Below are 57,671 nucleotides of genomic sequence, written 5' to 3'. Positions count from 1 at the left end.
GAGGGCCGCGCCACCCTTGACCACCCCGACCCCGGCGAGCAGTGCGGTCACCACCGGCAGGTAGAAGGCCATGGCCAGGTCCTCGACCACCAGCACGGAGAGGATCACCGGAGTCTCCCGGTTGCCGAGCCGGCCGAGGTCGGACAGCACCTTGGCGATCACACCGGAGGAGGAGACCCAGGTGATGCCGGCGAGCACCACGGCGGCTGTCCAGCCCCAGCCGAGCAGCAGCGCGAACGCGGCGCCGGGCAGCGCGTTCAGCACCGCGTCGAGCAGGCCGGCAGGTGCGGCCGCCCGCAGGTTGCCGATGAGTTCGTCGGCGGAGTACTCCAGCCCGAGCATGAGCAGCAGCAGGATCACGCCGATCTCGGCGCCAATGGCGAAGAACTCCTCGCCGGCGTTCAGCTCCAGGATCCCGCCGTGGCCGAAGGCGAGTCCCGCGAGCAGATACAGCGGGATCGGGGAGAGTCCGACCCGGCGACCGACCCGGCCGAGCAGCCCGAGCAGGAGCAGCAGTGCGCCGACCTGGACCAGCAGGTTGCTGAAGTCGTGCATCGGGGCCTCAGCCGGCGGGATCGTCGGCTGCGAAGATCGCGCTGGCGCCGTCCAGGCCCTGCCGGTTGCCGACGATGACGAGCACGTCGCCGGCTTCGAGTCGGAAGCTGGGCCCCGGTGAAACGATCACCTCTCCGGCGCGCAGGATCGCCACGATCGAGGCGCTCGTACGGGTACGTACCTTCGCGTCGCCCAGCGGCCGGTTGACGTAGGCGGAGGCGGCCGGGACGGGGATCTGCTCGGTGAGCAGCCCGGCGGCCTGCTCGCGCAGCCCGGAGAGCTGCCCGAGGATCAGCGACGCACCGAGGATGTCGGCGAGCGCCTCCGCCTCGTCGTCGGTGAGCGGGATGTCGGCCGAGCAGCCGTCCGGGTCGTCCGCGTCGTACAGGACGAGGTCGCGGCGACCGCTGCGGTGGGAGACGACCCCCAACCGTCGGCCGGATTCCGTCATCATGTCATGACGTACGCCGATCCCCGGTAAGGCCGTCTGTTCGACACGTACTCGCACGCGCTCAGGCTACTCTCGCCACGGAGGCCGAATGACCACGCGTCAGGCCCGCGCTCTGCCCCTTTTCGCGCTGGTGATGGCACTTGCCGGTTGTTCGATAGGCGACGTGCGTCGTACTCCGTCCACACCGATCCAGCCAAGCGCTCCCGTGGTGGCGCCGCCGTCCCGGGTGCCCGTGGCGGAGACCCGGACGACCCGGCTCGCCGTCGCCGAACGGTACGGTCGGCCGCACGTCGAGTTCGTCGACGTCAGACAGGGATACGCCCTCTTCGGCACCTGCGAAGGCCGCCCGCCCGGTGGCTCGGACTGCCCCGCCCTGCTCTGGTCGACGCGCGACGGCGGCCGATCCTGGCAGTCGCTGCGCCACCCGAAACCGGTGGCGGACAACCAACAGCTGTACGCCACCGTCGAGGTACTCGCCCTGTGGGCCGAGCCGCACGGTTGGTGGACCTCGACGGACGGCGGCGAGACCTTCCGGCACAGCCCCGGAGACGCAACCCCGGCCGAGTGGCAGGAGGCCCAGGGACGGTTCCAGGTCATCGAGGAGTCGGGCAAGGCGGGTCGGTGGGACGGTCGCCGGCTGCGCCCGCTGCCAACCCAGCCGCCGCTGTCCGCGATACACACGCTCGCCGTTGCTGACACGTTGATCCGGAAGCCCGACGGGACCGAGTTCCACGCGCCGCTGGTGGCGACCGGGCTGTCCGGTGACGGCAGGCCGCGCGTCGCGGAGTCCTGGGACGAGGGGCGGAGTTGGCGTTCGGGGGAACCGCTGTCGGCCGACGGCGAGGTTGGCGTGCTCCGATTGCTGCTGGGCCCCGACGAGTGGTGGCTGATCGGCGAGCGGCCCGACCGGACGGGCTTCCCGGCACTGTGGCGCAGCACCAGCAGTAGCAACTGGTTCAGGGTGTACGCCGAGGGCCACCCGGAATCAGGGCGAGTGGTGCCGCTGGACGGCAGCACGGCGGCGGTGATCAGTCCACGCGGCGCGGGTGTCGTCAGTGGCGGCCGGTACCTGGACCTGCCCTGGCCGGTCACGGCCGAGCACTCCCTACGGCTGCTGCCCGACGGCACACTGTTCGCGGTGGGGCCGCAGGGTGTCCTGCTCGGTACCGGTCGGGACGTCGAGCGAAGCTGGGTCGCGATCAACCTGACGGGCGACTGACGAGTGATGTGACTCAGGTCACGTCGGCTAGGTTGAGTGGAATAGGCTCAACTCTGGTTCTGTCGGTACCAGTGGACACACCGATCCAGGGGAGCCCATGAACACCGAACGCCTCACCACCAAGAGCCGCGAGACCATCACCGGCGCTGTCGCCCTGGCGAACCAGCGGGGCCACGCCACAGTTGAGCCGTGGCACCTGCTGCTGTCGCTGCTGGACACCGAGGGCTCCACCGCTGCCGGCCTGTTGCGCGCCGTCGGGGCCGACCCGGCCGAGCTCCGCCGGGCCACCCAGCGGGCCGTTGACGCACTGCCCGCCGCCCGAGGCTCCAGCATCGCCGAGCCGACCCTGGCCCGCGAGTTCGTCAACGCCATCGGTGCCGCCGAGCAGATCGCCCGCCCGTTGGGCGACGAGTACACCTCCACCGAGCACCTGCTCGCCGGGCTGGCCCGGGTCGGCGGAGCCGTGTCCGCCGCGCTCAAGGGCGTCGGTGCCACCGAGGAGAGCCTGGTGGCGGCCTTCCCGACGGTGCGCGGCGGGGACCGCCGGGTGACCACAGCTGATCCGGAGCAGACCTACCAGGCACTCACCAAGTACGGCGTGGACCTGACCGCGAGCGCGCGGGACGGCAAGATCGACCCGGTGATCGGCCGGGACTCCGAGATCCGCCGGGTGATCCAGGTGTTGTCCCGACGTACCAAGAACAACCCGGTGCTGATCGGCGAGCCGGGCGTCGGCAAGACCGCGATCGTCGAGGGCCTGGCCCAGCGCATCGTCACTGGTGACGTGCCGGAGTCGCTGCGCGACAAAAAGCTGGTCTCGCTGGACCTCGGCGCGATGGTGGCGGGTGCCCAGTACCGAGGCCAGTTCGAGGAGCGGTTGAAGTCCGTCCTGGAGGAGATCAAGAATTCGGACGGGCAGGTCATCACCTTCCTCGACGAGCTGCACACAGTCGTGGGTGCCGGCAAGGGCGAGGGCTCGATGGACGCCGGCAACATGCTCAAGCCGATGCTGGCCCGTGGTGAGCTGCGCATGGTCGGTGCGACCACGCTCGACGAGTACCGCGAGCACATCGAGAAGGACCCGGCACTGGAGCGCCGCTTCCAGCCGGTGCTTGTCGGTGAGCCCACCGTTGAGGACACCATCGGCATCCTGCGTGGGCTCAAGGAACGCTACGAGGTGCACCACGGCGTACGGATCACCGATGCCGCCCTGGTCGCCGCCGCCACCCTCTCCGACAGGTACATCACCGACAGGTTCCTGCCGGACAAGGCGATCGACCTGGTTGACGAGTCCGCGTCCCGGCTGCGCATGGAGATCGACTCCCGGCCGGTCGAGGTGGACGAGATCGAGCGGGCGGTGCGCCGGCTGGAGATCGAGGAGATGGCGCTGGCCAAGGAGCCGGACGCGGCGTCCGCCGAACGCCTGGAACGGCTGCGCAAGGAGCTGGCCGACAAGCGTGAGCAGCTCACCGCCCTCTCCGAGCGTTGGCAGTTGGAGAAGAGCCACATCACCAAGCTCTCCACCGCCAAGGAGGAACTGGAGCGGCTCGGTGGCGAGGCCGAACGGGCCGAGCGCGACGGCGAGCTGGAACGCGCCGCCGAGCTGCGGTACGGCCGGATCCCCGCGCTGAAGGCCGAACTGGCCACCGCCGAGGAGGAACTGGCCCGGCTCCAGGCCGCCGGCGCGATGCTCAAGGAGGAGGTCGGCGCGGACGACATCGCCGCGGTGGTCGCCTCCTGGACCGGCATTCCCGCCGGCCGGCTGCTGGAGGGTGAGACCGCCAAGCTGCTGCGGATGGAGGAGTCGCTGCGCGGGCGTGTGGTCGGCCAGACCGAGGCGGTCGCCGCGGTCTCCGACGCGGTACGCCGGGCGCGTGCCGGAGTCGCCGACCCGGACCGCCCGACCGGCAGCTTCCTCTTCCTCGGGCCGACAGGTGTCGGCAAGACCGAGCTGGCGAAGGCGCTCGCCCAGTTCCTCTTCGACGACGAGCGGGCGATGGTCCGCATCGACATGAGCGAGTACGGCGAGAAGCACACGGTGGCCCGCCTGGTCGGTGCCCCACCCGGCTACGTCGGTTACGAGGAGGGTGGCCAGCTCACCGAGGCGGTGCGGCGCCGGCCCTACTCGGTGATCCTGCTGGACGAGGTGGAGAAGGCTCACCCGGACGTCTTCGACATCCTCCTCCAGGTGCTCGACGATGGTCGGCTCACCGACGGCCAGGGCCGTACCGTCGACTTCCGCAACGCCATCCTGATCCTCACCTCGAACCTCGGCTCGTCGGTGATCAGTGATCTGACGCTCGCCGAGGAGCAGCGCCGCGAGGGTGTCCTGGCGGTGGTGCGGTCGCACTTCAAGCCGGAGTTCCTCAACCGGCTCGACGACATCGTGGTCTTCGCCGCCCTGCACGGTGACGACCTGCGGGCCATCGTGGACATCCAGTTGGCGCGGCTGGGCCGACGTCTCGGGGACCGCCGGTTGACGCTCGCCGTCACCGAGGACGCCCGCGGCTGGCTCGCCGAGCACGGGTACGACCCGATCTACGGGGCCCGTCCGCTGCGTCGCCTGGTCCAGTCGGCGATCGGCGACCAGTTGGCGCGGGCCCTGCTCGCCGGTGAGGTCCGCGACGGCGACACGGTCCGGGTCGACCTCCGGGACGGCAAGGACGGCCTGTCGGTCACCTCCGGCTGAGCCGCGCTGGCCCGGGCGTCCGCCGCCTCCGACGGGCGGCGGCGGACGCCCGGGGCGAGGATGGAGACATGTTCGGGATGCGGCGCAAGAAGGAGTCGGAGTTGGCGAGGGCCGTGGCGGACCTCGGCCAGGCCAAGACGCTGGCGTTCGGCGGGGTCGGGATCGCGGGCACGCTGCTGCCCGAGACCGAGGCTTACCAACGCGTCGCGGCGGCCGTGGCCGACCACCCCGAGGAGATACGCGACCTGCTCGACCGGTTACTCAACAGTGGTGCCCCCGCAGGTCGGGTGTACGCCGCTACGCTGCTGGAGCGGCTCGACCCGGCGGTCGGGCGGGCGGCATGGACGACGCTGCGCGGGGACGAGGCCGAACTGAACACCATGACCGGATGCGTGATGGGAAGCACCACCGTCGGGGAGTACGCGGCCGAGCGGCTCGCCGACGCGTGATCCGTACGCCGGTCGGGTCCACCTGAACGGTGCTGCCGGGGCTTGCGGTCGGTCCGTACCGTCCGCGGTATGACCGCGACCGCCGAAGCGCCGGCAGCCGTGCCCCCGCCCCGTCCGCCCCGCCCCGGCACCGTCACCGTGGCCTTCTGGTTGCAACTCGCTACCGTGCTGATCCTGCTCGGCCTGATCGCCCTGCTGGTGATCGAGGCGGTTCAGTGGGATGCCGCGATCGACCGCGCAGTGCGGCGGGTACCCGACGCGGACCCGGACGAGGTACGCGCGGAACGCTGGAGCAGCCTCACGATGACGGCGGTGCTCGGGGTGCCCGCCCTGCTGCTGGCGCTCTGGCTGGGCCTGACCGCGCCCCGGGTACGCGCGGGCAGCAACACCGCCCGGACGATGGTCTTCGTGGCCGGTGGCGTGCAACTGCTGCTCTGCGCCGTCCAGGGATGTCTCGGCGCGTTCCTGATCCCGTTCGGTCTGGCGGTCGCGGTGTCCGGCGCACCGTATGTCGACGAGCCGTACGTCGACGAGACCTACCCGGAGGATGTGCCGCCGCCGGGCGACGACTTCTGGCAGGAGTCGGACTTCGCCGAGGCGCTCTACGGCCAGTCGAGCCCGTTCGACCTGATCTTCCCGCTGGCGGGCCTCGGCGTGCTGCTGGTGTTCCTGCTCACGGCGGCGGTGGTGCTGCTGCTGGCGCTGCCGCCGGCGCACAGGTGGTTCGTGCCTCGCGCCGAACCGGCGGCGGGCTGGCCACCGGCCGGGGGCGACATCCCGAACGCCCACCTGGTCGGCTATCCCGTTCCGATGGGCTATCCCGTCTACCCCGCGCCGCCCGGTGGCCCAGTGCCACCCACCTATCCGATGATTCCCGGCTACCCGGTGCCGCCCGGCTACCCGCCGCAGCCCGGGTTTCCGCCTGGTTATCCGCCGCCGGCCGGGTATCCGGTGCCGTCCGGGTATGGGGTGCCCGGTGCGGGGTATGCGGTGCCCGGGTATCCCGGTGCCGTGGGCGGCCCGGATCCGGCCGGGTACTCCCCGTACCAGCCGGCCTCGCCGACCGTCCCGGAGACACCGCAGGCACCGGCTGCCCCGGCCGGGGCGGACGGACCTACCGCTTCCGGCGGCGACACCGCCGCCTTCGGCGGTGGCGAACCGGGCGGTGCCGCCCCCGGCGGGCCGGACCAGGTCGACAGGTAGCCGGTTGGCGGGAGGCGCCACAAGCCCGGATCATGGTCGGCGTCCCCGCTGAACTGTCTCGGGAGGTGACCGGGTGGACGGGACATCGGCGTACCTGGCGGTCGGCTGCCTGGTCGGGGTGGTCGTCGCGGTGTACGCGCTGCGCCGGTGGCGCAACCGGCCAGGAGCGCCAGCGGGTCGGCAGCAACGGTACAGCGGTGAGCAGCGCCGCGACCCGCGCCGCATCGAGGTCGGCGACCTCGTCGAGATCGGGGACAACACGTACTCCGTCCGTGGCTCCATCAGGCTGGTCGAAGGCGAATGGCGGTGGGCCGAGCACCTCCTCGACGACCTCGACGAGCACGGCGGCCGACGCCGACTCTCGGTGGCGGAGAGTCCCGCATTCGAGCTGGTGATGTGGGAGTCGGCGCCACGTGACGCCACGGTCACGCCGGGCGCGCCGCTGGTGGAGTCCGGCGGCCGACGCTACAGCTGGCACGAATCCGGTCAGGCCCGGTACACCGCGGCCGGGGCCACCGAGCTGACACCGAGCGGCACCATGCGCTACCACGACTACCGCGCCCCGGGCGGCGCGCGGCTCACCTTCGAGGCGTACGGCGAGGCGGGCTGGGAGATGGCCCGTGGCGAACGGCTGGACAGTGACGAGGTGACAGTCCACCCGCAGAGCGGGTCCTGAGCCGGGACACCGGCCCGTCCGATCGATGTCGGCCGGCCGGGCGGCCGGTGACGTGCCCACCGCTCGGCGTCGCGCCGTGCCGGAATGGCCCGTTGCCGATACGGTGAAGCGCGTTCCAGGAAGGGAGAGAAATGGCCGATCCTCAGAACACCCCGGCCCGGTCACGACCGGGCGTGGTGACGATATCCACCTACCTGCTGTTGCTGTTCGCGATCTGTCAGCTGATCAGCGTGATCATCTCGTTGGCCACCATCGGCACCGTCCGCGAGGTGATGGAGGAGGCCTACCGGGATTCCACAGTCGAGGGGGCGCAGAACGTCGCCGACATCACTGTCGTGATCGGCGTCGGCACCGCCATCTTCCTGCTGGTGGTGGCGTTCGCGCTGTTCGGCCTCGGGCTGATGAACCTGCGCGGCAAGAACGGCTCCCGGATCGCCACCTGGATCGTCGGTGGCATCCTCTTCTGCTGCACCGGTTTCAGTCTGCTCAGCGGGTTCGCCGGCAACTTCAGCGCGCCCGGCGACAGCAGCGGCGACATGCCCAGCGGCGAGGAGATCCAGCGTCGGCTGGAGGAGGCGTTGCCGAGCTGGACCACGCCGGTCAGCATCCTGCTCGGGGTGATCAGCCTCATCTCGCTGCTGGCGGCTCTGATTCTGCTGGCCCTGCCGAAGGCCAACGAGTTCTTCCGCAAGCCGACGCAGCAGTGGGAGCCGCCGACGCCCGGCGGTGCCTACCCGAGCCAGCCCGGCTACCCGCCGGCCCCGGGCTACCCGGGCACCTCACCGGCTGAGCCCGGCTACCCGGGCACCCCGCCGGCCGAGCCCGGTCCTCCGGCCACCGGCAGCCAGCCTCCGGCTGGTGACCAGGGCGGCCGGCCCGCCGACGGCCCGGACCAGCCCGGTACGCAGCCGCCGACGGACCGCCCCGGCTGACCTTCGGTCAGACGGTCCGGGTGTCGACGTCCCTGATCGGCCGTCGCCTGAACTCCGCCTCGGCTCGCTTCAGGTCGTCGACACACGCGTAAGGCACGACCGCGACGGTCCCTCCGAGTAGGTTGCTTCCGAACGCCTACCGGAGGGACTCGTCGTGTCGTACCCCGAACAGGCACCGGTTCGTCGGCCGGCCGTGGTCGTGCTGGCCGTGGTGACGCTTGCGGTGATGGCGCTCGGCGCGCTCGCGTACGCGGTGATCGGGCTCGCGTCCGTGGGCGGCACGGTGGACCGGTTCCGCGCGACGGCCGGCACCGAGGCCGACGCCGGGCAGGTCGACGCGGTGGCGGCGCTGTTGCGGGCCTCGGTCGTGGTTTCGGCGGTGCTGAGCATCATCGCCGGGCTGCTCCTCGTCGGCCTGGCGCTGGGACTGGCCACCCGCCGGCCTGCGGCCCGGGTGGCGACCTGGGTGGTCGCCGGGCTGGGCATGTGCTGCGGGTGTGGTGGGGTCGCCACCCTTGTCCTGCAGCGCGCGACGCCCCTCGAATTCGGCGACGACCGGGAGACCGCGGAGTTGCTCGCCCTGGTCCCGGACGCCCATCCGTCCTGGTGGATTCCGCTCACCGCCGCTCTTTCGATCGCCCAGGTGCTCGGTTACCTTGTGGTAGCCGTGCTGCTGGCCCTGCCTGCGGCCAACGCCTGGTTCCGGCGTCGGCCGGCACCTCAGCCACCGGCATTCCCGTACCAGCCACCCACCCCACCGTTCGGAAACCCGCAGGCGACACCGCCGTACCAGCCCTCGACACCGCCGTACCAGCCCTACCCGCCGCCCGGGGCGCCGACGTCGCCCCCGTACCCGCCGAGGTGATGACGCGCGTGACGCCCGACCGGACGACGAGCGACCGATGGGCACTGATCACCGGGGCGACGGCCGGTATCGGGGCCGCGTTCGCGACCCGGCTCGCCGCCGACGGGTGGCATCTGGTGCTTGTCGCCCGGGACGCGACCCGGCTGGCCGGTCAGGCCGCCGAGTTGACCGGGCGGCACGGCGTGGAAACCGAGACCATCACCGCCGATCTGTCCACCGACGACGGTTGTGTCGCTGTCGAACGACGGCTCGCCGACGGGCCGCCCGTCGAACTTCTGGTCAACAACGCCGGCATCAGCCTGAACAAGCCGTTCCTCAGATCGTCTGTCCAGGAGGAGACCCGGCTCCTGCGACTGAACGTGCACGCGGTGCTGCGGCTGACTCTCGCCGCGCTGGCCACGATGACCGAGCGGCGCAGTGGGGCAGTGATTAATGTCTCTTCCGTGGCGGGTTTCGGCGCGGTGATGCCCGGGTCGACGTACTCGGCGAGCAAGGCGTGGGTCACCAACTTCAGCGAGTCCGTCGGACAGTCGGCCCGGCCTTTCGGCGTACGCGTGATGGCGCTCTGCCCCGGCTACACCCGCACCGAGTTCCACCAGCGAGCCGGCATCGACATGTCGAAAACCCCCGAGTGGATGTGGCTCGACGCGGCGAATGTGGTCGACGAGGCCCTGCGTGACCTGCACAAAGGCAAGTTGGTGAGCGTTCCGTCCTGGAAGTACAAGCTGGCTGTGGCGGGATTGCGGCACGCTCCGCGCCGGCTGCTCGAGGTGGTCTCCCGGGACACCCGCGGACGCATCGGCCGCGACCGGCGTTGAGCGACGACCGGGCGCTCCACCGGGTGCCGGTGATGATGACATCACTCGATCCATCGGCATGATCGACGTAGCGTAACCGGGCATCGCCACTCATCGGTCCCTCGGAAGGGTTGACCGGGGTGGCCCGCACACGTGGCACACAGACTTGCGCAGTACCCTCTATCGCCATGGGGGACCACGACGACCTGCGTAAATTCATCTCCGACCTGGCTGTGGTCCATGGCCGGGTGGTGCTCTCCTCCGGGCGGGAGGCCGACTGGTATGTAGATCTGCGTCGCGTCACGCTGCATAACCGGGCGGCACCGTTGGTGGGACGGGTGATGCGGGAGCTGACCGCCGACTGGTCGTACGACGCGGTGGGTGGCCTGACCCTGGGGGCCGACCCGATCGCCTTCGCGATGCTGCACGCCGGCGGGCGTCCCCTGGACGCGTTCGTGGTCCGCAAGGCGGGCAAGGCGCACGGGCTGCAACGTCGGATCGAAGGGCCCGACGTGGCGGGTCGTCGAGTGCTTGCGGTGGAGGACACCTCCACCACCGGGGGAAGTGTGTTGACCGCTGTCGAAGCGCTTCGCGAGGCCGGGGCCGAGGTCGTGGGGGTGGCGGTTATCGTTGATCGTGGTGCCGGCGACGCGGTGCGAGCCGCCGGATTGCCCTATCGGGCGGCCTATACGTTGGCTGACCTCGGCCTTGTGGCGTAAAAGTCTGCCGATTCGGATCTGCTGATATGCAGGCGGATCGATGCTGCTGGTGGAAGGATGGAATACGTGGGAACTGCGTTGGCCGAAATGACTATGCCTCAGATCTCGCCGCTTGCCGGCGAGCCGATCGAACGCGCCGACGCCGAGCGGCTGGCGGGGGTCCTCAAGGCCCTTGCCGACCCCGCTCGGCTGCGGCTACTCAGCCTGATCCAGTCGGCCCCCGAGGGCGAGGCGTGCGTGTGTGACCTCACCGCGCCGCTCGGCCTCTCTCAGCCGACGGTCAGCCACCACCTCCGAATCCTCACCGAGGCCGGCTTGCTGGAGCGGGAGAAGCGCGGAGTGTGGGCCTACTACCGGTTGGTCCCGAGCGCGATCGCCACGATCGCCGACCTGCTGACCCCGCCGCGTAAGCGGGCCACCAAAAGGCTCGCTGAACCGGAATCGCTTGGTGGCCGCCCAACCCCGGGCAGCCACCAAGCGGTGGGCGTCAGCGGACGTGCGGCGTCTCGTACGTCTCCTCGGTGAGGTCCCGGGCGGCCCGGCGCAACCGGCGACGCTCGGCGATGATCATTGCCGTGACCACGGCGACGCCGATCAGGAACAGCGCCACGATGGACGGGACATGGTCTCCCGGTGCGTGCAGGGCGCGATCCTCGGACTGCCACGGCCAGAGCGCCCGCAGGCTGCCCAGGATGATGCCGGCCATCACCGCCAGGGTCATCCGGCGATGCCGTTCGAGCAGCCACTGAAGGAGCTTGACGAAGAGCGCCAGGCCGATGATCATGCCCGTGGCGAAGATCGCCAGGTAGCCGAAGTCGCGGTCGTTGACGGCGCTGATGGTCGGCTCGTACAGGCCGACGGTCAGTAGCAGGAACGACCCGGAGACCCCGGGCAGCACCAGGGCGCAGACCGCGACCGCCGCCGCGACAAGTACGACGAGCGGATGCGGTTCGAGGGACGCCTGCGGCAACCCGGTCAGCAGGAACGCCGCCACCCCGGCCGCGACAAGCGCGGCCACCTCCAACCCTCGCCACGGCTTGCCGACCATCGAGATCGGCACCAGCACCGAGGCGAGGACCAGCCCGAGGAAGAGTCCCCTGGTCTGCTCCGGATGGTCGGCAAGCAGCGGTTCGAGCAGCTTCGCCGCGATCAGCAGGCCGGGCAGCATGCCGATCAGCAGCGGAATCACCACCTCCCAGTGCACCTGCCGTAGCTGGTGCCCCGCCCGCGTCCAACCACGCCCGCGCGGGACGTCGGACGCCGTGTACCGCACCGTGTTGACCAGATGTCCGGCGGACGCGATGACCCGCTCGTAGACGCCGGTCACCAACGCGATCGTCCCGCCGCTGACCCCTGGTACAGCCTCGGCCACGCCGATGGCCGCGCCGCGCAGGACGTGGCCTACCCGTTCACCAAATGCCATGAAGATTCCGTTCCGTGAATTGCTCGATCTCCGGCCCCGGTGGCGTCCGCCACGGCCGCCCAGGCTACCGGGATGGACGCCACCCGACCGGCCAGGTCACAAACGCGGGTCGACAGGTTCGGACTCACAGGCCAGGATCGCGAAGACCAACTCGTGGCGGCGCCACAGCGGGGCACCCTCGACCAGGGCGTCCAGGGCAGCCAGGCCGAGCGCGTGTTCGCGCAGCGCCAGGCCCCGCTTGCGACCCAGAGAACGGCGTCGCAGCGCTGCGAGCTGCTCCGGTTCGGTGTACTCGGGACCGTAGATGATCCGCAGATACTCCCGGCCCCGGCACTTGATCCCCGGCTGGAGCAGCGAGCCACGCTCACCACGGGCGGCCGGGCCCGCGTACGGTTTGACGACCATGCCCTCACCGCCGGCCCCGGTCAGGGTCAGCCACCAGTCGGTCGCCTCCCGCACCGACCCGGTGTCGGACAGTTCGACAACCCGACGCCGGGTGGGCGTGAAGAACTCCGGGTCGGCCGCGCAGAGCCGGTCGGCGAACGCCAGATGCCAGCCGTGATCGCGGTCGCCGTAGCTGGCCTTCGCGCCGGCGAGCACCGCGAACGGCGCGAGCCGCACGCCGCGCAGCCCGTCGGTGGGTCCCACGTACGCCCGGTACGCCGCCGTGTAGGCCGACACGTCGTGAAGGCGGCGAGCGGTGCGGTCGCGCAGCTCGGTCACGTCCAGCCCCCGACCGATCGCCGCGTCAAGCGCCGTCAGTGCCGCCGGCAGGCCGGCCCGGCCAGCCGCACCGACCCCGGCGTACTGCTCGCGGATCAGCCCGGCGGCCTTCGCCGACCACGGCAGCAGCTCGCAGTCGAGCAGCAGCCAGTCGGTGGCCAACTCGTCCCAGAGCCCGGCAGCTGTCACCGCCGCGCGTACCCGGGCCAGCAGTTCGGTGTCGAGCGGCTCACCGAAGAACGGCCGGCCGGTGCGGGTGTGCACCACCCCGCCGCCCGGCCCGAACGGGCCACCGTCCGGCTCCCGGCAGACAAGCACCACGGCCCGCGAGCCCATGTGCTTCTCCTCGCAGACGACCCGGTCCACGCCGGCCGCCCGATAGTCGGCGAAGGCCTCCGCCGGATGCTCCAGGTAGCCGTCCAACGTGGACGTCGAACAGGGCGCCATGGTCGGCGGCAGCCACACCAGCCGGCGCGGGTCGACCGCGAAGCGGCTCATCACCTCCAACGCCGCGGCGGCGTTCTCCGCCGGCACGGTCAGCGAACCGTACGCGTGCTCCACGTGCCGCCGACCCGTCACATCGGTCAGCTCCAGCACCTCGTCGGGCCGGGCCGGCGCGGCGGTCAGCGGCCGGACCGGGGCGTACCACTCGCGCTCCGCCGGCACCGAGACGAGTTCCCGCTCCGGGTAGCGCAGCGCGGTCAGCCGACCACCGAAGACGCAGCCGGTGTCGATGCAGATGGTGTTGTTGACCCAGTCCGGCTCCGGGGTGGGGGTGTGGCCGTAGACGACCATCGCCGAACCTCGGTACTCCCGGGCCCACGGATAGCGCACCGGCAGGCCGTACTCGTCGGTCTCGCCTGTGGTTTCGCCGTACAACGCGAAGGCGCGGACCCGCCCCGACGCCCGGCCCTGGTACTCCTCCTTCAACCCGGCGTGCGCCACCACCAGCCGGCCGCCGTCGAGCACGTAATGGCTGATCAGCCCGTCGACGAAGGTGGCCACCTCGGCGGTGAACTCGGGCGGCTCCGCGTCCAGCTGCGCCAACGTCTCGGCCAGTCCGTGGGCCACCTTGACGTTGCGGCCGCGCAGTTTGCGCAGCAGCTTCTGCTCGTGGTTGCCGGCCACGCAGAGCGCGTGCCCGGCGGTGACCATGCCCCTCACCAGGCGGAGCACCCCGGGCGAGTCCGGACCGCGGTCCACCAGGTCACCGACGAACACGGCGGTACGCCCCGACGGATGTGTCGCGTCGACCGCCCGGCCCGCGTCGTCGTGGTGCAGCCGCCAACCCAGCCGGGTCAACAGCGTCTCAAGTTCGGCCCGGCAGCCGTGCACGTCACCGACGATGTCGAACGGGCCGGTCAGCTCGCGCCGGTCGTTGAACAGCCGTTCGTAGCGGATCTCGGCGGCCTCGATCTCGTCGACACCGCGCAGCACGTGCACCTTGCGGAAACCCTCCCGGCCCAGCTGGGCGTAGCTGCGCCGCAGGTCCCGGGACATCCGGGCCAGCACCTGCCGGCCGAAGGTGCGGTCGGACCGGGCCTCGGTACGCGCCCAGGCCAGGTCCTCGGGCACGTCCAGCACGATCGCCACCGGCAGCACGTCGTGTTCGCGGGCGAGCCGGATCAGGGCGGCTCGGGCGTGTGGCTGGAGATTCGTCGCGTCGACCACGGTGAGCCGGCCAGCGCGCAGCCGCTTGCCCGCCACGTAGTGCAGCGCGTCGAAAGCCTCCGCCGAGGCCGACTGGTCGTTCTCGTCGTCGGCGACCATCGCCCGGAAGGCGTCGGAGGAGAGGACCTGGCTGGGCGTGAAATGCCGGCCGGCGAATGTCGACTTGCCGGAGCCGCTGATCCCGACAAGTGCCACCAGGGCCAGCTCGGGAATGTCGAGGACGGTCATCGGGGTGCCTCCGCACGGGTGAACACGGCCAACTGGGTGGGGGCGCCGACCTCCGGGTCGTCCGCGCCGACCCCCTGCACCACCGCGGAGTAGCCGTACGTGGCGCCCACCCGCCGGACCCATTCGGCGAATTCGGCGCGGGTCCACTCGAACCGGTGGTCGGCGTGCCGGAGCGCACCCGCCGGCAACCCCTCGAAACGCACGTTGTGCTCCACGTTCGGCGTGGTCACCACGACCGTCGTCGGCCGGGCGTAGCCGAAGACGGCGTCCTCAAGCGCCGGCAGCCGGGGCGGGTCGACGTGCTCGATGACCTCCATCAGCACCGCCGCGTCGTACCCGCGCAACTGCTCGTCGCGATAGGTGAGCGCGGACTGCCGGAGCACCACGCGGCTGCGTTGACGTTCCGGCAACCGGTCCAGCCGCAGCCGCCGGGCGGCCAGGGTGAGGGCCTGGGTGGAGACGTCGGTACCGACGATCTCGGTGAACCGGCGGTCACCGATCAGCGTGGCCAGCAGCGCGCCCCCGCCGCAGCCCAGATCCAACACCCGGTGGGCACCGGCGGCGACGAGCGCGGCGTGCACCGCGTCCCGGCGCAGGGCCGCCAGCGGGGCCCGGGGCGCCGACCCGTCCGGCACCGCGTCCGCCACCGCGTCGTCGGCGGTCGGCTCGTCGTTGGGGCGTTGGGCGTCCAGCCGCTCCAGTGCCTGACCCGCCAACGCCCGCCGGTGCGCCAGGTAACGGCGGATGATCAGTCCACGCTCGGGATGGTCGGCCAACCAGCCCGTGCCGGCCCGCAGCAGCTTGTCCACCTCGTCCGGGGCCACCCAGTAGTGCTTCGCGTCGTCCAGCACAGGCAGCAGCACGTACAGGTGGTTGAGCGCGTCCGCCACCCGCAGCGTGCCGGTCAGGGTCAGGTCCACGTAGCGGCTGTCGCCCCACTGCGGGTGCAGTTCGTCAAGCGGAATGGCGGTGGCGGTGACCGCCCAGCCGAGCGGCCCGAACACCCGGGTGGCGACGTCGGCACCACCACGGCAGCGCAGCACCGGAACCCGGACCTCCAGCGGGATGGCCCGGGCGGCCAGCTCGGGACGTTCCTTTGAGGCACCGCGCAGCGCGGAGCGGTACACCTTCGACAGCGCCGACGCGAGCAGGCTGGACGCGGCGTACGGCCGGTCGTTGACGTACCGCCCGAGAGTGAAACTTTCCGGCGTCGCTGTCGATTTCCGGCCGCGACCCCGGGCGGCGGCCAGCTTCACCGGATCGACGTCGAGCAGCAGCGCGGCCGTGCAGCGCTGCTCGTCGGCCTCCGGGTAGAAGACGTGTGCCGTGCCCACGGGCACGTCGAAGGTCTGCACCCGGTCGGGATGCTTGATCAGCAGGTGACCGAGATCCGTCGCCGGCTGGTGCGTGGTGGTGAGGGTGAGCAGCACCCGCCCATGGTGTCAGCTCTCTCGATCTTGCGCCGTCCGGTTTTCGGTGGTCGCGGGTGGGGTTTGCGGTGGTTGCGGTGGGGTTTGCGGGGCAGCCCCACCCGCTCCGGGCGGTCAGGCTTGATCCCTGCGCGGGTGGGGCTGCCCCGCAAACCTGTCGGGGTTCGGCTTCCAGCGGCAGTGCCGGCTTTCAGCGGCGGGGTGAGGGTTGGGGTCGGTTCGTGTGGTCGGGGGTGGAACTGCGGCGGGCGGGATGGCGGTGGGTGGCGGACGTCGAGGAGGTGGCGGGCGTGGGATGTGGTGGGGGTGGAAAGGGGGGTGCCCCGCCGAGGGTGGTCGGCGGGGCATCTGTGGTGCTGTCGTATCTGGGCGGGCTATGCGGTGAAGTGGGTACGGCGGCGGCGGGCCAGCACGAAGCCGGCCGCACCGGCGGCGAGCAGCACGGCGCCGACGCCAGCGATCAGCGCGGTGTTGGCGCCGGTGATCGGCAACTCGCCACCGTCACCACCGTCGCCGCCCTGGCCGCCGCTCGGGTTGACGACGAGCTTGGCGATGTCGTTCGCCGGCTTCAGGTCGGCGTAGAAGCCGCCGTCGCACTGGCAGGCGACGTTGACCTTGACGTCGCCGGTGGCGTTCGGGACGACCTTGTCGATCCGGAGCCCGAACTCCATGGTCTCCTCGTCACCGGCCTTGATGAACCAGCTGGCGTAGCAGCGGTACAGGCGGGCACCCGGCTCGCCCGGCTCGCCCCACTCGTTCTCGCCGCGCACCGGGGAGCAGTTCTCGGGCACCTTGACAGCGCTGGCGCCGTTCGGGATTCCGACCTGCATGTAGGTGACCGAGGACCCGGAACGGCCGTAGTCCAGGGTGGCCGGGCCGTTGTTGCGGAAGCCGACGGTGGCCACCACCTCGTCGCCCTTCGCGCCGGAGACCTCGTCGCCGACCGCCGCCAGGTCGGTGCTGTTCTTGCCGGTGACCGTCACCGCCAGGCTCGACCAGTTGTTGTCCGGCTGGGTGTCCGCCTGGAAGCTACGCGCCGCGATGCTCGCGCCGGCCTCGTCCAGCCCCAGCTTTCCGCCGGTGCCCGGCTTGCCGGTGGTGGCACCGCGGCTCTTCACGTACGCCTCGTAGTCCTCGAATTCGGCCGGCGTCATCCAGAGGATCTCGCCGTAGTCGAAGCCCGGCGCGAACGCGTCCTTGGCGATCCGGTAGGCGAGGGTGGTGACGTAGCTGGTCTGTGGCTCCAGCGGGCGGTCGAAGTGGCAGGCACGCAGGAAGGTGCCCTCGTAGGTGCAGTTGGCGTACTGCTTGGCGGGCTGAATGCCGTAGTCGTTGTAGAAAACGGCGACGGCGCCCTTGGCGACCGTGTCGCCCGGGTTGCTGACCTTCAGCGGCATGGTGAACGTCGAGCCCGGCTTGCCGGAGCGTTCCGTCTCCGGGCCGGCGGCCAGGTCGACACCCTCGCCGATCCGCACCCGCGCCTCGTGGGTCACCGGCGCGTAGCCGGTGGCGCTGAGGCTCACCTTGACGGTGCCCTCGTCGCCGTCCTTCGCGTCTGCGGTGGGGGCGATGACCACCGAGTAGAGGCCGCCGAAGCCGCCCTCGTACAGCTCGACCTCGAACGGGTCCGTGCAGACCAGGACGTTCGGCTCGGGCGTCGAGCAGTAGCTGGAGTCACTTTCCGACGCCACGGTGGCCTTACCCGCGAGGTCGGTGAAGTCGTAGCGCACGGTGAGGTCGTGCACCACCACCGTGGAGGAAGCGAACAGGATCGGACTGTCGATCTTCCCGGGCGAGCCGGCGGCGATTGTGGTGTCGCCGAAGTAGACGCCCAGGGAAACCTCAGCCTGCTCGGCCGAGGCGGGGGTGGCAGGGGCGGCGACGGCGGCGATGAGCGCGCCGGCCACGCCCAACCCGGCCAGCCGGCGCCGGGTGGAGTGGGTGAGCATTGAGGGGGGTCCTCCCGTGAAGGGTGCAGGGTGAAGCCCCCGGATGCTAAGGAATCCTTAAGGTCCTCGCTGCCCGTACCGACCGTCCCGGGCAAAGTCCGGCCGAAAGGTTGATCAGCGGTAGTCGTCCTCGTCGGCGCCGACCACGCGGGCCTGCTCCATGGCGTCCCAGTCGTCGACCTCCAGGCCGCGGTGCGGTTCGACCTCGACCTGGCTCGGGTCGGCGACGGCGGCCTGCTCGACGGCGTCGGCCGGCTCGGTCTCCAGGTCGCGCTCCTCCGGGCTGAGGTGGTCGCCGGGGGCGAAGTCCTCGTCGGGCTGGCCCATTCGGTGCCTCCGGGATGTCGGTGGACGGGATACCCACCCACCGTACGGGGTGTGTCGGCGCAGTGCTGGGAACCGGCCGGCCATCGAGCCGCTGAGGGTACGCCGACGCCGCAGCCGAGTCGGCCGAATCGACCCACCGGCGACTGTCGCCGGTGCCAGGATGGTGCCGTGGGTTTCCTCATCCGGCTGGCGGCGACCGCCATCGCACTGTGGATCACCACGCTCATCGTGCCCGGCGTCGAGGTGACCGGGCGGACCGGTTACGACACGGCGTTCGCCCTGCTCGTCGTGGCGCTGATCTTCGGCCTGGTCAACGCGGTGCTCAAGCCGGTCATCAAGGTGGTGGGCTGCGTCTTCTACCTGCTGACTCTCGGCCTGTTCGCCCTCGTGGTCAACGCCCTGTTGTTCCTGCTGACCGACCGGATCGCCCGGGCGCTCGATCTGCCGTTCCAGGTGGACGGCTTCTGGGCCGCCTTCTGGGGGCCATCGTGATGGCGGTGGTCACCTGGCTGATCAGCGTGGCGGTGCCGGATCCAGCGGACCGGCGGTGAACCGGCCCGGTTGTGCCCGTCCGGTTCCGCTACGGGATACTTCCCGCGGAGGACAGCGCGGTCCGGCGCATCAAGGTAGGACAGGCGGCCGCACGGCCGGCCCCCAAGGTAGGACAGGCGGCCGCACGGCCGGGTCCCTACGGAGAACAGCGGCCGTACGGCCGACAGTGGCAAGTAAGGAGCGTTCGACATGCCCATCGCTTCCCCCGAGGCTTACGCCGAGATGCTGGATCGCGCCAAGGCGGGCCGGTACGCGTACCCGGCGATCAACGTGACGTCCTCGCAGACGCTGAACGCGGCGCTCAAGGGCTTCGCCGACGCGGAGAGCGACGGCATCATCCAGGTCTCCACCGGTGGCGCGGAGTACCTTTCGGGCCCCTCGGTCAAGGACATGGTCACCGGTGCGGTGGCGTTCGCCGCGTACGCGCACGAGGTGGCCAAGAAGTACCCGGTCAACATCGCCCTGCACACCGACCACTGCCCCAAGGACAAGCTGGACAAGTTCGTCCGGCCGCTGATGGCCATCTCCCAGGAGCGGGTGAAGGCCGGCCAGGAGCCGCTGTTCCAGTCGCACATGTGGGACGGTTCGGCCGTGCCGGTGGCGGAGAACCTGGAGATCGCGGCCCAGCTGCTCGACGAGGCGGCCAAGGGCAAGATCGTCCTGGAGATCGAGGTCGGCGTCGTCGGTGGCGAGGAGGACGGCGTCGAGAACGCCATAAACGACAAGCTCTACACCACTGTCGAGGACGGCCTGGCCATGGTCGAGGCGCTCGGCCTGGGCGAGAAGGGCCGCTACATGGCGGCGCTGACCTTCGGCAACGTGCACGGCGTCTACAAGCCGGGCAACGTCAAGCTCCGCCCGGAGATCCTCAACCAGATCCAGGAGGCGGTCGGCGCCAAGCACGGCAAGGAGAAGCCGCTCAGCCTGGTCTTCCACGGCGGTTCTGGCTCGCTGCTCTCGGAGATCCGCGAGGCGCTCGACTACGGCGTGGTGAAGATGAACATCGACACCGACACCCAGTACACCTTCTCCCGCCCGGTCGCCGACCACATGTTCCGCAACTACGACGGCGTCCTCAAGGTCGACGGTGAGGTCGGCAACAAGAAGATGTACGACCCCCGGGTGTGGGGCAAGGCCGCCGAGGCCGGCATGGCCGCCCGGGTGGCGGAGGCCTGCGAGCACCTGCGCTCCACCGGCACCACGATGACCAAGTGACGTCCTGACGTCGTGACGACGGCGGCCGGTCCCGTACGCGGGGCCGGCCGCCGTCGTTCACCGGGTCAGCAGGTGGACGGCCTCGTGGACGTCGTCGGTCAGGTGCACGGTGTCGGACAGGTCACCGAAGGGGGAGGCGGCAAGCAGTGGGCGCAGCAGCGACTCCACAGGCAGTTCCGTCGTCCAGTACGCGCGGTCCAGGAAGACGTACGCGCCGCTGACCCCGTCGGTGCCGTAGTAGGTCTTGGTGGCCGCCTGGAACACCTCCTGCACGGTGCCCGCGCGGCCGGGGGCGAAGACGATGCCGCCCCGGGCCAGCCGCAGGATGGTGTCCTCTCGGATCGCGTTGGAGAAGTACTTGGCGATCCGGCCCGCGAACAGGTTCGCCGGCTCGTGCCCGTACAGCCAGGTCGGCACGGCGAGCCCACCGCAGCCGGCCCAGTCCAGGTCACCTGTGGTCAACGCGGCCGAGTCCGCCCGATAGGCGGTCACCGGTTCGGTGCCGTTCACAGGTGGCGTGACCGACCGCCCGAAAAGCTCCCGTACCCGTAGCGCCGCAGCCGTGTAGCGGTCGTGATCGGTGTAGTCCGGCGCGGTCGCGAGCAGGTCGACGGCGGCGGTGAGGTCCTCGTCCGGTCGGGTCGACAGGTACGCACCCAGGTTGGCGGCCTCCATCACCCCCGGGCCACCCCCGGTCACCACCAGCCGGTGTGCCCGCGCGAGTTCCCGACCCAGCACCGCCGCCATCCGGTACGGCTCACTGCCGCGACGAACCGCGTGCCCACCCATCACCCCGACCACCGACTGCGGCCCGTGGGCGGCCAGCCAGGCGCGGGTGGCGTCGGCGAGCGCGTTGTCCACCCCGTGGTCGTGCAGCCGCTGGCCGAGCGCCTCCCGGACATCGGGCAGCGCCCCACCATGTGCGCGGAAGTGCGCGTACACCCGGGTGTCGTACATCGCCGCGAAACCGCCCTCGGCGAAGCCGGCGGCGAGTTCCTCAGGGGTGTAGAGGTGGGACGGCTGGGTCGGGTACGGCAGCCCGGAGAACGGTGGCACCACGTTGGCGCCCCGGCGGACCAGGTCGGCGCCGACCTGCCGGGAGGCGAAGCGGCAGCCGACGAAGAGCGTCCCGGCCACCTCGACCCCGGTGAGGTCGGGGACCGGCTCCAGATCCAGTCGGAGCCCCTGCACGGTGAGTCCGACCAGGCTGCCGGTGGCCAGCCGCCTGTCGAACTCCGCCCGGGTCTGGAGCTCGTCTGTCCAGGTGTGCGGCTCGATGACGTCCGCGGGGGGTGGAGTCGGCATCGGGTCATCCTGCCGGGCCGGCGCAACGCCGTGGACGTCACCCCGGGATGGCCCGGTCATGGTACGGGAGCCCGGCGGCCTGGCCGGGCTCCCGCATTTCCGGTTCCTGGGGAGGCTCCGGATCCATAGTTGTAGTGGATACGGGCCGACGGCGGCATGGGCCGCAGGCGTGACCGACCTCTCGGCCGTTCAGCCGACCGGCTCCCCGGACCCCCTCGCGGGCTGCCGTGCGAAGCGGGTTGAATGGGGCGATGCAGAACCTCCTACCTGAGCCGCCCGCCACGCTCCTGCCCGCGCACGTCGAGGCCGACTCCGCGCTTGTCGCAGCCGAGCAGGCCGGCACCGACGAGGCGTTCGCCGAGGTGGCGGCCCGGTACCCGACGCACAGCGGGGCGTGGGCGGCGCTCGCCGCCCGGGCGTTCGCGCAGGGCCAGGTCGTGCCGGCGTACGCGTACGCCCGCACCGGCTACCACCGGGGTCTCGACCAGCTGCGGCGCAGCGGCTGGAAGGGGCACGGGCCGGTGCCGTGGTCGCACGAGCCGAACCGTGGCTTCCTGGGTTGCCTGTACGTGCTGTCCCGGGCGGCGGACGCGATCGGCGAGGCGGACGAGGCGGCCCGCTGCGCCCAGTTCCTCCGCGACTGCGACCCGGCCGCCGCCGACGCGCTGGCCAGCAACTGACATCTCGCCGACCTGCCGGCGCGCCGTCGACCCACCGGTCGGTGGCGCGCCGACAGACCGTCGCTACAGGCCCTCGGCCACCGAGGCGGCGATCTTGAGCCAGGCGTCCCGGGTGGCGGCCGAGAGCTGTGCGTACCGGAGCGGCTCGCCGGTGTCGATGAGCCGCTCGTACGGGGCCAGCAGCACCGCCCGGGTACGGGCGGCGAAGTGCTCCTGGATCGCGGGCAGGTCGATCTCCTTGCGGGACGGCGGCATGGAGACCACGGTGACCGCCTGCCGGACCAGCCGGTGCCGCCCGCTCTGCTCCAGGTGGTCGAGCATCCGGGCGGCTGTCTCGGCCGAGTCGTTACGGGCTGACATGGTGACCACCAGCTGGTCCGTGGCGTCCATGGCGGCCTGCCAGTTCTGCGCCCGGACGTTGTTACCGGTGTCCACGAAGATCAACTTGTAGAACCGGCTGACCACCTCGCGGATCTCGCCGAAGGCGGCGGCGGTGAGCATCTCACCACCGGTGGCCGACTCGTCGGAGGCGAGCACGTCGAACATGCCCTCGCCCTGCGAGCGGACGTACTGGGACAGGTCGCCGACCCGCCCCTGGGCGCCGTGGAACTGGCCGAGATCCCGGAGCAGGTCCCGCACCGTACGGGAGTGGAAGTCCTGCTGGGCGCGCATGCCGAGGGTGCCCTGGGTCTCGTTGTTGTCCCAGGCCAGCACGTATCCGCCGCGATTCTGACCGAAGGTCATCGCGAGCAGCAGGATGGCGACGGTCTTGCCGGCGCCGCCCTTCGGGTTGACCACGGTCACCTGCCGCAGCCCACCGAAGTTGCGGCGCACCATCTCGATGTCCCGCTTGCGCTCCAGCTCGTGGCGCCCCGGCGGGAGCTTGACCAGGCCCGTCTTGTTGACCACGGCACGAAGCCCGGTCGTCGCGACCGGGTCGGCCGGGCGTACCTGACGACGGCGGGCGAAGTCCTCGGCGGTGGGCGCGGCACCCGCCTCCGGAGTCCAGGCCGGCTCCGCGTACGCCGACGGCACCCGCGAGGCGGGGTTCGTCGGCGGGTAGGGCTGGGGTGCCGGCGGTGCCACCGGCGGCGGGCCCTGCTGCCAGGGCGCGGGGTTCCAGGCCGGCTGCGGCGGGAACGGACCGGGCGGCGCTGCCGGGTACGGCGGCTGGACGGGCATCGGCTCGGGCGGTGCGGCCGGCCCGGCATCCGCCGGTAGCGGACCAGGCGACGGCGACGCGGGCGGCATACCGGCATCGGGTGACACGGGCGGCAGCGGCGCGCCGGGTTGTGGCACCGGGGCGCTGCCGTGCGGCGGCGTTACCGGGGCGCTGCCGTGCGGCGGCGGTATCGGGGCGCTGCCGTGCTGCGGCGGAATGGGGGCGCTGCCGTGCTGCGGTGTCGGCGGTGCGGCGAAGGGGAACGGGTCGGGTTGCTGGGGCGGCAGCGGTTGCGGGATCGGTGGTAGCGGTTGAGCCGGCCCGGCCCAGGTGGGCCGGGAGGCGTCGGCTGACGTGTCGGCGGGCGCGGCCAGCTCACCGGAACGCTGCGGCGGGTGCGCCCACGGCGATTCGGCCGGTCGAGCCACAGACGGGGGCGTGCCGTTGCCTGCCTCGTCGGTGGTGGCCGTCGGCTCGTCCGCCGGGCCCGTGGCTGCCGAGTCGACAGGCCCACCGTCCCGGGTGGGGGTCAGGGCGGTGGAGGGGTCGAGGGTGAAAGGCAGATCCAGGTCGACCTGGCCGGGCCCGGGGCGCGGTGCCGGCTCCCAGCCGGTGGCGGTCGGCGCACCGTTCGTCAACGACGGATAGTCCGCAGGCGACGGAGGCGTACCGGGGGCGTGTGCCGGCCGGCCCGGCGGCTGCGTCGGTCCGGTCGCGGTGGGGGGCGGCCCCGGGTGCGGGGGCGGAGCGGTCGGCTGCCCGGGCGACGGATGCGCCGGCGGGGGCGGCACGGTCGGCGGCGCCGGTGGCGGAGCATTCCACGTGGGCGCGCCGAAGCTGTCGAGCTGCTCCGGTGGCCAGAGTGGTTCGATGTCCCGTTCCGGCATCCCGTGCTGACCGGGCACGTGCACCCGGTCGGCGTTGTCGTCCACCACGGTGTCCTCCCCATTCCTCCTGACGAGGATAGGCCCAGCGGCCGACCCCGGCCTGCGGTGCGCCGACCGGTCAGGTCAGGGCGTCCAGACCGCCCAGGCGCCCGGCTCGGTCCACCAGGACCGCTTGCGCGTCAGCTGTCCCGCCACACCGTCGTCCAGGTACGGCAGCGTCGTCTCGTCCCGGGGCAGCACCGACGCGGCCCGGCCCCGGGCCCGCCGGACCTCCAGGCGTACCCGGCGGCGGCCCAACCGTGACCGGGTGACCACCGGTACGGCCACCGCCACCTCGACCAGACCGTCGGTCGGGTCCGGCCCGGCGAGCAACGTCACGTCGTCGAGCCGGGCGTACCCACCCGCGTTGCCGATCGCGCAGGCCAGCAGCGGTTCGTCGCCGTTCGACAGCACGGCGTCGTCCACCTCGACCCGGCCACGCCAGGGCAGCGGGGTGCCGTCCTCGCCGGCGGCGCCGAGCAGCGCGCCGTCCAACGTCACCGAACCGCCGTCATGGCGCAGCAGATCGAGCCGGCGCGGCGTGCCGTCCAGCACCGCACCGGCCACCGCCACCGGATCGCGGGGCAGCCCGAGCTGCGCGGCGAGGTCGCGGTGCGCGGTGCTGCGGGCCGGATCGAGCGGCAGTACGCCGACCGGTGGCAGGTCCGGCACGGTCCGGTTGCCAGCCAGGTCGTTCGGGCGACGACTGGGCGGCGGCGCGTACCGCCGGACCATGCGGCGTAGCACGGCGCGCAACTGTGCGTCACCGGCCACGGCGACCACGAGCCGGGTCTTGGCATCGGCGTCCGGCCAGGTGAGGCCGTCGGGGCGCGGCGGCCCGTCCAGCCGGGCCAGCACCTCGTCGATCTCGGCGTCCGACCGGGCGGTCACCGTCTCGACCCGGGCGCCCCGGGCGGTCAGCGCATCGGAGCAGGTCAGTACCGGTACGCGCGGGGTCTCGCAGCGTTCCTCGGGATCCTTGGCGGTGTCGGTGCCACCACCGCAGCAGGCTCCGCCGCTGCCACACCCGGCTCCCGGAGCGTCCCGCTCGGAGCCGAGGGTGAGCAGCACCACGTCGTACACGGGTAGCTCCTCCTGCTGTTCCCGACGCGACCCCTGCCGGCCGTGCCGTCACTACTTGTTAACCTGACACCCCGGGCTCGCTGACCGGTCGCCATCTGGCACCCGAGCCTTCTGGAGGCGAGAAGATGCCAGCGATCGTGCTCATCGGCGCTCAGTGGGGCGACGAGGGCAAGGGCAAGGTTACCGACCAGCTGGGTGAGCGGGTCGACTACGTCGTCCGCTTCTCGGGTGGCAACAACGCGGGCCACACGGTGATCACCCCGGACGGGCAGAAGTACGCGCTGCACCTGATGCCGTCGGGCGCGCTCTCCCCGAACGCCGTCATCATCATCGGCAACGGCGTGGTGGTCGACCCGAAGGTCCTGCTCAGCGAGATCGACGGCCTGGCCGAGCGGGGTGTCGACGTGTCCCGGCTGCGGATCTCCGGCGACGCGCACCTGATCATGCCGCACCACCGGGCGCTGGACCGGGTGGTCGAGCGCTACCTCGGTAGTTCGCGGATCGGCACCACGGGACGCGGCATCGGTCCCGCCTACGGCGACAAGGTCGCCCGGATGGGCATCCGGGTGCAGGACCTGCTCGACCCGGGCATCCTGCGCAAGAAGCTGGAGCTCGCGCTGCGCGAGAAGAACCAGGTGCTGTTCAAGGTCTACAACCGCAAGGCGATCGAGCTCGACGCCACCATCGAGGAGTACCTGGAGTACGCGGAGCGGCTGCGGCCGTACATCGCGGAGACCCGGGCGATGCTCTGGGACGCCCTGGACCGTGGCGACACGGTGCTGCTGGAGGGTGCCCAGGCCACCATGCTCGACATGGACCACGGCACCTACCCCTTCGTCACCTCGTCGAACCCGACGGCCGGTGGGGCGTGCGTGGGCACCGGCATCCCGCCGACCGCGATCACGAAGGTGATCGCGGTGAGCAAGGCGTACACCACGCGGGTCGGTTCGGGACCGTTCCCCACCGAGCTGTTCGACGACAACGGCCAGCACCTGCGCAAGGTCGGCCACGAGTACGGCACCACCACCGGTCGGGAGCGCCGGTGCGGCTGGTTCGACGCGGTCGTCGCCCGGTACGCCTGCCGCCTCAACGGCGTCACCGACCTGGTAATCACCAAGCTGGACGTGCTCACCGGCCTGCCCACCGTGCCGATCTGCGTCGGCTACGAGATCAACGGCAAGCGGGTCGACGACATGCCGATGACACAGACCGACTTCCACCACGCCGTCCCGGTCTACGAAGAGCACCCCGGCTGGTGGGAAGACATCACCAAGGCACGCACCGAAGCCGACCTCCCCGAGAACGCCCGCAGCTACATCGCCCGCATCGAGCAACTCTGCGGCACCCGCGTCAGCGTCGTAGGCGTAGGCCCCGGCCGCGAAGAAAACGTAACCCGCCACCCCCTCCTCCCCTAACTATCCCCCACCCCCCACCCCCGCACCTCCCGCGTTGATCATGAAGTTGTTGTCACCCATACGGCGTGTCGGGGGCAATAACTTCATGATCAACGCGTCGGGTCGGTGGGGTTATCCACAGGCGGGGGTTGGTTTTCCACAGGGGGTTTAGTCGATCTCCGAGGCCCGGGACAGTCAGTTGGGTGGATGCGTTGACTGTGGTCCGGCGGGTGGCGGCCACGCAGGACTCGGTGATCACGTTGGCTCAGGCGCGTGCCGCCGGTCTGACAGTGCATGAGGTGCAGCGTCTGTGCCGTGCGGGCCGGTGGCGCGTGGTCGCCCGAGGTGTCTACCTGGTGGATGCTGAGCTGCACGACGGAGTGCCGCGCCGGGCGCGGATCAGGGCGGCGGTGGCGTCATTCGGCCCTGATGCCGCCGCGGTGCTGGCGACGGCTGCCGAGTTGCACGACATCGCAGGGGTCCGCAGGTCGGAAGAGATCCATGTTTCGGTTCCGGGGGTCGCCGCAAGACCGACGAGACCGACCGATCCTCGGGTGATGCTGCACCAACTCGCGATCAAGTCGACAGAAATCGGTGTGGTCGGCGGGATCCCCGCTACGAAGCCGGTACGCACCGTCGCCGATCTCATCCTGAGGCTGACCCGCTATCCGGCGGTGTGCCTCGTCGACTCGGCGCTCAACCGGGGACTGGTCAGAGACGAGGATCTGTCAGACGTTCATCGCCTGATCCGGGGACGGCGCGGGGCGGTGGCGGCCCGTGGTTACCTGGCCGAGGCGGATTGCCGGGCACAGTCTCCGTTGGAGACACGTACCCGGTTGCGGTGCGTTGACGGCAGGGTCCCGCCCGATGTCCTCCAGTTGGAGGTACGAGACAACGATGGTTATCTGCTGGCCATCGGTGACCTGGGTTGGCGGCGGCACCGGATCATCGCGGAGGCTGACGGGAAGGGGTCGCACGATGTCCCCGATGCTGTCTTCGCTGACCGCCGTAGGCAGAACCGACTGCTCAACGCAGGCTGGGCCGTGCTCCGCTTCACCTGGGCCGACACCCTCCACCCCGACTACATCCCCTGGACGGTACGACAAGCCATGCAGGTAACCGTCAGTCGCGACCGATCATGAAGTTGTTGCCCGCCCTACGGCGTGTCGGGAGCAATAACCTCATGATCAACGGGATGGGCGGTGGGGTGGGTAGGATTGCTCGGCGTGCGGGTTCTTTTGCTTGGTGGTGGGGGGCGGGAGCATGCGCTCGCCCTGGGGTTGGCCGATGATCCGTCCGTTGAGGCGCTGATCGCGGCACCCGGTAATCCGGGGATCGCGGCGGTGGCGGAGCTGCGGGCCGTCGATCCGGTCGATCCGGTGGCGGTGGCGGGGCTCGCCGTCGAGGTGGGCGCGGACCTGGTCGTGGTCGGGCCGGAGGCACCGCTTGTCGCCGGGGTGGCCGACGCGGTCCGGGCCAAGGGCATCGCGGTCTTCGGGCCGTCGGCCGAGGCGGCCCGGCTGGAGGGCTCCAAGACCTTCGCCAAGGAGGTGATGACCGCCGCAGGCGTCCCCACGGCACGCGCGTACACCTGCTCCGACGAGGCGAGCACGGCCGCCGCGCTGGACCGGTTCGACCCGCCGTACGTGGTGAAGAACGACGGGCTCGCCGCCGGCAAGGGCGTGGTGGTCACCGACGACCGCCCCACCGCCGAGGCGCACGCACGCGAGTGTGGTCGGGTGGTCGTGGAGGAGTATCTCGCCGGTCCCGAGGTCTCGCTGTTCGTGGTGACCGACGGCGAGACGGCGGTGCCGCTGCTGCCGGCGCAGGACTTCAAGCGGGTAGGTGACGACGACAGCGGCCCGAACACCGGCGGCATGGGGGCGTACGCGCCGTTGCCGTGGGCGCCTGCCGATCTCGTGGACGAGGTCATGCGTGACGTGGTGCACCCCACGCTCACCGAGATGCGCCGCCGGGGTGCGCCCTTCTCCGGCCTGCTCTACGTCGGACTGGCGATCACCGCCGACGGCCCCCGCGTGATCGAGTTCAACGCCCGCTTCGGTGATCCCGAGACCCAGGTGGTGCTCGCGCTGCTGGAGACGCCGCTGGGCGGGTTGCTGCACGCCGCAGCCACCGGCACGCTGGCCGACCATCCGCCGCTGCGCTGGCGTACCGGCGCCGCGGTGACGGTGGTGGTCGCGGCCGAGGGCTATCCGGCCGGGCCGCGTACCGGTGACGTGATCACCGGGGGGGAGCAGCCGGGCGTGATCCACGCCGGCACCGTCCGCCGGGCCGCCGACGGCGCCCTGCTCTCCGCCGGCGGCCGGGTCCTCTGCGGTACGGCCACCGGCCCGGACCTGGCCGCCGCCCGGGACGCCGCCTACCAGGTGGTACGCGGCATCACCCTGTCCGGTTCGCACTACCGGCGGGACATCGCCGCCGCCGCGATCGACGGCCGGATCGCCCTGCCCGTCTGATCAGGTCCACGGAGGACGCTCTCCGGCCGCTGGCGGCACTCGGGCCGACGGTCCACTTTGGTGTTGCTTCACCACGATTCGGCGGGGTGGCCGTGCTGTGCGCCATAGGGGCCGCATGCCGACATTGACGCGTATGCCTGTCGGGGCGATGGGCCGGGCCTGATCGTTGCTACCGTCTGCCCAGGTCGAGAAGGCAGACCGCCAGGTCTGTCGGTTCGGCACTGATGGTGCTCATCCCCGCACTGTCGCGAGTCGTACCGCCCGCCGGCCAAACCCGTGGGGCGGCACTGCAACTCGGCGCACCGGTGGTGGCGTTATTTACCGGTGAGGGAGGTGGGATGGACGCTGACGAGTTCGAGACGTTCGTACGCGATTCCGCACCGGCGCTGCGTCGGTACGCACGCGTGGTCACCGCCGATCCGGATCACGCCGAGGAACTCCTCTTGCAGACCTACGTGCGGATGGCCACCGCCTGGCATCGCCTCCTGGCCGGTCGCGGCCCACTTGGGTACGCCAAGGTCACGATGGTCCGACTGCATGCGAGCCCGCTGCGGGCGATCCTCCGCCGGGCCCGGCAGGTAGCGGCCACCGCGCCGGTGGTGGCTGGCGGCGAGGTGGGCCTGGAGGACGACAGTCACCTGCGCGGACTGTTCGCCGGGCTTCCCCCGTTGCAGCGGGTGGTGCTGGTCATGACCTATCTCGACGACCTGGACGACGAGTCGATAGCGGCAGCGATCGGGCGTCGCCCGGCGACCGTCCGATCGCTGCGCGACCGCGCCCTCGGGACCGTACGGGCCGGTCTGCCGATCACCCGGGTACGCGCGGAGTCGGAGGTGGCGGGATGACCGACATCCGGGATGCGCTGCGGGAGATCTGGACCGCCGACCCTGGTCCGCCCGCCCGGGACCCGGTGCCGGCGGTGCGGGCCCGCCTGCGTCGCCGCCGGAAGGTGCGGGCCACCACCGCCGCGCTCGTCTCGTGCGCGGTTGTCGGGTTGGCGGTCTTCATGGCCGCGACCGCCCGGCACGACGCACCGTCGCCTGCCGTCGCCGGGCCACCTGCCAGCCCGGTCGTGCCCGAGCTGCGGGGCCTGCCGCCCGATCTGCGGCCGGTCGACGCCACCGAGGCGGTGTTGCGGATGGCTCGGCCGGAAATGGTGCCGACGGGCACCCGGTCGGCGTACGAGGGGGCCGGCCCGGTGACCCGGCTGGTGGTGGTGTTCGACTTCGAGGCTCCGCTGGGCCTGCCCGGTACGCCCCGCCAGGTGACCGTGCCGACCCGCGCCGAGGTACTGGCCACTGATGAACCGGCGACGTCCACGGCGTACCTCTCGGCCTGGGCACCGGACGGGCGCAGCTGGTTCATGGCGGTCACGGCGGCCGATGCTGGGATCCGGTCGTCGACGCTCGACGCGCTCATCGAGGCCAATCTCGGTTGACCTTGACCGGTCGGTCGGCTGGACCAGCCGATCGGCCACCGTCGGCCGTTGACACCCCGTGTCACGATCATCGTGCCGGTGGCTGGTCAGGACCCACCGGGACGGGGAGGAGGACGCGGTGACCGATTTTCTCGGCGCGGCGCTCAGCTTTCCGACAGTGCTGTTCAGCTTCCTCCTGGTTGTCGTCGTCGGTTACTGGCTGCTGGTGCTGACCGGCGTGCTGGATCTCGGCGACGACCTCGACGTCGACGGCGTGCCGGGCACCGTACTGGCCGGTCTCGGTCTGGGTGGCGTGCCAAGTGCCGTCATCTTCTCCCTGCTCGTGGCGGTGGCCTGGTTCGTCAGCCTCGCCGGCACCGCCCTACTCGACGGCCTCGGCCTCGGCTCCGGCACCCGGATCGCCGTCTCGGTGGGAGTCCTGCTGGCCGCCGCGGTCTGCGCCTGGGTGGTGACCCGCCTGATCGCGGTGCCGTTGAGCCGGCTCTTCCCGACCGAGACGGACGCCACCCGGCATTCCTTCGTCGGTCGCCTCTGCGTGGTACGCACCGGTACGGTCACCGCCGACTTCGGCCAGGCCGAGGTGACCGCGGCCGATGGTTCGTCGGCGGTGGTGCAGATCCGGCAACCGGGCGACGAGCGGATGCCGGCCGGCAGCTCCGCGCTTATCTACGACTACGACACCGACGGCGAGTTCTTCTGGGTGATGCCCGCCGGACCCGCCTTCGACCCGATGAGACACATCCCCGAATAACCCACCCCCGACCCGTCGAGGGCAGCCGGTCGACCCCCTTCCGCCGGTCCGCCCCATGCCGCCCCTGAGTCGCCCCGAAAGGAGGATGCGCGGCGTCCCGCCCGGCCCGTCGGCCGGTCGTCATCGCCCGCGCGCCCCAGCCATGGATGTCATCACCACCGGTATAGGTGTACTCCTCGCCGTCGTCCTGCTCGTCGCGCTCGGCGTGGTGTTCATGGTCAGCCGGTTGTTCCGCAAGGTCGAGCAGGGCAAGGCCCTGATCGTCTCCAAGGTCCGGCGGGTCGATGTGACCTTCACCGGCGCGGTCGTGCTGCCCGTTCTGCACAAGGCCGAGATCATGGACATCTCGGTCAAGACCATCGACATCGAACGGACCGGTAACGAGGGTCTGATCTGTCGCGACAACATCCGCGCCGACATCCGGATCACCTTCTTCGTCCGGGTGAACAAGACCGTCGAGGACGTCATCAAGGTGGCGCAGGCGATCGGCACGGCTCGGGCCAGCGACCGGGAGACGCTCCAGGAGCTGTTCAACGCGAAGTTCTCCGAGGCGCTCAAGACGGTCGGCAAGCAGCTCGACTTCGTCGACCTCTACACCAAGCGCGACGAGTTCCGCGACCAGATCATCCGGGTGATCGGCACCGACCTCAACGGCTACAGCCTGGAGGACGCGGCGATCGACTTCCTGGAGCAGACGCCGATGGCGCAGCTCGACCCGAAGAACATCCTCGACGCCCAGGGCATCCGGAAGATCACCGAGCTGACCGCCCTGGAGCACGTGCGGACCAACGAGTTCCGCCGCAGCGAGGAGAAGGAGATCACCCGGCAGAACGTCGACGCCCGGGAGGCGATCCTGGAACTGGAGCGCCGGCAGGCGGACGCCGAGGCCAAGCAGCGCCGCGAGATCGAGACGGTACGGGCGCGCGAGGAGGCCGAGGTCACCCGGGTACGCGCGGAGGAGCGGCTGCGGGCGGAGACCGCGAACATCCGTACCGACGAGCAGTTGGGCGTCCAGCACGAGAACCGGGCCCGGGAGATCGCGGTCGCCGAGAAGAACCGCGAGCGGGTCATCGCCATCGAGACCGAGCGGATCGAGAAGGACCGCCTGCTGGAGGTTATCGGCCGGGATCGGGAGACCGAGCTCAGCACGATCGCCAAGGACAAGGAGGTCGAGGCCGAGAAGCGGGCCATCGCCGAGGTGATCCGGGAGCGGATCGCGGTGGAGAAGACCGTGGCCGAGCAGGAGGAGAACATCAAGCGACTGCGGGTGGTCGAGGAGGCCGAGCGGACCCGCCAGGCGCTCGTCATCCAGGCCGAGGCCGAGGCGCAGGAGAGCCTGGTCAAGGACATCAAGGCGGCGGAGGCGGCCGAGGCGGCGGCGAAGCACAAGGCCCGCGAGGAACTGGTGCTGGCCGAGGCCCGGCAGCAGGCCGCCGAACTGGACACCCGGGCGAAGATCCGGCTGGCCGAAGGTGTCCAGGCCGAGGCGGCCGCGGCCGGCCTGGCCGACGTGCAGGTCCAGGAGCGCAGCGCCGAGGCGATCGAGAAGGTCGGACGGGCCGAGGCCGCGGTCGAGCGGGAGAAGGCCGTGGCCGCCGCCGACGCGGTACGCGAGAAGCTGAAGGGCGAGGCGGAAGGTCTCACCGAGAAGGCCGCCGCGATGGCCGCGCTCGACGACGCGACCCGGGAGCACGAGGAGTACCGGCTGCGCCTGGAACTGGAGAAGGAGGTCCGGCTGGCCGGGCTGGACACCCAGCGTCAGGTCGCCGAGGCACAGGCCAAGCTGGTCGCCACCGGTCTGGAGAAGGCGAACATCGACATCGTCGGAGGGGACAGCATCTTCTTCGACAGGCTGCTCAGCTCGATCTCGTACGGCAAGAGCGTGGACGGTTTCGTGGCCCACTCGGACGTGGCGAAGAACCTGGCCCAGCCGTGGCTGGACGGCACCGCCAGCTTCACCGACGACCTGGCCCGCATGGTCGGCTCGATCGACAGCGCCGACGTGCAGAACCTCACCCTGTCGGCGTTCCTGATGCAGCAGATGCGCTCCGGCGGCGCGGACAAGGGCAAGCTCCAGGAGTTGCTGAAGGCCGCCCAGCGCCTCGGAGTGGCGGAGACCCCGGTCGCCGCCCTGACCGGCCCACGGCAGCGCGCCGGTGAGTGAGCCGACCGCCGGTCCGGCCGCTGTCGGGCGTACGCCCGGCGACGCCGGACCGGCCCCGGCCGCCCCGGACCCCACCGGGCCGGGAGCGGCGGACGCCGGTACCCGGCCGGGACTGGACGACGGCAGCTACGAGGTGCTGCGTCGGCGACTCGCCACGCAGGCTGGCGAACTGGCCCGGCGGGCGGAGGCGCTCAACGCCCGGCGGTTGGAGGTCTTCGGCAGCACCGAGCTGCGGCTGCTGAGCACCGAACGGATCCGTACCGAGCACAACTGTGTACCCCGGGACATCGTCTCGGTGGGCGGGCTGATGCTGTTCGGGTACAACGTCTTCATCGGGTTGAAGCCGGAGACCTCCGTCGACGACGTCTTCTCCCTGCACCGGTTCACCCGGGAGCCCGGCGAGCCCGGCGAGCCCGGCGAGCCCGGCAAGCCCGGCCAGAGCCGGGACGGTGGGTCGGCGGCGGGCGGCTTCCGGTTCGACGAGGCAGGCCATGACGAGCTGCCGGGGCTGCTCCGCGACCCGCAGTTCGTCCGGGACTTCAGTGAGCTGTACCGCTACTACCGGCAGGCCCGCCTGCTGCAACTGCGTCGGGTCGACGGCCGGCTGCTGGCGGTGTTCCAGACCGGGCCGCGTACCGAGGACATCCGGGTGCTGCGGTGGCGGATCGACGTCGACGGCACACCCACCTACCTGGACAGTCGAGGCGAGCGGGACCACGTCTTTCCGCCCTCGCACGACTTCGAGTGGACCGAGACGACCCGCGAGGACCACGTCCTCGGCCGGCACCCGCACATCTCCATCGACGGCCAGGTCTTCGTGGAGACGGTCGGCGGCACGCTGACCGTGAAGGTGGAGAACAACACCGAGGTCGGCGAGGGCATCTACAGCGAGCCGGTGGACGAGCCGTTGCAGAGCCTCGCCGACGCCGACGTGCACTGGGCCCGGGTGGGGCCGCTGATCCTGCTGCGGCTGCGGCCGTACAAGGAGACGCAGTGGCGGCACCTGGTGTTCAACACGCTCACCCGGGAGGTGGTCCGGCTGGACGGCATCGGCGTCGCCTGCCAGCGGCTCCCCGAGGACCACGGCATCATCTTCCCGGGCGGGTACCACCTGGTCACCGGCGTCACCCGGACGTTCGACACCGACGTCGCCGACCTGGAGTTCGAGCGGGTGGTGCGCTCGCCCAACGGCGAGGACGTGCTCTACGTCTTCCACGCCCGAGCCGATGGCCGAACCCTGCTGCTGCCGTACAACGCGATCCGCAAGGAGGTCGCCGCACCGATCCCGTGCCACGGCTTCTCGCTGTTCGACGACGGCACGTTCGTGGTGTTCCGGGCGGTGTCCGAGGAACCGACCCGGGTGCACCCGATGCAGGTGTGGCAGACACCGTACGTCTCGGACGCGTATGCGGCGGCGCAGCCGGCCGGCACCGGACCGCTGGAGCGGGTCGGCAACGCCGACCTGGTCCGCGGCATCTCGGACTGCCTTTCGGCGGCCAGAATGGTCGACGGCACCGCCACCGCCGGGCTCTACGAGGCGCTCATCGCCGCCTGCGCCCGGATCGTCGACCACTACCACTGGCTCGGTGAGGACGAACTCGGTGACCTGGCCACGCCGCTGAACGGCCTGCGTCGCACCGCCGCAGGGGTGCTTGAGGAACACGAGAAGGTCCGTACGCTCACCGAGCGGGCCCGCGCCGAGCTGGACTCCAGCGCCGAGCAGATCGCCTCGCTGGCCCGGCGGGCCCGGGGTGAGGCGCCGCTGACCGCCGACGACTGGGTCGCCCAGCTCGGTGGCCTGCGTCGGGCGCGCGGGCACCTGGAAACGCTGCGTGAGCTGCGGTACGTCGACCACGACCGGATCGACGAGCTGGCCGGGCGGCTGGACGAGGAGCTGGCGGCGGCCGGCCGTCGGGCTGTCGAGTTCCTGCGCCGCGACGAGGCGTTCAGCGGATACCAGCAGGAGGTGGAACGGCTCGCCACGAAGGCCGCCGACATCGGCACCGTGGCCGAGGCGGGCACCGTCCGCGACGAGCTGGCCGCCCGTACCGACGGCCTTCAGACCATCACCGACGTGGTCGGCGGGCTGGACATCGCCGACGCGACGGTCCGCACCGGCATCCTGGGTCGCGTCGGTGAGGTGCTGGGCGCGGTCAACCGGGCTCGCGCGGTGCTGGACAAGCGCCGCCGGGAACTGGCCGCCGCGGAGGGCCGGGCCGGCTTCGCCGCCGAGTTCGCCCTGCTCGGGCAGGCGGTGACCGGTGCGCTGGCGGCGGCGGACACCGCCGAGCGCTGCGATGAGCAACTGGGCCGGCTCCTGCTGCGGGTGGAGGAGCTGGAGTCCCGGTTCGGCGAGTTCGACGACTTCCTCGCCGAGCTGGCCACCCGGCGGACCGACATCTACGAGGCGTTCTCCTCCCGCAAGCAGGCGCTGCTGGACGAGCGGGCCCGCCGGGCCGACCGGCTCGTCGCCTCCGCCGAACGGATTCTGGTGAGCGTGCACCGGCGGGCCGGCACCCTCGGCTCGCTCGACGAGATCAACACATACTTCGCCGCCGATCCGATGGTGGACAAGCTGCGTACCGTGGTCGAGGAGCTGCGTACCCTCGGCGACGCGGTGCGGGCCGAGGAGCTGGACGGCCGGGTCCGGGCCGCCCGCCAGGAGGCCGGGCGTGGTCTGCGCGACCGCCTCGACCTGTACGCCGACGGCGGCGAAACCATCCGGTTGGGGCGGCACCGCTTCGCGGTGAACAACCAACCGATCGACGTGGCGGTGGTGCCGGCCGAGGGCCGGATGGTGGTGGCGGTGACCGGCACCGACTACCGCGCCCCGGTACGCGACGAGGAGTTCCAGCAGACCCGACGGTTCTGGGACCAACTGCTGGTCTCCGAGTCGGCGCAGGTGTACCGGTCCGAGTACCTGGCCACCGCGATCCTCGCCGCCGCCGAGGCCGGCCGCGACGGGCTCGACCTGGACGCGCTGCACGCGGCGGCGGTGGACGCCGACGGGCTGCGGAACCTGGTCCGGCGGGTCGCCGAGAGCCGTTACGACGAGGGATACGAGCGCGGCGTGCACGATCACGACGCCGCCGAGATCCTGCGGGTGCTGCTGCGCCTGCACGCCGGAGCGGGCCTCCTGCGCTACCCGCCGGCCGACCGCGCCGCCGCCCAACTCTTCTGGCGGTTCGCCACCGACGAGCCGACCCGGCTGACCTGGTCCGCACGCGCCGCCTCGCTGGCCCGGGCCCGGGCGCGGTTCGGCCGTCCGGACGGCGAGGACGCCGCCGACCTGCTCTGCGGCCAGCTGGCCGAGGCGATCGAGATGTTCCTGCGCGACGCTGGCCTGCCGGTGCCGCCCGCTGGCACCGTGCTCGCCGGCGAGTACCTGTTCGCCGAACTCGCCGCACCGCCGGTACGGTTCGTCACCGGCAGCGGTGCGCGTACCCTGCTGGACCGGTTCCGTCGGGCGCTCGGTGGCCCGCAGTCCCGCTCGTCCCGCGAGTTCGACGACGACCTGCGGGCCCTCGGTGCCGACCTGGCCGGCCGCCACCAGCTCGTCGAGGCGTGGCTGACCGCCTTCCTGGCCACCGGTGACGGTGAACTGTCCGGGTACGACCTGCCGGAGGCGGTCGCCGTCGAGCTGTGCGGCCCCGAACTGGCCCGGGAGGACAGCGCGGCGACGATGACGGAGACGGTGGGCGGTCTGCTCGGCGCACACCCGCGCATCGAGGGCTCCACGCTTGACGTACGGCTTGACGAGACGCTGGCCCGGACCCGTACGTTCCGCGCCGAGCTGGTGCCGGCGTACCGCGACTACCAGCGGCGACGCAACGAGCTGGTGGAGGTCGAGCGGGAGCGGCTGCGGCTGGAGGAGTACCGGCCGAAGGTGATGAACGCCTTCGTCCGTAACCGGCTGCTCGACGAGGTGTACCTGCCGCTGATCGGCGACAACCTGGCCCGACAGCTCGGCGCGACAGGAGACGGCAAGCGGGTGGACCAGTCCGGCCTGCTGTTGTTGATCTCGCCGCCCGGCTACGGCAAGACCACCCTGATGGAGTACGTGGCCAGTCGGCTCGGCCTGGTCTTCGTCAAGGTCAACGGGCCGGCCCTGGGCACCAAGGTCACCTCGCTGGACCCAGCGGAGGCGCCCGACGCCACCGCCCGGCAGGAGGTCGAGAAGATCTCCTTCGCCCTGGAGCTGGGCAGCAACGTGCTGCTCTACCTGGACGACATCCAGCACACCAACCCGGAGCTGTTGCAGAAGTTCATCTCGCTCTGCGACGGGCAGCGCCGGATGGAGGGCGTCTGGGAGGGCCGCACCCGCACCTACGACCTGCGCGGCAAGCGGTTCGCGGTGTGCATGGCGGGCAACCCGTACACCGAGTCGGGGAAGCGGTTCCGGGTGCCGGACATGCTCGCCAACCGGGCCGACGTGTGGAACCTCGGCGACGTGCTCTCCGGCCGGGAGGAGGTCTTCGCGCTCAGCTACGTCGAGAACGCGCTTACCGCGAACCCGTTGCTGGCGCCGCTCTCCGGTCGGGACCGCGCTGACCTGGAGCTGCTGGTCCGGATGGCCCGTGGCGACGACACGGTCCGCGCCGACCAGCTGTCCCACCCGTACCAGCCGGTGGAGCTGGAACAGGTTGTCTCGGTGCTGCGCAAGCTGCTGCGGGTGCAGCAGGTGGTGCTGGCCAACAACCAGGCGTACATCGCCTCGGCGGCGCAGTCCGACGACGCCCGCACCGAACCACCGTTCCAGCTCCAGGGGTCATACCGGAACATGAACAAGCTCGCCGAGCGGATCGTTCCGGTGCTCACCGACGAGGAGTTGGAGGCGGTGATCGACGACCACTACCTGGGCGAGGCGCAGACCCTCGCGGCAGGCGCGGAGGCGAATCTGCTCAAGCTCGCCGAGCTGCGTGGCCGGCTCACCCCGGAACAGGCCGCCCGCTGGGCCGAGGTCAAGGACGCCTTCCAGCGCTCCCGGGCGCTCGGCGGCTCCGGCGACGACCCGGTCGACCGGGCGGTCGGCGCACTCGGCCTACTCGCCGACCGGGTCGGCGGGGTCGCCGCCGCCATCGGCCGCGCCACCGACCGATAGTGGCCAGGTCACGACTTGCGGCAAGTGGGGCCTTCCCGCCGATGTGATGGCCCGGGTTGCCGCAAGTCGTGGCGGGTCTGGCCGGCGTCAGCCGTAGTAGCGGCGTAGCTCGCGGGTGAGTACCTTGCCTGTGGCGTTGCGGGGCAGGTACTTGACGAAGACGACGTCGCGGGGCACCGAGAAGCGGGCCAGGTAGTGCCGGACGTACTCCCGGACCGCCTCGGCGTCGAGGGTCTCGCCGGGGTACAGGGCGAGGAAGGCGGCAAGCCGCTGGCCGTAGTCGGGGTCGGGTACGCCGATGACGGCGGCCTCGCGTACCTGGGGGAGCTGGGTGAGCAGCTGTTCCACCTCGGCGGGGAAGACGTTCTCACCGCCGGAGACGATCATGTCGTCGGCGCGGCCGTCCACGAAGAGCAGTCCGTCGGCGTTGACCCGACCCAGGTCACCGGTGTCCAGCAGGCCGTCGTGCCGGTCCCGGTCCGGGCCCGAGGTGTAGCCCTCGAAGAGCATCTCGTTGCCGACCAGGATCCGCCCGACCCGGCCGCCGGGCACCTGCTTACCGTCGTCGTCGACGATCTCCAGTCGGGTACCGTGCGGCGGTCTGCCCGCCGTGGTGGGCGCTTGTCGCAGGTCGGCGGGGGTGGCGATGGAGGCCCAGGACGCCTCGGTCGAGCCGTACAGGTTGTAGAGCACGTCGCCGTAGGTGTCCATGAATGCCGACGGCAGGCCGCCGGGCAGCGCCGAACCGCTCACCGCGACCACCTTCAGCGGCGGTCGGGGCTCCGGTGCCGGCATCTCCATCAGCCGTTGCAGCATCACCGGCACCGCGAACAGGGCCTGACAGCGGTGCCGCACCAGGGCGTCCAGGGTGGCGGCCGGATCGAAGCGACGGTGCAGCACGATCGTGGCCCGCAGGGCGAAACAGACCTGTAGTGCCGCGTACCCCCAGGTGTGGAAGATCGGAGCGGCGATCAGCACCCGGTCCCGGACGTGCAGCGGGATGCGGTCGATTATGGACACCAGCGGGCCGAAGCCGTTGGGCGTGGGGCGCCGGGCGCCCTTGGGCACGCCCGTGGTGCCGGAGGTGAGCACGATGATCCGGCCGTCCCGCTCGGGCGGGTGGAGCTCGCCGGGGAGGGCGGTGGCGATCAACTCCGCCCGGACCTGCTCGTCGAGGCGGTGCAGCTCCGCCGGCAGCCCGAGGGTCCGTTCGGTGAACTCGTCGTCGTGCACCAGGACGCGTAGCCGCTGTTCCTCCGCCACGGTGGCCAACTGTGCCGGGGAGAGCCCGGTGTTGACGAGCACGGCGTCGGCGCCCAGCAGCGTGGCGGCGACGATGGTCTCGATCAGCCCCGGATGGTTGCGGCAGAGCACGGCGACCCGGTCGCCGGCCTGGACGCCGAGTCCGGCGCGCAGCGCGCGGGCCAGCCGCATGGACCTGTCGAGCAGTTCGGCGTACGTCAGCTCGGTGCCCTGGTCGTCGACGACCGCGACCCGGCCCGGGTCCCGGGCCGCCGCCTGGCGCAGCTCACCGGCGAGGCTCCAGCCCCATTTCCGCAGTGCGCTGAGCTGGGATGCGACGCGGATCGGGCGGCCCGGGGCGAGCAGGCCCCGCCGAGTCAGCGTGGTGACGATGAACGGCAGGTCCATGCCCGCGTACCTCCTGGCGGTCAGCGGATCTGCATCCCGGAGATCGCCCGGGAGATGACCAGCCGCTGGATCTCCGAGGTGCCCTCGAAGATGGTGTAGATCTTGGCGTCGCGGTACCAGCGTTCGACCGGGTGGTCCCGCAGGAACCCCGCGCCACCGAGCAGCTGGACCGCCTTCTCGGTCACCGATACGGCCACCTCGCCGGCCTTGAGCTTGGACATCGAGCCCTCGCCGGCGCTGAACGGCCGATTGTTGCGGCCCATCCAGGAGGCTCGCCAGACCAGCAGCCGGGCGGCGTCGATCTCCATCTTCATGTCGGCGAGGGTGAACGCCACAGCCTGGTTGGTGATGATCGGACGACCGAACTGGACCCGCTCCTTCGCGTAGTCCAGTGCGTACTCGTAGGCGGCCCGGGCCACGCCGAGCGCCTGCGCGCCGACTGTGGGTCGGGACAGCTCGAACGTGCGCATCGCGGCCTGGCCGGAGGCGCGTTGGCCGGAGCGGGCGCGGGCGAGGCGTTCGTCGAGCGCCTCCTTGCCGCCGAGCAGGCACCGGCCGGGCACCCGGACGTCGTCGAGAAAGACGTCGGCGGTGTGCGAGGCGCGCAGGCCGAGCTTGCGCAGCTTGCGGGTCGCGGAAAGGCCGGCGGTACCCGGCGGTACGACGAACGCGGCCTGTCCCCGCGAGCCCAGGTCCGGCTCGACCGAGGCGGTCACCACGTGCACGCCGGCGATCCCGCCGTTCGTGGCGTACGCCTTCTGCCCGCGCAGCACCCACTCGTCGGTGGCTTCGTCGTAGCTGGCCCGGGTGCGCATGGCGGCGACGTCCGAACCGGCCTCCGGCTCGGAGGTGCAGAAGGCGGCGACGGCCGGGGAGTCGACGTCACCGAAGCACTGCGGCACCCATTCGACGAGCTGATCCGGGGTGCCCGCGCCGTAGATGGCGGCGACCGCGAGGGAGGTGCCGAAGATGCTCAACCCGATGCCGGCATCGCCCCAGAACAGCTCCTCGCTGGCGATCGGCAGCGACAACCCGGTCGGGTCGGCCCAGCAGGTGGCGAGAAACTCGAAGCCGTAGAGCCCGACCTTCGCCGCCTCCTTGATGACCGGCCAGGGGGTCTCCTCGCGGGCGTCCCACTCGGCCGCGGCTGGGCGCACGACCTCGCTGGCGAAGCGGTGCACCCAGTCCCGTAGATCCCGCTGTTCCTCGTTCAGGTCGAGCGAGAACTCCACCATGTCAGGCCTTGGGGATGTCGAAGAGGTTCGCGATGTTGGCGGCCAGGCCCAGGTCACCCTTGGCCTTGAGCTTGCCGGTCATGAACATCATGACCGGGTTGGCGCCGCCTGAGACGATCTTCAGGAACTCGACCGGGCCGAGGGTCAGGCTCAGTCGAGGGTCGTGCTGCGGGGTCTCGTTGACGGTGCAGGCGCCGTCGGCGATGACCACCTCGTAGGTGTCGGTGCCGCCGTCGGGGGCGCCGGTGATGTTCCAGTGGATGACTGCGTTCGTGGAGCCGGCACGGTCGGCGCGGAACAACTGCGGCATCCGCCCGAACACCTCGCCGAGGATCTTGCCTCGCAGGTCGCCGGACATCACCTCGGCCAGCTTGCTGTCCGGGGTGTTCTTGACGAGCTGGGCGAACTCCTTCGGGCCGACGTTCGCGAAGTTGGCCGGGTCGAAGTCAGTCATGGAAAGGCACCTCTCGGCTGTTGGCTACTCGTGCGTAACCTTACGCATGGGTAGGTATGCTCGCAAGGTGTCCACCGGCCCTGCCTTCAAACGCCTCCCGCGTGCCGTACGCGAGCAGCAGATGCTCGACTCCGCGGTGCGGGTCTTCTCCCGACGCGGGTACCACGGCGCGAGCATGGACGAGATCGCCGAGGTGGCCGGCATCTCCAAGCCCATGGTGTACGCGTACCTGGGCACCAAGGAGGAACTCTTCGTCGCGTGTCTGCACCGCGAGGGCACCCGGATGATGGAGGCCATCGCCGGTGCCGCCGCTCCGGACCTGCCGGCCGACGAGCGACTCTGGCGCGGGTTGCGGGCCTTCTTCGGCTTCGTCGGCGCGCACCGGGACGGCTGGGCGGTGCTCTACCGGCAGGCCCGCGCCCAGCAGCCGTTCGCCGGTGAGCTGGCCGTGATGCGGGCCCGGCTGGTGGAGGTGGTCGCCGGGATGTTCGACCACGCGCTGCGCGCCGGCGGCCGTGAGGTGGCCGACACCGAGCTGGAGGTGGTCGCGTACGCGTTGGTCGGCGCGAGCGAGTCGCTTGCCGACTGGCTGGCCGACCATCCGGAAGCCGACCCGGAGAAGACCGCCACCCGGATGATGAACGTGGCCTGGCTCGGTGCCGGGCAACTGCTGCACGGCATCACCTGGCACCCGCCTCAGGAGTAGGCGGCAGCCCAGCGCCGGGAACGCGATCGCAGTCACACATCGCCGGTGCAACCTCGGCACCGGGCTCCACAACCGCCGGCAGCGGGCGTGCTCGTCGGTGAGCCCAGCGGGCCGTCTCCACGATCACCGTGACGCTGAGCGCGAGGCCGAGCCCAAGTAGCAGCCCGCGCAGCGGGTCCTGTTCGAACGCGAGCCCGCCCAGATAACCGACAAGCGCCGAATAGATCCCCCAGGTGCCGGCGGCCAGTGCATCGAACATCAGGAACCGCGACCGGGGAAACCGGGTCGCCCCCATGGTCATGGTGACAGCCGTCCGACCACCCGGTACGTATCGCGCCACGGCCAGGATCAGACCACCGCGTAGGGCGATGCCCCGGCTGGCCCAGGCGTACACCGCACGCCGTCGCCCCTGTTCCGGTAGACGGGTGAGCAGGCGTCCGCCGCCGCGTCGGCCGATGGCGTACGAAATGTGGTCACCGATCAGGGCGCCGGCCGCCGCCACCACGATCACCAGCGGCAGCGCCGGCTGTCCGGTCGCCGCGAAGACCCCGGCGGTGATGACCGCGGTTTCGCTGGGCACCACCGGGAAGAACCCGTCAACCACCGCGACCGCGAAGAGCGCCAGGTAAACCCAGGGCGAGGACATCGTCTCGTGGAGCAGGTCGAGCACCAGTTGCATGCTTCCGATGCTGGTCCCCGCGTGGGTTCCGGCCATCGACCGATAGTCATAACCATCCCGCTACCTAAGTTGTGGGTCAGCCCTGACTCCGGCTCCGGGCCAACCCCGAGAAGGGCGGGTCGGCCGCCCGGAAGTGTCCCCCCTCTGGCCGTCGGCGGCGGTCCGACCGGCTCGGACGCCACTAGCCTGCGACGATGGCCATCGTCGAAGTCCGGACACCGCTCCGGCGGTACGCGCTGCCGGTGCTGGCCGTACTGGTATCGGTCGGGGTCTGGATGTCCGCGAACGGCGCGGCCGGAGTGGCGTCACCTCTCCCCCGGGCGGTGGTCCTCGCCGTCGTCGTCGCCTCCGGAACAGCGGTGGCGGTGGCCCGGGCACGCCGCTGGCCGCTGTTCGCCGTGGCTGCCGTCGGTTGGCCGCTGCTTGCCGCCTGGCCGATCCCGGCGGCGGCCTCCCTCCTGGCCGGGCTGTGGCTGCGGGGTCGTCGGCGGATCGTCGCCTACCTGGCCGGTGCGGTGCTGGTGACGGCCATCGGTGTGCTGGTGGGGTGGGCGGTCGGAGGGCACCGGCAGATCACCATGGCCACGCCGGGCAATGTGCTGACGCTCTTCGCCTGGCTGGTGCTGCTGCCACTGGTGATCGGGCTCTGGACGCGGGCTCGGCGGGACACCGTCGGCGCATTGCGCGACCGGGCTGAGCAGTTGGAACGCGAACAGCTGGCCCGCATGGAGCAGGCCCGCGCTGAGGAACGGGCCCGGATCGCCCGGGAGATGCATGACGTGGTCGCCCACCGGGTGTCGCTGATGGTGGTGCATGCGGGCGCGTTGGAGGTGACATCCGCCGACTCGGCGGCGGTGGAGACCGCGTCGCTGATCCGATCGACCGGTCGGCAGGCCCTCGCCGACCTGCGCGAGGTACTCGGCGTGCTGCGTGGAGCGGCCGGACCCGTACCGCCGCCCGGGTTGTCGGAGGTGGATGTCCTGATTCAGGAGTCGCGTACCGCCGGCCTGCGGGTCGACCGGCATGACGAGGGGATCCCCCGACCCCTGCCGGCCACGGTCGGGCGGACGGTGCACCGGGTGGTACGGGAGGCGCTGACGAACGTACGGAAGCACGCCCCCGATGCGGACACCACGGTCAGCCTGCGGTATCTCTCCAGCGGGGTCGAGGTCGGGGTGCGCAACGGGCCGGCGATCGGCGGGTCGGCTCTGCCCGGTGCCGGGTTGGGCCTGATCGGTCTGCGGGAACGTGTGGAACTGCTCGGCGGGCGGCTCACGGCCGAACCGTATGGCGGGGGCTTCCTGGTCCGAGCGCTGCTTCCGACGGAGGAGCCGGAGTGATTCGAGTTCTGGTCGTTGACGACGAGCAGTTGATCCGGTCCGGCCTGCGGTTGATCCTCGAAGCAGCCGGCGACATCACGGTGGTGGGCGAGGCGGCGGACGGTGCTGCGGCCGGCGCCGAGGTGCGGCGGCTCCGACCGGACGTGGTCCTGTTGGATGTCCGTATGCCGGGCATGAACGGCCTCGCCGCCGCGCCGGACATTGTCGCCGCCGGGGCGAGAGTGATCATGCTGACGACGTTCGACCGGGACGCGTACGTACACCACGCCCTGCGTGCCGGTGCGGTCGGCTTCCTGCTCAAGGACACCGCACCGGCCGACCTGACCGCCGCAGTACGCGCCGTGGCCAGCGGTGACGCCATGCTCGCGCCCGCCGTGACCCGGCGCTTGATCGCTTCCTTCGCGGAGCGCGGCCCGGCCCGACGCCACACGGCCCGGCGTCAACTCCAGTGCCTGACCGCACGGGAGTTGGAGATCGCGCGTGCGGTGGGGCGGGGATGCGCGAACGCCCAGATTGCTCGTCAACTACTGATGAGCGAGGCCACGGTCAAAGGGCACGTGAGCCGGGCGATGACGAAGGTCGGCGCCGGGAACCGGGTGCAGTTGGCGATCCTGGTCCACGATGCCGAGCTGCCCTGATCCGGTGCGGAAACGCTCGGCGTCGGAGAGCGGTTCAACGGCGGACAGCGGTTCTGCGTCCGTGAGCGGAGTTCAACGTCGGGCGGCCCGGCGGTGGGCGCGACGCCGCAGGGTGCGTACCAACTGCACAAGCAGGGTCACCGCGACGGACAGGCCGATCCCGGCGAGGATTCCGTAGATCGGTTCACGCTCGAAGGCGAGCCCGCCGAAGATGCCGAGCAGTACGCAGTAGAGCGCCCAGGTGCCGGCGCCGATCAGGTCGTAGAGCAGAAACGGGCGCAGCGGATAGCGCACCGCCCCCATGGTCAGGGTGACCGCCGTCCGTCCGCCGGGCAGGTACCGGGCGGAGGTCAGGATGACGCCGCCGTGCCGGCACACCGCCCGCCGCGCCCACTGCGATCCGGCACGACGTCGGCTGTCCTCCGGCGAACGGTCCAGCCGACGCGAGCCGCCGCCGCGCCCGATGGCGTACGAGACATGGTCGCCGAGCACGGCACCGAGCATCGTCGCCACGATCACCACCACCAGATTCGGCTCGCCGCCGGTGGCGAGGACGGTGACGGTGATGACCGCGGCCTCGGCCGGTACCAGCGGGAAGAACGCGTCAACCGCGGTGAGTCCGAAGAGCAGCAGATAGACCCACGGCGAGGTGAGCGTGTGCCGGAGCAGGTCGAGCGCGGCCTCCATGGATCCATGCTCGCCGCCGGGCGGAGGCATCGGGGCGGGACGGACGGATCACCGCTAATGGGGCCTTCCACCCGTTGCCGCCGTCAACCGGGTGGCCGTACCGCCTTCGGTGTCGAGCTGAACCTTCCGCACCCGCTTGTCCTCCGCCGTCGGACCGTGGGAGGTGAGCACCACCGGCACGCCGAGCGCCTGCTCCACCGCCGCAGGCCAGTCGGCCGGCGGAGGGGAGTCGTACACGGGTCTGGTCCGCAGCAGGCGTGCGGTGAGCGCGGCCTGCCGGTCGAGGTCGCCGGATAGGCCCGGCGCCAGCCCGTCCAGGTTTGTGTAGCGGCGGCAGATCCGCAGGTCGAGACCCTGACCCACGAGATCCAGGTGGGTGAGCGCCAGGCCGTCGACCCCACCGTTGACCGCCAGCGCGTACGCATGGGCGACGGCGTCGAAGTGGCCGAACCGGAAGCGACCCTGCCACGGATTCGTCCCGTTGTGCGGTTCGGTCAGCCCGAGCGTCGGATCCTCGGTCACCAGCGGTCCCGGCCCGTGTCGGGTGGTGACCGTGCGCAGCACACCGATCCGGGTCGCCGAATCGGCCAACCCGGCCTCGGCCAGCAGCGCCTCGGCGTTCGCGGTGGTCGTGGTGCTCCAGGTCGTGTACGGGTGGAAGCCGTGCCACTCGTCCAGCAGCACCCCCTGTGCGCCCTCGAAGACGCACGTCCCGGCCTGAAGCTCCCCGGTGAGCCAGCCCCGGTCGACGATCGTCACCCGTTCGGCAAAGGCCAGGTAGGCGGGCAGACAGTCGGCGACCGGCGGGGCGTCCAGCGGGCCGAGTTCGGCGCTGAGCCGGTCCCGCAGCGCGGTCAGCCGGCGGCGCAGCAGCCCCGGGCTGCGGCAGTCCGCCACCCGGGGCGCCTGGTCGGGGTGGGCGAGACCGTACGCGACGGCCTCGCCCACCCCCAGCCCGCAGGAACCGTGCCGGTCGGCTCCACGGGCCAGCTCCCGGGCCCGGTTCGCGGCCCGGTGGTACGGGGTGGCCAGCAGCGCCTCCCCGTCCACGGTCAGCCGGTCGAACGCGTCGGGCACTCCGACGGCGGCGAGGTGGTCCGCCTCGGCGGCCAGCGCGAGCGGATCCACCACCACGTGCCGGGACAGGTGGGTGCGCACCCCGGGACGGAAGGTGCCGGCCCCGAACTGGGCGAACGTGTGGTGCCGGCCGTCGCGCAGCACGACGTTGTGTGCCGCCTGCGCACCCCCGTTGAACCGCACCACAGTCCTTACCTGCCGGGTCGCGCAGAGCCAGTCCACGACGGTGCCCTTGCCCGCGTCGCCGTACCCGAGGTCGACCACGATCACGTGCTGTCCGCGCGGCCCCCTCGCCGCCGGCCCGCCGGTCACCGTGCCGCCCGGAACCACATCCGCCGCCGGCCGGGTCACAGCCGGATCACTCCGCGTCCCGTGGTGCGGTTGGCCGGCAGCTCCGACACCTCGGCCCGCGATCTCCCGTGGAACCGGGCGAGCGCCTTCGACACGGTGCCGGTGGCCGCCGAGCCGGCGCGGTCCAGGTCCCGCAGACCCTGGTCGAGGTCGATGGCCTGCTCGCCGAGACCGACGGTGAGCGCGATGGTCTCGCAGACCGCACCGAGGTCGTCCAGCTCCAGGGCGTTCTGGCCGAGCAGGCCACGCCAGAAGTCCAGCACCCGCCGGTTGCCCGAGTAGTGGCTGCCGGCGGGGAGCAGGTAGTAGGTGTCCCACCGGCGGCCGACCTCGTCGACGATCTGCCGCAACGGCACGTCCTCGCGCAGGTCGTCGTCGATGAGTCGGGCCACCTCGCCGGACTTCACCTGCGGGTACGCCAGTTCGTCGCCGATCACGAACAGGTAGCCGCGTCGGCCACGCTTCTCCCAACTGTCGGTGACCGTGCGCCGGGCCATGAAGTACAGCGCCAGCTCGTACGACTCCCGCATCTGGCCACCGCCGCCACCCTCCAGCACGATCCGGCCGAGGTCGTCGTCCATCCGGTTGTCGGACTCGAACTGCCCCACCTGCAACGGCACCCGGTCACAGGTGGCGTCGCCGATCGCACCGAACATGATCTGTGGGTCGCGGGCATATCCCTGGCGCAGCAGCAGCCCCAGCAACTGCGGCAGCTTGGCCTGGAGAACACGGGGCACATGCCCCATCGAGCCGGTCACGTCGAACAGGACCGCGACGGGCGTCGACTGCGGGTGTTCCGCGCTGTCCCGGCTCTCCCGTACCGCGCCACGCGGGTCCAGTGCGGGGTGCACCACCCGCGCCCCGCTGTCGCTGTAGGAGAAGGCGCTGGTGCCGGTGGCCCGGCGGTACCGGTCGGCGGCGTCGTACACATCTGTGGACCATGCTCCGCTGCCCATGGCAGCCTCCTTAGGGGTTGAGGGTGAAGGGTCGGAAGGTGCGCGGCCCGTAGAGCCGGTGCAGCACCTCGTCCAGTTCGCGCAGCAGCAGCCAGGCGTCGTCGGGGCGGGCCCGCAGGAACCGCTGCCGGCAGCCCTGGGCGAAGTCCAGCAGCTGGCGTGGGGCCTCGCGGTTCATCAGCCAGGTCATGCAGCGGGTGGCCATGAAGATGTCGGTGCCGGGCCCGCACGGGCCACGGTCGAGCACCTCGGGCGGGTACCAGGTGTCGTGATCGGGCACCATCGCCGGGACGGTGCCGCCCGGCTCGGTGGAGAAGCACCAGTCGACAAGCACCAGGCCGTGGGCGTCGGGGTCGATGAGCACATGCGCCGGCAGCACCGCGCCGTGCACCAGGCCGGCCCGGTGGGCGAGGCCGAGGGCGACCAGGAGCCGTCGCCACATCCACGCCACGTCACGGGCGTCCAGCCCGTCCGGATAGGCCCGCCGCACCTCGACCAGGCTGTGCAGCCCGGGCGCGGTGCCGAGCACGGTGATCCGGCGTTCCGCCCCGGTGCCGGCGTCGCGGTGGGTGAAGCTGTCGACCAGCCGGGGAACGTACGGTAGCCAGCGCGGGTCGCCCCGCTCGGCGAGCGTGCGCAGGGCGCGTTGCTCGCGGGCCATCAGATCGTTGTCGGCCGCGTCGCGGGGCAGCTTGAGCAGCCGGTCCGCGCCGACGTCGTACAGGTCGGCGAGGTCACCTGAGTACGCGGGCCGGCCGCACCGGTAACCGCGCAACTCGGTCACCCGCCGGGCCCGCCAACGGGTGGTGACCCGGAGGAAGGCGTCGATGGCGGCGGCCCGGATCCCCGGGCCGACCCAACCGAGCCGGTCCGGGTGCAGGGCACCGACGAGTTCCCGGTAGCGCCGCTCCGGCGCGTCGCCGCCGAACAACTCGTCGTCGTCGCGGGCGGCGGTGACCAGGCGGATCGCCTCGTCGGTCGTCATCGCACCGTCTCCTCGCGCGCCGGGCGCAGCAGCGCCGGGTGCAGCAGTCGCGCGTCCCCGGCCCGGTAGAGCCGGGCGCGTGGGCCACCCCGGGCGCCGCCGCGTTCGGTGCTGGCGCCGGTGCCCTCCACGAACCCCGGCACCGAGAGCACCTTGCGGTGGAAGTTGCCGGCGTGCAGCTGGTGGCCCCAGACCGTCTCGTAGACGGCCCGCAACTCCCCGATGGTGAATTCGGGTGCGAGGAATCGAGTGGCCAGCGGGGTGTACTCCAGCTTTGAGCGGGCCCGTTCCAGCCCGTCGGAGACGATCCGGTCGTGGTCGAAGGCGAGCTGACGGTTGGTCAGCTCGGTGACCGGCACCCAGGCCGCCTCGTCGGCGTCGGTGCCGGCCGTCGCGTCCGGCAGGTCGGGAGCGAAGGCGAGATGGGCGATCGAGACGATCCGCATCCGGGGGTCCCGGTCGGGTGCCCCGTAGGAGGCGAGCTGCTCGACATGAACCCGCCGGAGCGGCTCGCCGTCGAGGCCGGTCTCCTCGGCCAGCTCCCGCCGGGCGGCGGTGGCCAGGTCCTCGTCCGGCCGGACGAATCCACCGGGAAGTGCCCAGAGACCGGTGTACGGCTGTGCGCCGCGGCGGATCAGCAGCAGGTGCAGTGCGCCGTCACGAATGGTCAGGGCGACGATGTCGACGGTCACCGCGACCGCCGGGTAGGCGCTCGGGTCGTAGGTGGCGAGGAAATCCTGCTCGTTCACGCTCGATCACTCTCACTTAGAGAACATCTCTATCTGAGAAGAACCTAGCGGAAAGAGGGGGGCCGGGCAAGTACCCGGCCCCGCTCAGCGGATGGTGCCCACCAGATGCGGGCGGCCACGCCTGTCGTGCAGGCTGAAATCCCAGCCCGCGCCGAGCGCCGTGGCGTTGAACGCCACAGTGCCGGGCAACGGCACCGGCAGCTTGAACGCCACGTCCACCGTGTACGCCTCGGGCAGCCGGCTCTCCAGCGCCGCGAGACACCGCGCCTTGCTCCACATGCCGTGGGCGATGGGCTGGGGGAAGCCGAGCAGCCGCGCCCCCAACCGCGAGGTGTGGATCGGGTTGTGGTCGCCGGAGACCCGCGCGTAGTCCGTCCCGACCCGGGGGGTGACAGGCCAGCGGGCGGTGGCGGCCGGCGGGGCGGGCCGCTCACCGTGGTCGCGCCGCTCACCGCCACCCGGGGTGCGCTGCCGGCCGAGGTACGTCGAGACGCCACGCCACACCTCCTCGCCGTCCACCGACCCGACGAGTACGACGTCCACCTGCCGCCCCCGATCGTGCGGGCGCAGGTTCTCCGCCCAGGTGGCGAAGTCCAGCCGGTCGCTGACGGTGACCGGTCGACGCACGGTGATCCGGTTGCCGACGTGCACCACCCCGGTCAGCGGGATCGGAAACTCCGGCGCGGTGATCAGGCGCAGCGCCAGCGGGAAGCCCATGACGTGCGGAAAGGTCGCGGGCAGCCGGTCGGCCAGGCGGAACCCGCAGACCCGGTCGTAGTCGGCCAACCGCTCCGGATCGACAGTCACCCCGCCGACGGCCAACTCGACAGCCGGTATCCCGGCACCACGGCGGCCACCCAGTCCCGGTACCGGGTTCAGCAGCGCCCGCCGGTACAGCGGACCGGCCGTAGGCAGCCGGGTCAGCTCCACCCGGGCCCGGGCCCGGGCCGCAGGATCCCCCGGTCCGGTGCCTGTCGCTGCCGTCGGTGGGGCGCCGGCCGGATCGCCGCCCCCGGCGCCGGCACCGCGCGTACCGGCGGGGCTCGGTGCAGCCGGGGCCACCGTCGGCGGGTCGGAGTCACCGCCGGTGGGGGCGAGTCCGGACAGGTCGCGGGTCGCCTCCGGATCCCCACCGTCGGCCGGACGGGCGAGCGCTGCGGCCCGGATCTCCGGAGTCAGGACCTCCGTCGGACCGTCGATCAGCTCGCCGACCGACAGGTCGTCAGCCGGTTCGTCGCCGCGTCTGCGCCTGGCCATCACGCCCCCAGCAGGCTCTGGCCGCAGACCCGGACCACGTTGCCGCTCACCGCACCGGACGCCGGCCAGGCCAGCCAGCCGATGGTCTCCGCGACATCCACCGGCAGCCCGCCCTGCGAGAGGCTGTTCATCCGGCGACCGGCTTCCCGCAGCACCATCGGGATGCGGGCGGTCAGCCGGGTCTCGATGAACCCGGGTGCCACCGCGTTCACGCTGATCTGCCGTTCCCGCAGCGCCGGGGCGAGCGAGTCGACGAGTCCGATGACCCCGGCCTTGCTCGTGGCGTAGTTGGTCTGGCCGCGGTTGCCGGCGATCCCGGCGATCGAGGAGACACCGACGATCCGGCCGCCGGACGGGATCAACCCGCGTTCCAGCAGCAGGTCGTTGATCCGCTCCTGGCTGGACAGGTTGACGTCGAGGACCTGGTCCCACCGGTCGGCATCCATCCGGCCGAGGGTCTTGTCCCGGGTGATGCCGGCGTTGTGCACCACCACGTCGACCCGACCGTGTCGGCTGGCCAGGTGCTCGGCGAGCCGGGCGGGCGCGTCGGCGGCGGTCAGGTCGAGCTGCACGGCGCTGCCGCCGATCTCGTTGGCTACCACTGCCAGCTCGTCGCCGGCGGCCGGGATGTCGAGTGCCACCACCGTCGCGCCGTCGCGGGCCAGCACCCGGGCCAGGGCCGCGCCGATGCCCCGGGCCGCACCGGTGACCAGCACCACCTGCCCGTCGAGCGGACGGTCCCAGTCGGCCGGTGCGGTCGCCTGGCCGGCACCCACCCGGATGACCTGCCCGGAGACGTACGCGGAACGGCCCGACAGCAGGAACCGCAGGGTCGCCTCCAGGCTGGTCCAGGTACCGGCGTCGGCCTCCCGCGTGACGTACACCAGTTGCGCGGTGATGCCCCGGCCGAACTCCTTGCCGATGCTGCGGGTCAGCCCCTCCAGCGCCCGCTGGGCGGTCGCCTCGCGGGGCGTGCCGCACTCGGCCGGCGGCGTGCCCAGCACGATCACCCGGCCGCTGGGCTGCACGGCCCGGGCCTGCGGGTGAAAGAAGTCATAGAGCTGGCGCAGCTGGGACGAGTCGGTGATGCCGGTAGCGTCGAAGACGAGAGCGGCGCTCTCCGGCGTACGACCGGTTGCCGGATCGGGCACGGCGGTGGCCGGATCCCGCAGGGCGAGCCCGGCGGCGGCCAGGGCCTTGCTGACCGGCTCGGTGAGCCGCCCGCCGGCAGCGGCGCCGAGCAGGACCAGCCCGGGCAGGATCGGCTCGCCGGGGTCGTGCCGGCGCAGACGCGGCGGATCAGGCAGCCCGAGACGCTTGACCAGCGCCCGCCCGGCGCCCGACTGGACGAAGCTCGCATACCTGTCGGTCATAGGCGTAGCCTACTGGCGAGTAAGAGAGACCGGCAGTAGGGCGGTGGCGGCACGGCCGGCCAGTCCTGTCGACGGCCGCGCCAAGGTGCGGGCAACACTTTCGAGGAGACGGATCGTGCAGAACGTTCGACGGGTCGCGGTCATCGGCGGCAACCGGATCCCCTTCGCCCGCTCCAACTCGCGCTACGCCAGCGCCTCCAACGCCGACATGCTCGGCGCCGCGCTGGACGGGCTGATCGCCCGGTTCGGCCTGGCTGGGCAGCGGATCGGCGAGGTCGTCGCCGGGGCGGTGCTCAAGCACTCGAAGGACTTCAACCTCACCCGCGAGGTGGTGCTCGGCTCGAAGCTCGACCCACGCACCCCGGCGTACGACATCCAGCAGGCCTGCGGCACCGGCCTGGAAGCGGTGATCCTGGTCGCCAACAAGATCGCCCTCGGCCAGCTCGACGTCGGCATCGCCGGTGGTGTCGACACCACCTCCGACGCGCCACTCGCGGTCAACGAGGACATGCGTCGTACGCTGCTCAAGCTCAACTCCGCCCGCACCCTCGGCGAGCGGCTCCGGATCGCCGCCAAGCTGCGCCCGGCCCAGCCGTTCAAGCCGGAGATCCCCCGCAACGCCGAGCCGCGCACCGGCCTGTCCATGGGTGAGCACGCCGCCCAGACCGCGCTGCGCTGGAACGTCGACCGGCAGGCGCAGGACGAACTGGCACTGCGTTCGCACCAGCGGCTCGCCGCCGCGTACGACACGGGCTTCTTCGACGACCTGATGACCCCCTACCTGGGGCTGACCCGCGATCAGAACCTTCGGCCCGACACCACCCTGGAGAAGCTGGGCACGCTGCGTCCGGTCTTCGGCGCCAAGGGGCCGGACGCCGAACGGGCCACCATGACCGCCGGTAACTCGTCGCCGTTGACCGACGGGGCCTCCACGGTGCTGCTGGCCAGCGAGGAGTGGGCGCGCGAGCACAACCTGCCGGTGCTGGCCTGGTTCTCCTGGTCGGAGACGGGCGCTGTGGACTTCGTGCACGGCGAGGAGGGGCTGCTGATGGCACCCGCGTACGCGGTGCCCCGGCTGCTGGCCCGGGCCGGGCTCACCCTCCAGGACTTCGACTACTACGAGATCCACGAGGCGTTCGCCTCCCAGGTGCTGGCGACCCTGGCGGCCTGGGAATCGCCGGAGTTCTGCAAGGACCGCCTCGGCCTGGACGCCCCCCTCGGCGCGATCGACACCGACAAGCTCAACGTGAACGGTTCCTCGCTGGCCGCCGGTCACCCGTTCGCCGCCACCGGCGGCCGGATCGTCGCCACCCTGGCCAAACTGCTCGCCTCCAAGGGCACCGGACGCGGCCTCATCTCCATCTGCGCCGCCGGCGGCCAAGGCGTCACCGCCATCCTCGAACGCTGATCCGATCGACGTCGGCTACTACTTGAGGGTGCCTGCAGGGGCCAACCACCGCATCGGCTGGCCTGTCACGTTCGCGATCTGGTCGTAGTCGCGGTCGTAGTGCAGCAGGGACAGGCCGTGATATTCGGCGGTCGCAGCGATCAGCAGGTCGACTGTTCCAGCTGAGCGATGGGTGCCCCGGTCGGTCAACTCGCTCTGGATCTCGGCCGCTCGTTCGTAGCCCCGTTCCGACACTGGCACCCAGCTGAACACGGTACGGACTAACTCCACCAGCCGGGCGCGGTCGCTGGCCGAGCGGGCCGAGTAGAGGAACTCCAACTCGACAAGTGGACAGACGGCGAGCAGGCCGGCGACGAGGGGCTGCTCCCAGCGAGCACGTACTGCCGGATCCCGCAGTAGCCGGACGAGCGCACTGGTGTCGACGAGATACTCCGCGTAGCTCATGGGCGGTAGGTCGTCTTCTCCAAGAGTTCGTCAAAATCGCCCGCCTCGGCCCGGTCGCTCAGTTCGGCGAGCGCCCGGGCGCGGCGCATTCGTGCCGCCGCCTCACGCAGGGCGACGTTGACAGTGTCCTTCTTGGTTCTGGTGCCAAACGCAGCGGCCGCGTCGGCCAGTGCCTCGTCGTCGACGTCCACCAGGATCTTGGTCATCGAGCACCCCCCTATATATGACTTGCGAAAGTAGTATATCCGGCCGGACCCGCGCGGGTAGCTGCGCCGCGATACCGCGAGAATGGTGGGGTGACGATGATTCCGAACGTGCTCGCCAATCGGTACGCCTCGCCCGAGCTGGTCAACCTCTGGTCGCCGGAGGAGAAGGTCCGGCTGGAACGGCGGCTCTGGCTGGCCGTGCTGCGGGCGCAGCGGGATCTGGGTGTCCCGGTGCCGGACGGGGTGGTCGAGGCGTACGAGCGGGTGCTGGACGACGTCGACCTGGCGTCGATCGCGGAGCGGGAGCGGGTGACCCGGCACGACGTGAAGGCCCGCATCGAGGAGTTCAGCGCGCTCGCCGGGCACGAGCACGTGCACAAGGGGATGACCTCCCGGGACCTCACCGAGAACGTCGAGCAGCTCCAGGTGCGCCGCTCGCTGGAGCTGATCCGGGACCGGGTGGTGGCGACGCTGGCCCGGCTCGCCTGGCACGCCCACGAGTACGCCGACGTGGTGATGGCCGGCCGGTCGCACAACGTGGCGGCGCAGGCCACCACGCTGGGCAAGCGCTTCGCGTCGGCCGCCGAGGAGCTGTTGATCGCGTACGAGCGGCTGGAGGACCTGATCGCCAGGTACCCGCTGCGGGGGATCAAGGGGCCGGTCGGCACCGCCGCCGACCAGCTCGACCTGTTCGACGGTGACGCGGACAAGGTGGCCGAGTTGGAGCGCCGGGTCGCCGAGCACCTCGGTTTCAACCGGGTGCTGGACAGCGTGGGGCAGGTGTACCCCCGGTCGCTCGACTTCGACGTGCTCTCCGCGCTGGCGCAGGTGGCCGCGGCACCGTCGTCGCTGGCCACCACGATCCGGCTGATGGTCGGTCAGGAGTTGGCCACCGAGGGCTTCAAGCCGGGCCAGGTCGGCTCCAGCGCGATGCCGCACAAGATGAACACCCGATCGTCGGAGCGGGTGAACGGCTTCGCGGTGATCATCCGGGGCTACCTGTCGATGGTCGGCGAGCTGGCCGGCGACCAGTGGAACGAGGGGGACGTCTCCTGCTCGGTGGTGCGCCGGGTGGCCCTGCCGGACGCCTTCTTCGCCGCCGACGGACTGTTTCAGACGTTCCTCACCGTGCTTGACGAGTTCGGCGCGTACCCGGCGGTGATCAACCGGGAACTGGAGCGGTTCCTGCCGTTCCTGGCCACCACCAAGATCCTGGTGGCGGCCGTGCGCCGGGGCGTCGGCCGGGAAGCCGCCCACGAGGCGATCAAGGAACACGCCGTCGCGGTCGCCCTGGCCATGCGCGAGAAGGCCACCCCCGACAACGACCTCTTCGACCGCCTGGCCGCCGACACCCGCCTCACCCTGACCCGTCCCGAGATCGACGCCCTGGTAGCCGACCGCGCCGCCTTCGTAGGCGCCGCCCCCGCCCAGATCCAGTCAGTAACCGCCAGAATCACCAAAATCGTCCAATCCCACCCCCAAGCCGCCACCTACTCCCCACCCCCCATCCTCTAACCCCCCACCCACCCCGGTATCCCTCGTTGATCATGAAGTTGTTGTCGCGCCGCGCCGGGCGGGAAGGCAATAACTTCATGATCAACGAGGTGGGGTGGGGTGGGGTTAGTCGCGGGTGGGGGTTTCGGCGGCGGTGCGGAGGGTGGGGGCGCTCGCCGGTTCGGCGATAGCGCCGGGTTCCTCGGCGAAGGCTGGTTCCTGGGCCGTCTCGGCGGCCACCAGGGGCTGGTCGGGGGGCATGACGTCGGGGACCTTGGGCACCACGATCACAGCGGTGCCGTAGGCGCAGATCTCCATCCACATCTCGCCACAGTCGCGGCTGTCGAACCGCATCCCGACCACCGCGTTCGCCCCCAGCCGCCGGGCCTCCTCGCCGAGGCGAGCGACCGAGTCGGTACGCCAACGGGTGAGGTTGTCCGGCGCCATCGGGTCGTATGCGCCACCACGGAGGTTCTTCACCCCCTCGCGGTACGGGTTGCGGGTCCTGGCCATGGATGAGACCACCTCGCCGAGGATCTGGCGGATCTCGTAGCCGGGGAGTAGATCCGTCGTCACAACCAGCACGTTTCCGATGCTGGCAGGTGCGGGTGCGGTACATCGTGAGCCTTGTTCACCTGCTCGGATGCTGAAAAACCGCGCGGCGCGGACGGCGGGCGCAGGGCCCACCATCCGCGCCGCCACGGGCGCTAACCGTCAGACGCCGGAAACGGAGCGGATCCACGCACGGTTGTACGCGACGCTGCCGTAGTTCTGGATGCTCTGGCCGTCGGCGGTGGAGGCCACGCCGACCTGCTGACCGTTGTAGAACTGCGGTCCGCCCGAGTCGCCGCGCCAGGCGTTGCCGTTGATCCGGGTGCTGCGGATCGCCTGCCCGCCGTACGCGTCACTGACGTTCGTGCTGGTGACCCGGACGCTCGCGGTCTTGAGCTGGCTCGACGCCGAGCAGCCGCTGTAGCAGGTCATGCCCCAGCCGTAGATCGAGTTTGTCGAGTTGACCGGCGGGTTGCTGGAGGCCAGCGTGACGTAGCTGGTGCTCACCGAGCTGGACAGGCGCATCAGGGCCACGTCGTACTGGCCGTAGGTGGCGCTTACCGTGCGGGTGACGCCGCCGGAGGAGCGGTAGACGCTGCCGACCCGGACCGACATCGAGCCGCCAAGGCAGTGCCGCGCGGTGAGCACCCACTGCGGGGCGATGATCGTGCCGGAGCAGGTGAACGAGCCGTTGCTGAAGACCGCGGCGGCCCACGGCGCCGAGGAGACGGTGCCGCCACCGATGATGTACGGGGCGACGGGTGAGGCGACGGCGCCGGAACTGGCGCCGAGCACGCCGGCCATGGCTGTGGCGAAGACCGCGATCAGGGATCGGATGCGCATCGGTGGGGCTCCTTCGGGGTTTCACAGGGCCCG

At 71.4% G+C, this 57,671-nt stretch carries 49 protein-coding genes and 2 pseudogenes (1 of these 51 cut by a window edge); 26 read left to right on the top strand and 25 right to left on the bottom strand.

The window, feature by feature from the left end:
• Both CLT74_RS21160 and CLT74_RS21155 read right to left on the bottom strand, forming a co-directional pair.
• On the bottom strand, positions 1-555 hold the beginning of the coding sequence (locus CLT74_RS21160; protein WP_099848206.1) for a cation:proton antiporter. 657 nt of this gene lie to the left of the window's left edge; the window shows 555 of its 1,212 coding nt (coding positions 1-555); its start codon is at positions 553-555; the stop codon falls past the left edge of the window.
• A gap of 7 nt (positions 556-562) precedes the next feature.
• Positions 563-1,063 (bottom strand): cation:proton antiporter regulatory subunit, encoded by a 501-nt coding sequence (locus CLT74_RS21155; protein WP_099848204.1) that lies wholly within the window; start codon positions 1,061-1,063, stop codon positions 563-565.
• A gap of 31 nt (positions 1,064-1,094) precedes the next feature.
• Between CLT74_RS21155 and CLT74_RS21150 the strand changes: the two genes are divergently transcribed.
• The 10 genes and pseudogenes from CLT74_RS21150 to CLT74_RS21105 form a co-directional block, all read left to right on the top strand.
• Complete coding sequence (locus CLT74_RS21150; protein WP_143697193.1) at positions 1,095-2,225, top strand: hypothetical protein; 1,131 nt, start codon at positions 1,095-1,097, stop codon at positions 2,223-2,225.
• 97 nt (positions 2,226-2,322) lie between these two features.
• A complete protein-coding gene (gene clpB, locus CLT74_RS21145) occupies positions 2,323-4,914 on the top strand; it encodes an ATP-dependent chaperone ClpB (RefSeq protein ID WP_099848200.1) in 2,592 nt (863 codons plus the stop codon).
• 68 nt (positions 4,915-4,982) lie between these two features.
• The gene (locus CLT74_RS21140; protein WP_099848198.1) at positions 4,983-5,363 is read left to right on the top strand and encodes a hypothetical protein; all 381 of its coding nucleotides are present in this window, start codon (positions 4,983-4,985) and stop codon (positions 5,361-5,363) included.
• Between the two features lie 69 nt (positions 5,364-5,432).
• Entirely contained in the window at positions 5,433-6,566 is a 1,134-nt protein-coding gene (locus CLT74_RS31475) for a hypothetical protein (protein WP_486582447.1), read from the top strand.
• A gap of 73 nt (positions 6,567-6,639) precedes the next feature.
• Entirely contained in the window at positions 6,640-7,242 is a 603-nt protein-coding gene (locus CLT74_RS21130) for a DUF4178 domain-containing protein (protein WP_099848196.1), read from the top strand.
• A 131-nt stretch (positions 7,243-7,373) separates the two neighbouring features.
• Positions 7,374-8,174 (top strand): hypothetical protein, encoded by an 801-nt coding sequence (locus CLT74_RS21125; protein WP_099848194.1) that lies wholly within the window; start codon positions 7,374-7,376, stop codon positions 8,172-8,174.
• A gap of 154 nt (positions 8,175-8,328) precedes the next feature.
• Positions 8,329-9,039, top strand: coding sequence for a hypothetical protein (locus CLT74_RS21120; RefSeq protein WP_099848192.1), 711 nt, complete (start codon positions 8,329-8,331; stop codon positions 9,037-9,039).
• Entirely contained in the window at positions 9,039-9,857 is an 819-nt protein-coding gene (locus CLT74_RS21115) for an SDR family NAD(P)-dependent oxidoreductase (RefSeq protein WP_486582446.1), read from the top strand. Before CLT74_RS21120 ends, CLT74_RS21115 begins: the two co-directional genes overlap by 1 nt.
• A 167-nt stretch (positions 9,858-10,024) precedes the next feature.
• Positions 10,025-10,555, top strand: coding sequence for an orotate phosphoribosyltransferase (locus CLT74_RS21110; RefSeq protein ID WP_099848189.1), 531 nt, complete (start codon positions 10,025-10,027; stop codon positions 10,553-10,555).
• Positions 10,556-10,612: 57 nt separating this feature from the next.
• Positions 10,613-10,981, top strand: a pseudogene (locus CLT74_RS21105) (ArsR/SmtB family transcription factor); the annotation flags it as partial.
• Between the two features lie 61 nt (positions 10,982-11,042).
• Here the strand turns inward: CLT74_RS21105 and CLT74_RS21100 are convergent.
• The 5 genes from CLT74_RS21100 to CLT74_RS21080 form a co-directional block, all read right to left on the bottom strand.
• Positions 11,043-11,978 (bottom strand): DUF368 domain-containing protein, encoded by a 936-nt coding sequence (locus CLT74_RS21100; protein WP_099848187.1) that lies wholly within the window; start codon positions 11,976-11,978, stop codon positions 11,043-11,045.
• Between the two features lie 96 nt (positions 11,979-12,074).
• The gene (locus CLT74_RS21095; RefSeq protein WP_099848185.1) at positions 12,075-14,600 is read right to left on the bottom strand and encodes a polynucleotide kinase-phosphatase; all 2,526 of its coding nucleotides are present in this window, start codon (positions 14,598-14,600) and stop codon (positions 12,075-12,077) included.
• Complete coding sequence (locus tag CLT74_RS21090; RefSeq protein ID WP_099848183.1) at positions 14,597-16,030, bottom strand: 3' terminal RNA ribose 2'-O-methyltransferase Hen1; 1,434 nt, start codon at positions 16,028-16,030, stop codon at positions 14,597-14,599. The genes CLT74_RS21095 and CLT74_RS21090 overlap by 4 nt, the downstream gene beginning before the upstream one ends.
• A 374-nt stretch (positions 16,031-16,404) precedes the next feature.
• Positions 16,405-17,979 (bottom strand): LPXTG cell wall anchor domain-containing protein, encoded by a 1,575-nt coding sequence (locus tag CLT74_RS21085; RefSeq protein WP_099848181.1) that lies wholly within the window; start codon positions 17,977-17,979, stop codon positions 16,405-16,407.
• Between the two features lie 114 nt (positions 17,980-18,093).
• Positions 18,094-18,306 carry a hypothetical protein gene (locus CLT74_RS21080; RefSeq protein WP_099848179.1) on the bottom strand — a complete coding sequence of 71 codons (213 nt, stop codon included), beginning with the start codon at positions 18,304-18,306 and terminating at the stop codon, positions 18,094-18,096.
• Positions 18,307-18,474: 168 nt separating this feature from the next.
• Here CLT74_RS21080 and CLT74_RS21075 point away from each other — a divergent pair.
• Together CLT74_RS21075 and fbaA are read left to right on the top strand one after the other, a co-directional pair.
• A pseudogene (locus tag CLT74_RS21075) lies at positions 18,475-18,857 on the top strand (phage holin family protein).
• A gap of 190 nt (positions 18,858-19,047) precedes the next feature.
• Positions 19,048-20,073 carry a class II fructose-bisphosphate aldolase gene (gene fbaA / locus CLT74_RS21070; protein ID WP_099848177.1) on the top strand — a complete coding sequence of 342 codons (1,026 nt, stop codon included), beginning with the start codon at positions 19,048-19,050 and terminating at the stop codon, positions 20,071-20,073.
• Between the two features lie 57 nt (positions 20,074-20,130).
• Here the strand turns inward: fbaA and CLT74_RS21065 are convergent, their stop codons facing one another.
• Positions 20,131-21,378 carry an SLOG cluster 4 domain-containing protein gene (locus tag CLT74_RS21065; RefSeq protein WP_199172233.1) on the bottom strand — a complete coding sequence of 416 codons (1,248 nt, stop codon included), beginning with the start codon at positions 21,376-21,378 and terminating at the stop codon, positions 20,131-20,133.
• A 251-nt stretch (positions 21,379-21,629) separates the two neighbouring features.
• Here CLT74_RS21065 and CLT74_RS21060 point away from each other — a divergent pair, with 251 nt between their 5' ends.
• Positions 21,630-22,058, top strand: coding sequence for a DUF3151 domain-containing protein (locus CLT74_RS21060; protein WP_099848172.1), 429 nt, complete (start codon positions 21,630-21,632; stop codon positions 22,056-22,058).
• 63 nt (positions 22,059-22,121) lie between these two features.
• On the opposite strand, the gene CLT74_RS21055 is transcribed toward CLT74_RS21060, so the two are convergent.
• Positions 22,122-24,155, bottom strand: a complete 2,034-nt coding sequence (locus tag CLT74_RS21055) for a chromosome partitioning protein (protein WP_099848170.1) — start codon at positions 24,153-24,155, stop codon at positions 22,122-22,124.
• A 75-nt stretch (positions 24,156-24,230) separates the two neighbouring features.
• Positions 24,231-25,229, bottom strand: coding sequence for a hypothetical protein (locus tag CLT74_RS21050; protein ID WP_099848168.1), 999 nt, complete (start codon positions 25,227-25,229; stop codon positions 24,231-24,233).
• 125 nt (positions 25,230-25,354) lie between these two features.
• On the opposite strand from CLT74_RS21050, the gene CLT74_RS21045 reads away from it, so the two are divergent.
• The 8 genes from CLT74_RS21045 (at position 25,355) to CLT74_RS21010 (ending at position 38,554) form a co-directional block, all read left to right on the top strand.
• Positions 25,355-26,644 (top strand): adenylosuccinate synthase, encoded by a 1,290-nt coding sequence (locus tag CLT74_RS21045; RefSeq protein WP_099848166.1) that lies wholly within the window; start codon positions 25,355-25,357, stop codon positions 26,642-26,644.
• Between the two features lie 182 nt (positions 26,645-26,826).
• Complete coding sequence (locus CLT74_RS21040; RefSeq protein WP_099848164.1) at positions 26,827-27,765, top strand: type IV toxin-antitoxin system AbiEi family antitoxin domain-containing protein; 939 nt, start codon at positions 26,827-26,829, stop codon at positions 27,763-27,765.
• Between the two features lie 84 nt (positions 27,766-27,849).
• The gene (gene purD / locus CLT74_RS21035; protein WP_099852511.1) at positions 27,850-29,100 is read left to right on the top strand and encodes a phosphoribosylamine--glycine ligase; all 1,251 of its coding nucleotides are present in this window, start codon (positions 27,850-27,852) and stop codon (positions 29,098-29,100) included.
• A 338-nt stretch (positions 29,101-29,438) separates the two neighbouring features.
• Positions 29,439-29,945, top strand: coding sequence for a sigma-70 family RNA polymerase sigma factor (locus CLT74_RS21030; RefSeq protein ID WP_158240284.1), 507 nt, complete (start codon positions 29,439-29,441; stop codon positions 29,943-29,945).
• The gene (locus tag CLT74_RS21025; RefSeq protein ID WP_099848159.1) at positions 29,942-30,538 is read left to right on the top strand and encodes a hypothetical protein; all 597 of its coding nucleotides are present in this window, start codon (positions 29,942-29,944) and stop codon (positions 30,536-30,538) included. The genes CLT74_RS21030 and CLT74_RS21025 overlap by 4 nt, the downstream gene beginning before the upstream one ends.
• Before the next feature lie 118 nt (positions 30,539-30,656).
• Complete coding sequence (locus CLT74_RS21020) at positions 30,657-31,289, top strand: hypothetical protein (RefSeq protein WP_099852509.1); 633 nt, start codon at positions 30,657-30,659, stop codon at positions 31,287-31,289.
• A gap of 142 nt (positions 31,290-31,431) precedes the next feature.
• Positions 31,432-33,453, top strand: a complete 2,022-nt coding sequence (locus tag CLT74_RS21015) for an SPFH domain-containing protein (RefSeq protein ID WP_099848157.1) — start codon at positions 31,432-31,434, stop codon at positions 33,451-33,453.
• On the top strand, positions 33,446-38,554 hold the full coding sequence (locus tag CLT74_RS21010; protein WP_486582443.1) for a DNA repair ATPase: 5,109 nt from the start codon (positions 33,446-33,448) through the stop codon (positions 38,552-38,554). The genes CLT74_RS21015 and CLT74_RS21010 overlap by 8 nt, the downstream gene beginning before the upstream one ends.
• Positions 38,555-38,641: 87 nt before the next feature.
• On the opposite strand, the gene CLT74_RS21005 is transcribed toward CLT74_RS21010, so the two are convergent.
• From CLT74_RS21005 to CLT74_RS20995, 3 genes are read right to left on the bottom strand one after another with little or no spacing between them, the layout of a single operon-like run.
• Positions 38,642-40,204 (bottom strand): AMP-binding protein, encoded by a 1,563-nt coding sequence (locus CLT74_RS21005; protein WP_099848155.1) that lies wholly within the window; start codon positions 40,202-40,204, stop codon positions 38,642-38,644.
• Positions 40,205-40,224: 20 nt separating this feature from the next.
• On the bottom strand, positions 40,225-41,439 hold the full coding sequence (locus CLT74_RS21000; protein WP_099848153.1) for an acyl-CoA dehydrogenase family protein: 1,215 nt from the start codon (positions 41,437-41,439) through the stop codon (positions 40,225-40,227).
• Between the two features lies 1 nt (position 41,440).
• Entirely contained in the window at positions 41,441-41,893 is a 453-nt protein-coding gene (locus CLT74_RS20995; RefSeq protein WP_099848151.1) for an SCP2 sterol-binding domain-containing protein, read from the bottom strand.
• Positions 41,894-41,960: 67 nt separating this feature from the next.
• On the opposite strand from CLT74_RS20995, the gene CLT74_RS20990 reads away from it, so the two are divergent.
• Positions 41,961-42,599 (top strand): TetR/AcrR family transcriptional regulator, encoded by a 639-nt coding sequence (locus tag CLT74_RS20990; RefSeq protein WP_199172232.1) that lies wholly within the window; start codon positions 41,961-41,963, stop codon positions 42,597-42,599.
• On the opposite strand, the gene CLT74_RS20985 is transcribed toward CLT74_RS20990, so the two are convergent.
• Positions 42,574-43,278, bottom strand: coding sequence for a DedA family protein (locus CLT74_RS20985; RefSeq protein WP_099848146.1), 705 nt, complete (start codon positions 43,276-43,278; stop codon positions 42,574-42,576). The two genes, CLT74_RS20990 and CLT74_RS20985, sit on opposite strands and share 26 nt — an antisense overlap.
• A 194-nt stretch (positions 43,279-43,472) precedes the next feature.
• On the opposite strand from CLT74_RS20985, the gene CLT74_RS20980 reads away from it, so the two are divergent.
• Positions 43,473-44,618 carry a histidine kinase gene (locus tag CLT74_RS20980; RefSeq protein WP_099848144.1) on the top strand — a complete coding sequence of 382 codons (1,146 nt, stop codon included), beginning with the start codon at positions 43,473-43,475 and terminating at the stop codon, positions 44,616-44,618.
• Positions 44,615-45,256 (top strand): response regulator, encoded by a 642-nt coding sequence (locus tag CLT74_RS20975; protein WP_099848142.1) that lies wholly within the window; start codon positions 44,615-44,617, stop codon positions 45,254-45,256. The genes CLT74_RS20980 and CLT74_RS20975 overlap by 4 nt, the downstream gene beginning before the upstream one ends.
• Before the next feature lie 72 nt (positions 45,257-45,328).
• Here the strand turns inward: CLT74_RS20975 and CLT74_RS20970 are convergent, their stop codons facing one another.
• The 7 genes from CLT74_RS20970 to CLT74_RS20940 all read right to left on the bottom strand — a co-directional run bounded on the left by CLT74_RS20970 (position 45,329) and on the right by CLT74_RS20940 (position 52,691).
• Positions 45,329-45,943, bottom strand: coding sequence for a DedA family protein (locus CLT74_RS20970; RefSeq protein ID WP_099848140.1), 615 nt, complete (start codon positions 45,941-45,943; stop codon positions 45,329-45,331).
• Between the two features lie 54 nt (positions 45,944-45,997).
• Complete coding sequence (locus CLT74_RS20965) at positions 45,998-47,287, bottom strand: adenylosuccinate synthetase (RefSeq protein WP_199172408.1); 1,290 nt, start codon at positions 47,285-47,287, stop codon at positions 45,998-46,000.
• A gap of 80 nt (positions 47,288-47,367) precedes the next feature.
• On the bottom strand, positions 47,368-48,327 hold the full coding sequence (locus CLT74_RS20960) for a hypothetical protein (RefSeq protein WP_099848138.1): 960 nt from the start codon (positions 48,325-48,327) through the stop codon (positions 47,368-47,370).
• 10 nt (positions 48,328-48,337) lie between these two features.
• Positions 48,338-49,312: a serine/threonine protein kinase gene (locus CLT74_RS20955; RefSeq protein ID WP_099848136.1), complete on the bottom strand. Its 975-nt coding sequence runs from the start codon at positions 49,310-49,312 to the stop codon at positions 48,338-48,340.
• A complete protein-coding gene (locus tag CLT74_RS20950) occupies positions 49,309-50,061 on the bottom strand; it encodes an NUDIX hydrolase (RefSeq protein WP_099848134.1) in 753 nt (250 codons plus the stop codon). The genes CLT74_RS20955 and CLT74_RS20950 overlap by 4 nt, the downstream gene beginning before the upstream one ends.
• A gap of 84 nt (positions 50,062-50,145) precedes the next feature.
• On the bottom strand, positions 50,146-50,991 hold the full coding sequence (locus CLT74_RS20945; RefSeq protein WP_486582750.1) for a MaoC/PaaZ C-terminal domain-containing protein: 846 nt from the start codon (positions 50,989-50,991) through the stop codon (positions 50,146-50,148).
• Between the two features lie 326 nt (positions 50,992-51,317).
• Positions 51,318-52,691, bottom strand: coding sequence for a 3-oxoacyl-ACP reductase (locus CLT74_RS20940; RefSeq protein ID WP_099848130.1), 1,374 nt, complete (start codon positions 52,689-52,691; stop codon positions 51,318-51,320).
• A gap of 115 nt (positions 52,692-52,806) precedes the next feature.
• On the opposite strand from CLT74_RS20940, the gene CLT74_RS20935 reads away from it, so the two are divergent.
• Positions 52,807-54,099, top strand: coding sequence for an acetyl-CoA C-acetyltransferase (locus CLT74_RS20935; protein WP_099848128.1), 1,293 nt, complete (start codon positions 52,807-52,809; stop codon positions 54,097-54,099).
• Between the two features lie 18 nt (positions 54,100-54,117).
• On the opposite strand, the gene CLT74_RS20930 is transcribed toward CLT74_RS20935, so the two are convergent.
• Both CLT74_RS20930 and CLT74_RS20925 read right to left on the bottom strand, forming a co-directional pair.
• Positions 54,118-54,543: a PIN domain nuclease gene (locus tag CLT74_RS20930; protein WP_099848126.1), complete on the bottom strand. Its 426-nt coding sequence runs from the start codon at positions 54,541-54,543 to the stop codon at positions 54,118-54,120.
• The gene (locus CLT74_RS20925) at positions 54,540-54,749 is read right to left on the bottom strand and encodes a type II toxin-antitoxin system VapB family antitoxin (RefSeq protein WP_099848124.1); all 210 of its coding nucleotides are present in this window, start codon (positions 54,747-54,749) and stop codon (positions 54,540-54,542) included. The genes CLT74_RS20930 and CLT74_RS20925 overlap by 4 nt, the downstream gene beginning before the upstream one ends.
• 90 nt (positions 54,750-54,839) lie before the next feature.
• Here CLT74_RS20925 and purB point away from each other — a divergent pair, with 90 nt between their 5' ends.
• Complete coding sequence (purB, locus tag CLT74_RS20920; protein WP_099848122.1) at positions 54,840-56,264, top strand: adenylosuccinate lyase; 1,425 nt, start codon at positions 54,840-54,842, stop codon at positions 56,262-56,264.
• A 105-nt stretch (positions 56,265-56,369) separates the two neighbouring features.
• On the opposite strand, the gene CLT74_RS20915 is transcribed toward purB, so the two are convergent.
• Entirely contained in the window at positions 56,370-56,933 is a 564-nt protein-coding gene (locus tag CLT74_RS20915) for a YbjQ family protein (RefSeq protein ID WP_099848120.1), read from the bottom strand.
• A 24-nt stretch (positions 56,934-56,957) separates the two neighbouring features.
• Positions 56,958-57,638, bottom strand: coding sequence for a S1 family peptidase (locus CLT74_RS20910; protein WP_099848117.1), 681 nt, complete (start codon positions 57,636-57,638; stop codon positions 56,958-56,960).
• Positions 57,639-57,671 lie beyond the last annotated feature (33 nt).

The organism is Verrucosispora sp. CNZ293, from assembly GCF_002754655.1.
Note: the sequence above shows the minus strand (reverse complement) of the source record. Positions and strands in the feature narration are given on the sequence as shown.

What these genes read in the sequence shown, in the direction of transcription:
- CLT74_RS20980 (WP_099848144.1), top strand. Translation starts at nt 43,473, where the DNA reads ATGGCCATCGTCGAAGTCCGGACACCGCTCCGGCGGTACGCGCTGCCG.
- CLT74_RS21065 (WP_199172233.1), bottom strand. Translation starts at nt 21,378, where the DNA reads ATGCCGACTCCACCCCCCGCGGACGTCATCGAGCCGCACACCTGGACA.
- CLT74_RS21085 (WP_099848181.1), bottom strand. Translation starts at nt 17,979, where the DNA reads ATGCTCACCCACTCCACCCGGCGCCGGCTGGCCGGGTTGGGCGTGGCC.
- CLT74_RS20995 (WP_099848151.1), bottom strand. Translation starts at nt 41,893, where the DNA reads ATGACTGACTTCGACCCGGCCAACTTCGCGAACGTCGGCCCGAAGGAG.
- CLT74_RS21060 (WP_099848172.1), top strand. Translation starts at nt 21,630, where the DNA reads ATGCAGAACCTCCTACCTGAGCCGCCCGCCACGCTCCTGCCCGCGCAC.
- CLT74_RS31475 (WP_486582447.1), top strand. Translation starts at nt 5,433, where the DNA reads ATGACCGCGACCGCCGAAGCGCCGGCAGCCGTGCCCCCGCCCCGTCCG.
- CLT74_RS21115 (WP_486582446.1), top strand. Translation starts at nt 9,039, where the DNA reads ATGACGCGCGTGACGCCCGACCGGACGACGAGCGACCGATGGGCACTG.
- clpB (WP_099848200.1), top strand. Translation starts at nt 2,323, where the DNA reads ATGAACACCGAACGCCTCACCACCAAGAGCCGCGAGACCATCACCGGC.
- CLT74_RS21000 (WP_099848153.1), bottom strand. Translation starts at nt 41,439, where the DNA reads ATGGTGGAGTTCTCGCTCGACCTGAACGAGGAACAGCGGGATCTACGG.
- CLT74_RS21005 (WP_099848155.1), bottom strand. Translation starts at nt 40,204, where the DNA reads ATGGACCTGCCGTTCATCGTCACCACGCTGACTCGGCGGGGCCTGCTC.
- CLT74_RS20925 (WP_099848124.1), bottom strand. Translation starts at nt 54,749, where the DNA reads ATGACCAAGATCCTGGTGGACGTCGACGACGAGGCACTGGCCGACGCG.
- CLT74_RS21095 (WP_099848185.1), bottom strand. Translation starts at nt 14,600, where the DNA reads ATGACCGTCCTCGACATTCCCGAGCTGGCCCTGGTGGCACTTGTCGGG.
- CLT74_RS21015 (WP_099848157.1), top strand. Translation starts at nt 31,432, where the DNA reads ATGGATGTCATCACCACCGGTATAGGTGTACTCCTCGCCGTCGTCCTG.
- CLT74_RS21030 (WP_158240284.1), top strand. Translation starts at nt 29,439, where the DNA reads ATGGACGCTGACGAGTTCGAGACGTTCGTACGCGATTCCGCACCGGCG.
- CLT74_RS20985 (WP_099848146.1), bottom strand. Translation starts at nt 43,278, where the DNA reads ATGCAACTGGTGCTCGACCTGCTCCACGAGACGATGTCCTCGCCCTGG.
- CLT74_RS20910 (WP_099848117.1), bottom strand. Translation starts at nt 57,638, where the DNA reads ATGCGCATCCGATCCCTGATCGCGGTCTTCGCCACAGCCATGGCCGGC.
- CLT74_RS21025 (WP_099848159.1), top strand. Translation starts at nt 29,942, where the DNA reads ATGACCGACATCCGGGATGCGCTGCGGGAGATCTGGACCGCCGACCCT.
- CLT74_RS21110 (WP_099848189.1), top strand. Translation starts at nt 10,025, where the DNA reads ATGGGGGACCACGACGACCTGCGTAAATTCATCTCCGACCTGGCTGTG.
- CLT74_RS20955 (WP_099848136.1), bottom strand. Translation starts at nt 49,312, where the DNA reads ATGACGACCGACGAGGCGATCCGCCTGGTCACCGCCGCCCGCGACGAC.
- CLT74_RS20930 (WP_099848126.1), bottom strand. Translation starts at nt 54,543, where the DNA reads ATGAGCTACGCGGAGTATCTCGTCGACACCAGTGCGCTCGTCCGGCTA.
- CLT74_RS21045 (WP_099848166.1), top strand. Translation starts at nt 25,355, where the DNA reads ATGCCAGCGATCGTGCTCATCGGCGCTCAGTGGGGCGACGAGGGCAAG.
- CLT74_RS20960 (WP_099848138.1), bottom strand. Translation starts at nt 48,327, where the DNA reads ATGGGCAGCGGAGCATGGTCCACAGATGTGTACGACGCCGCCGACCGG.
- fbaA (WP_099848177.1), top strand. Translation starts at nt 19,048, where the DNA reads ATGCCCATCGCTTCCCCCGAGGCTTACGCCGAGATGCTGGATCGCGCC.
- CLT74_RS20915 (WP_099848120.1), bottom strand. Translation starts at nt 56,933, where the DNA reads ATGGTGGGCCCTGCGCCCGCCGTCCGCGCCGCGCGGTTTTTCAGCATC.
- CLT74_RS20940 (WP_099848130.1), bottom strand. Translation starts at nt 52,691, where the DNA reads ATGACCGACAGGTATGCGAGCTTCGTCCAGTCGGGCGCCGGGCGGGCG.
- CLT74_RS21125 (WP_099848194.1), top strand. Translation starts at nt 7,374, where the DNA reads ATGGCCGATCCTCAGAACACCCCGGCCCGGTCACGACCGGGCGTGGTG.
- CLT74_RS21150 (WP_143697193.1), top strand. Translation starts at nt 1,095, where the DNA reads ATGACCACGCGTCAGGCCCGCGCTCTGCCCCTTTTCGCGCTGGTGATG.
- CLT74_RS21100 (WP_099848187.1), bottom strand. Translation starts at nt 11,978, where the DNA reads ATGGCATTTGGTGAACGGGTAGGCCACGTCCTGCGCGGCGCGGCCATC.
- CLT74_RS21140 (WP_099848198.1), top strand. Translation starts at nt 4,983, where the DNA reads ATGTTCGGGATGCGGCGCAAGAAGGAGTCGGAGTTGGCGAGGGCCGTG.
- CLT74_RS21080 (WP_099848179.1), bottom strand. Translation starts at nt 18,306, where the DNA reads ATGGGCCAGCCCGACGAGGACTTCGCCCCCGGCGACCACCTCAGCCCG.
- CLT74_RS20970 (WP_099848140.1), bottom strand. Translation starts at nt 45,943, where the DNA reads ATGGAGGCCGCGCTCGACCTGCTCCGGCACACGCTCACCTCGCCGTGG.